The following is a 57671-nucleotide window of genomic DNA, read 5'->3' as shown; positions in this document are numbered from 1 at the left end:
CACTCCCCTTATCGTTACTCATGTCAGCATTCGCACTCGTGATACCTCCAGCCCACTTCTCAATGGACCTTCGTCGGCGTACACGACGCTCCTCTACCGCGCATCATTCGATGCACCCGTAGCTTCGGTACCTGGTTTGAGCCCCGTTACATCTTCCGCGCAGGCCGACTCGACTAGTGAGCTATTACGCTTTCTTTAAAGGATGGCTGCTTCTAAGCCAACCTCCTAGCTGTCTAAGCCTTCCCACATCGTTTCCCACTTAACCAGGATTTCGGGACCTTAGCTGACGGTCTGGGTTGTTTCCCTTTTCACAACGGACGTTAGCACCCGCTGTGTGTCTCCCACGCTGCACTCACCGGTATTCGGAGTTTGCCTCGGGTTGGTAAGTCGGGATGACCCCCTAGCCGAAACAGTGCTCTACCCCCGGCGGTGATACGTGAGGCGCTACCTAAATAGCTTTCGAGGAGAACCAGCTATCTCCGGGCTTGATTAGCCTTTCACTCCGATCCACAAGTCATCCAAATCTTTTTCAACAGATCCTGGTTCGGTCCTCCAGTTGATGTTACTCAACCTTCAACCTGCTCATGGATAGATCGCCCGGTTTCGGGTCTATATCCAGCGACTGGTCGCCCAGTTAAGACTCGGTTTCCCTACGCCTCCCCTATACGGTTAAGCTCGCCACTGAATATAAGTCGCTGACCCATTATACAAAAGGTACGCGGTCACACTACGAGAGTGCTCCCACTGCTTGTACGCATACGGTTTCAGGATCTATTTCACTCCCCTCTCCGGGGTTCTTTTCGCCTTTCCCTCACGGTACTGGTTCACTATCGGTCAGCCAGGAGTATTTAGCCTTGGAGGATGGTCCCCCCGTCTTCAGTCAAGGTTTCACGTGCCCCGACCTACTCGATTTCACGGGATCAGGCTTTCGACTACGGGGCTATCACCCTGTATCGCTGAGTTTCCCAACTCATTCGCCTAACCTGTCACCCGCTTAAGGGCTGGTCCCCGTTCGCTCGCCGCTACTGGGGGAATCTCGGTTGATTTCTGTTCCTCGGGGTACTTAGATGTTTCAGTTCCCCCGGTTCGCCTCCTGCACCTATGGATTCAGTGCAGGATACTCAGGTTACCCTGAGTGGGTTTCCCCATTCGGAAATGCCCGGGTCGCAGGTTGTTTGCCACCTCGCCGAGCCTTATCGCAGGCTTCCACGTCCTTCATCGCCTCTGGCTGCCAAGGCATCCACCGTATGCGCTTCATCGCTTGACCATATAACCCCAAGGGGTCTGATCCGCGATGACAACAACGACAATTGCCGGATACGCTTGAGACGTATCTCATGCCCTTTCCCGGGTAGGAAAGGGACTTTGTCAGCATGATTCACATTGTTAAAGAGCAACTGTTCAGAGAACAGTGAGAAACGCTAGCGATAACGCTTGCCACTGGTCACGAAACGGTCATCGACTGTCGGGAGAATGGTGGAGCCTAGCGGGATCGAACCGCTGACCTCCTGCGTGCAAGGCAGGCGCTCTCCCAGCTGAGCTAAGGCCCCTCTGAACTCCCATACGCGACATGGGGAATTTTATTCAGGACAAGGCGTTTTGTGGCGACGCATAGCCTGCTATGCGAGTCACAAAACAACGCGGTACTGGATAAAATTGGTGGGTCTGGGCAGACTTGAACTGCCGACCTCACCCTTATCAGGGGTGCGCTCTAACCAACTGAGCTACAGACCCATTGGTCACGCTGGGTCTATACCCAAACAGTCTTTGCTCTGGCCGATCAGGTAATTCATTGTGGACACTTGCCGAGGGTCGGTGACGTCGTCGATTAAGGAGGTGATCCAGCCGCAGGTTCCCCTACGGCTACCTTGTTACGACTTCACCCCAGTCATGAACCACACCGTGGTGATCGCCCTCCGAAGTTAGGCTAACCACTTCTGGTGCAGTCCACTCCCATGGTGTGACGGGCGGTGTGTACAAGGCCCGGGAACGTATTCACCGTGACATTCTGATTCACGATTACTAGCGATTCCGACTTCACGGAGTCGAGTTGCAGACTCCGATCCGGACTGAGACCGGCTTTATGAGATTAGCTCCACCTCGCGGTATTGCCACCCTCTGTACCGGCCATTGTAGCACGTGTGTAGCCCTACTCGTAAGGGCCATGATGACCTGACGTCGTCCCCACCTTCCTCCGGTTTGTCACCGGCAGTCTCCCTAGAGTTCCCGACCGAATCGCTGGCAAATAGGGACAAGGGTTGCGCTCGTTACGGGACTTAACCCAACATTTCACAACACGAGCTGACGACGGCCATGCAGCACCTGTCTGAGCGTTCCCGAAGGCACCAATCCATCTCTGGAAAGTTCGCTCGATGTCAAGAGTAGGTAAGGTTCTTCGCGTTGCATCGAATTAAACCACATGCTCCACCGCTTGTGCGGGCCCCCGTCAATTCATTTGAGTTTTAACCTTGCGGCCGTACTCCCCAGGCGGTCGACTTATCGCGTTAACTGCGCCACAAAGGTCTCGAGGACCCCAACGGCTAGTCGACATCGTTTACGGCGTGGACTACCAGGGTATCTAATCCTGTTTGCTACCCACGCTTTCGCACCTCAGCGTCAGTGTCAGTCCAGAAGGCCGCCTTCGCCACTGGTATTCCTCCCGATCTCTACGCATTTCACCGCTACACCGGGAATTCTACCTTCCTCTCCTGCACTCTAGCCTGACAGTTCCGGATGCCGTTCCCAGGTTGAGCCCGGGGCTTTCACAACCGGCTTATCAAGCCGCCTACGCGCGCTTTACGCCCAGTAATTCCGATTAACGCTCGCACCCTCCGTATTACCGCGGCTGCTGGCACGGAGTTAGCCGGTGCTTCTTCTGTGAGTGATGTCTCTCTTGCAGGGTATTAACCCACAAGCGTTCTTCCTCACTGAAAGTGCTTTACAACCCGAGGGCCTTCTTCACACACGCGGCATGGCTGGATCAGGCTTTCGCCCATTGTCCAATATTCCCCACTGCTGCCTCCCGTAGGAGTTCGGGCCGTGTCTCAGTCCCGATGTGGCTGATCATCCTCTCAGACCAGCTACGGATCGCGGCCTTGGTGAGCCATTACCTCACCAACTAGCTAATCCGACATAGGCTCATCCGATAGCGCAAGGTCCGAAGATCCCCTGCTTTCTCCCGTAGGACGTATGCGGTATTAGCCTGGGTTTCCCCAGGTTATCCCCCACTACCGGGCAGATTCCTATGCATTACTCACCCGTCCGCCGCTCGACGCCTGGAAGCAAGCTTCCATCGTTTCCGCTCGACTTGCATGTGTTAGGCCTGCCGCCAGCGTTCAATCTGAGCCATGATCAAACTCTTCAGTTTAAAAGCTTGATAGTGCATTGAGTGCACCAAACTTGGCTCAAGGTTCAAACGTCTCGTTTGACGAGTCGCTTGCCTTGATATTCAGTGACTGGTCACCGAACCTCTCGACAAGCGCCCACATGAATTACCTGATCGATTGTTAAAGAGCAGCTCCGGGCTCTCGTGAAGAGTGGAGCATCTCGCATTGCCGTGCCGCTTGGCCCGGCGCCCTGCGAGGAAGGCGTATTCTACGTGATCGGCGCCTCAAGTCAACCCTGCGTTTCGCTGTGTTCGAAGCGAACCGGGCGACCGAAACAGCGGCTCCAACCCTGCGAGCCGACCTCCGATCGAGTGGGGCGCATTCTACCGAATCCGCTGCGCTTGTCAACCAGGCCATTTCGAAACGCTTCGAAAAACCCTCGGCAAAACAAGCACTTTTGCCACTCATCACCGCCTGCAACGTTGCCCGTCGCCGGCAGCGGATGCGTACTTTACGGATTCTCCCGGCACCACGCAAGCCCCCGCATCAAAAAAATATAGATCAGCACGGCGCCCACCGCCAGGATATCGTCATGCCCATACGGCATCGCCCCTGCCGCCGTCGATACCGGTGTCCCGATACCGGGCACCAGTGTCCTGTTTCGGAGGTTCGTGGAAGAGATGGCGAGCACATTGGGTCGCCAGGCAAGGCGCCGCGACGAGGCATAGCAGCGCTATGACGGGGAGTGGCAACGCGGCATGGCGGCTCAAAGAGCCGCCAGAATGACTACAGCCAACCTCTGATACAGGACACTAGGTCAGCAGATCGAGGAATCGGTTGACGGGCATCGCCTCCAGCCGAGGCCGGTCAAGGCAGAGCTCGAGGATCCGGGCACAGCGCGCGGATGGAAAACGCGTGGCCAGGTGTCGGTGAAACTTGGCCTCCAGCAGCGGAAGCCCCTCGCCACGTCGACGACGATGCCCGAGTGGATATTCGACCTCGACCCGCTCGGTGGCACTGCCGTCGGCGAAGAACACCTGGACGGCATTGGCGATGGCACGCTTGTCCGGATCGAGATAGTCACGGGAATAGCGCGGCTCCTCGATGACCTCCATCTTGCCGCGCAGGGCGTCGAGGACCGGGTGGGCATCATGAAAGCCATCCTCGTAGTGCTCGGCGGCCAGCTCGCCGAAGGCCAGGGGTACCGCGGTCATGTACTGCAGGCAGTGATCGCGATCGGCCGGATTGGCCAATGCACCTTCCTTGGAGATGATGCGGATCGCCGACTCATGGGTGGTGATCTCGATGCGCGCGATCTCGTCCAGGCGCCCCTCGACCTGAGGGTGTAGCGCCACCGCCGCCTCGCAGGCGGTCTGGGCATGGAACTCCGCAGGGAAGGCGACCTTGAACAGCACGTTCTCCATCACATAACTGCCGAACTCACGCTGGAAGCGCAGGCGCCGCTCGGCGTCGGGCTTGAGGCTGTGATCCCTGTTGCTCTTGGTGAAGAGCACATCGTAGAAGCCCCATTGCGGAGCGCTCAGCGCACCGGGCACGCCCATCTCGCCACGCAGGGCGATATCGGCCAGTCGCACGCCCCGCGAGGTGGCATCCCCCGCCGCCCAGCTCTTGCGCGAGCCGGCATTGGGGGCATGGCGATAGGTCCGCAGACTCTGGCCATCGACGAAGGCATGGGACAGGGCGGAGAGCAGCTGCTCGCGATCGGCCCCCATCAGCCTGGCAGCCACGGCGGTGGAGGCGACCTTGACCAGCACCACGTGGTCGAGACCGACCCGGTTGAAGGCATTCTCGAGCGCCAGCACGCCCTGGATCTCGTGAGCCTGGATCATCGCCACGAGCACGTCACGCATGGTCAGCGGCGCCTCGCCGCGCGCCAGGCGGACCTGGGAGAGATGATCGGCCACCGCCAGGATGGCCCCGAGGTTGTCCGAGGGATGGCCCCACTCGGCGGCCAGCCAGGTGTCGTTGTAGTCGAGCCAACGCACCAGGGCGCCGATGTCCCAGGCCGCCTTGACCGGGTCGAGTCGAAAGGCGGTCCCCGGTACCCGGGCACCATGCGGCACCTGGGTACCCTCCACCAGCGGCCCCAGGTGCTTGGTGCATTCGGGAAAGCGCAGCGCCAGCAGGCCACACCCCAGGCTGTCCATCAGGCAGTAGCGGGCGGTCTCGAAGGCCTCGTCGCTGTCGATGCGAGCGTCAAGCACATAGTCGGCGATCCGCTGCAGCTCGTCGTCGTAGTCAGGGCGAACGTTGCTTTCGACGGTGGCGCTCATGCTTCACTCCTGTCGCGATGCCGGGTGGGCCCCTATTCACTATAGAGGAACGCCCCGCGGGAAAGGCCGGGACGCGGGGTCGGGCACTGCGAGATCAGGCGCTGTCCCTGGGGACGCGCACCCAGCCCTCCATCAATACCCGAGCGCTGCGGCTCATGGTGGCCTTGAGCGCGGTCCAGCCGCCGCCGCTGCGGCGAGCCTCGGCGCCGACCCGCAGGGCCCCCGAAGGATGGCCGAAGCACACCGAGGTGCGCTCGCCTCCACCGGCGGCGAGGTTGACCAGGGTGCCCGGCACCGCCGCCGCGCTGGCGATGGCCACCGCGGCCGTGCCCATCATGGCATGATGCAGTTTGCCCATGGACATCGCCCGCACCAGCAGGTCGATCTCGGCGGCGGCCACGGTCTTGCCGCTGGAGGCGACATAGTCCGCGGGAGGCGCCACGTAGGCCACCTTGGGCGTGTGCTGGCGGCTCGCCGCCTCCTCGGGCCGGGCGATCAGCCCCATGCGCAGCGCGCCCTGGGTGCGGATCGCCTCCAGCCGCGCCAGCGCCACGGGGTCGGCGTTGATCGCCCCCTGAAGCTCGGTGCCGGTATAGCCGATGGCCGCCGCCTCGACGAAGACGGTGGGGATACCGGCATCGATCAGCGTCGCCCGCAGCGTGCCGATGCCCGGCACCTCGAGCTCGTCGACGACGTTACCGGTGGGGAACATGGCGCTCTCCCCGTCCGCGGGGTCCATGAAGTCCACCGCCACCTCGGCGGCCGGGAAGGTCACGCCATCGAGTTCGAAGTCGCCGGTTTCCTGGACCTCACCGTCGGTGATCGGCACATGGGCGACGAGGGTCTTGCCGATATTGGCCTGCCAGATGCGCACCTCGGCGACGCCGTTATCGGGGAGGCGTTCGGCCTCGACCAGGCCGTTGCTGATGGCGAAAGGCCCCACCGCCGCCGAGAGGTTGCCGCAGTTGCCGCTCCAGTCGACGAAGGGCGTGTCGATGGAGACCTGGCCGAACAGATAGTCGACGTCGTGATCGGGTCGCTCGCTCCTCGACAGGATCACCGTCTTGCTGGTGCTCGAGGTGGCGCCACCCATGCCATCGATCTGCTTCTGATAAGGGTCGGGGCTGCCGATCACCCGCAGCAGCAGGGCATCGCGGGCCGGGCCCGGCTCACGAGCGGCCTCGGGCAGGTCGTCGAGGCGGAAGAACACGCCCTTGCTGGTGCCGCCGCGCATGTAGGTGGCGGGAATGCGAATCTGCGGAACCTGGCTCATGCGCTGGTCGCCTCCTCGGATTGCAGGAAATCCTCGGCGAAGCGCTGCAGCACGCCGCCCGCCTTGTAGATCGAGACCTCCTCGGCGGTGTCCAGCCGGCAGGTGACCGGCACGCGCTCGGTGCTCCCGTCCCGACGGTGAACCACCAGGATCAGGGCCGCCCCGGGGGCCGGCGTGCCCTCGACATCGTAGGTCTCGGTGCCGTCCAGCCCGAGGCTATGGCGGGTCGTGCCTTCCTCGAACTGCAGCGGCATCACGCCCATGCCGATCAGGTTGGTGCGGTGGATGCGCTCGAAGCCCTCGGCGACGATCGCCTCGACGCCGGCCAGCGCCACGCCCTTGGCCGCCCAGTCCCGGGACGAGCCCTGGCCGTAGTCGGCCCCGGCGATGATGATCAACGGCTGGCGACGCTCCATGTAGGTCTCGATGGCCTCCCACATGCGGGTGACCCGCCCTTCCGGCTCGAGTCGCGCCAGCGAGCCCTGGATCACTTCGCCCGCTTCGTCGCGCACCATCTCGTTGAACAGCTTGGGGTTGGCCAGCGTCGCGCGCTGGGCGGTCAGGTGGTCGCCCCGGTGGGTGGCGTAGGAGTTGAAGTCCTCCTCCGGCAGGCCCATCTTCGCCAGGTACTCGCCGGCGGCGCTGTCGGCCATGATGGCGTTGGACGGCGAGAGATGATCGGTGGTGATGTTGTCCGGCAGGATCGCCAGCGGCCGCATGCCCCTGAGCCCACGCTCGGCCGCCATGGTGCCCTCCCAGTAGGGCGGCCGGCGGATGTAGGTGCTCTGGGGGCGCCAGTCGTAGAGCGGGCTCTCGGCGGCCTCCACGGCGTCGAGATCGAACATCGGGATATAGACCTCCCGGAACTGCTCCGGCTTGACGTACTCGCCGACGATGGCATCGATCTCCTCGTCGCTGGGCCAGAGGTCCTTGAGCGTCACCGGGTTGCCGTCCGGATCGATGCCGAGGGTTTCCTGCTCGATGTCGAAGCGCACCGTGCCAGCGATGGCGTAGGCGACCACCAGGGGCGGCGAGGCCAGGAAGGCCTGCTTGGCATAGGGATGGATGCGCCCGTCGAAGTTGCGGTTGCCGGAGAGTACCGCCGTGGCGTAGAGATCGCGGTCGATGATCTCCTGCTGGATCTTAGGGTCCAGCGCACCGCTCATACCGTTGCAGGTGGTGCAGGCGTAGGCGACGATGCCGAAGCCGAGCTTCTCCAGCTCCGGCAGCAGGCCGGCCTCCTCCAGGTACAGGCGCGCCACCTTGGAGCCCGGCGCGAAGGAGGACTTCACCCAGGGCTTGCGCACCAGACCCAGTTCGTTGGCCTTGCGGGCCAAGAGCCCGGCGGCCACCACGTTGCGCGGGTTAGAGGTGTTGGTGCAGCTGGTGATGGCGGCGATGATCACCGCGCCATCGGGCATCAGCCCCTCTTCTTGCGCTTCCGGCGCCTTGCCGCTGCCCTTGGCTGAGGGCATGGCGATGCCACGATCGGCAAGGGCCGAGGTGGGCAGGCGACGATGCGGATTGGACGGCCCGGCCAGGTTCCGCTCCACAGTCGACAGATCGAACTCCAGCACCCGCTCGTACTCGGCGCCGGCCAGGTCGTCGGCCCACAGGCCGGTGGTCTTGGCGTACTGCTCGACCAGCGCCACCTGCTCCGGCTCGCGGCCGGTCAGCCGCAGGTAGTCGAGGGTCTGGTCGTCGATGTAGAACATTCCCGCCGAGGCCCCGTACTCCGGCGTCATGTTGGAGATGGTGGCGCGGTCGCCGATGGTCAGGCTCGCCGCGCCCTCGCCGAAGAACTCCAGGTAGGCGCCCACCACCCGCTCCTGGCGCAGGAACTCGGTGATCGCCAGCACGATGTCGGTGGCGGTGATGCCTGGCTTGCGCCTGCCGGTCAGCCGCACGCCGACGATATCGGGCAGGCGCATCATCGAGGGGCGGCCCAGCATCACGGTCTCGGCCTCGAGGCCGCCGACGCCGATGGCGATCACCCCCAGGCTGTCGATATGCGGGGTGTGGCTGTCGGTGCCCACGCAGGTATCCGGGAAGGCGATGCCCTCGCGGGCCTGCACCACCGGCGACATCTTCTCCAGGTTGATCTGGTGCATGATGCCGTTGCCGGCGGGAATCACGTCGACGTTCTCGAAGGCGGTGCGCGTCCAGTCGATGAAGTGGAAGCGGTCTTCGTTGCGACGATCCTCCACCGCCCGGTTCTGCTCGAAGGCGTCCTGCTCGAAGCCGGCGTGCTCCACGGCCAGGGAGTGGTCGACGATCAGCTGGGTCGGCACCACCGGATTGACCTTGGCCGGGTCGCCGCCGCGTTCGGCGATGGCGTCGCGCAGCCCGGCCAGGTCGACCAGCGCCGTCTGGCCGAGGATGTCGTGGCAGACCACCCGGGCCGGGTACCAGGGGAAGTCCAGGTCGCGCTTGCCGTCGATGATCTGCTCGAGGGCCGCATCGCGCAGGTCCGGCTCGCAGCGGCGCACCAGCTGCTCGGCCAGCACCCGGGCGGTGTAGGTCAGGGTGTCGTAGGCGCCGGGGCGAATCGCCTCGACCGCCTCGCGGGTATCGAAGTAGTCCAGCCCGGTGCCGGGCAGGGGCTTGCGGTAATCGGTATTCATGGCATCTGGCATCCGTGGGCTGGAGAAAAGCGTATCTAGCAAGCATCTCAGTGGGGGCCCGGGGAAGTCTCCCCGGGGATCGTCACTTCGGAGGCTTTGCCTGAAAACTCGGCGAGCGAAGGCCAGACAAGGCAAAAATCGGCGAGAAGACGGAGTTTACGAGCTTGTAAATGAGGCCTTTGAGCCGATTTTTAACGCCGTATGGGCGAGCGCAGCCAGTTTTCAGCAAAGTCTAAGAGCGCTCTTCCAGCGGCACCCACTCGCTGTGCTCCGGGCCGGTGTAGTCGGCGCTCGGGCGGATGATGCGGTTGTTCTCGCGCTGCTCGAAGACGTGGGCGCACCAGCCGGTGACCCGCGAGCAGACGAAGATCGGGGTGAACAGCTTGGTGGGAATGCCCATGAAGTGATAGGCGCTGGCATGGAAGAAGTCGGCGTTGCAGAACAGCTTCTTCTCGCGCCACATCACCGCCTCGACGCGCTCGGAGACCGGGTAGAGCACGCTGTCGCCCACGTCTTCGGCCAGCCGCTTGGACCACTTCTTGATGATGGCGTTGCGCGGGTCGGACTCGCGGTAGATGGCGTGTCCGAAGCCCATGATCTTGTCGCGGCGGGAGAGCATGCCGAGGATCTCGCGCTCGGCCTCCTCCGGGGACTGCCAGTTCTCGATCATCGCCATGGCGGCCTCGTTGGCGCCGCCATGCAGCGGACCGCGCAGCGAGCCGATGGCACCGGTCACGCAGGAGTGCATGTCGGAGAGGGTCGAGGCACAGACCCGGGCGGTGAAGGTCGAGGCGTTGAACTCGTGCTCGGCGTAGAGGATCAGCGAGACGTTCATCACCCCGGCATGCAGCTCGGAGGCCGGCGCGCCGCGCAGCAGGTGCAGGAAGTGGCCACCCACCGAGTCGTCATCGGTCTCGGTGTCGATGCGCACGCCGTCGTGGCTGTAGCGATACCAGTAGCAGATGATCGAGGGCAGCGCCGCCAGCAGCCGGTCGGAGGCGTCCTGCTGCTGATCGAAGCTCTCCTCGGTCTCGAGGTTGCCGAGCATCGAGGCGCCGGTGCGCATCACGTCCATGGGGTGGGCGTCGGCCGGAATCTGCTCGAGCACGGTCTTCAGCGCCGGCGGCAGGCCGCGCAGGCCCTTGAGCTTGGTGACGTAGGCGTCGAGCTCGGCCCGGTTCGGCAGCTTGCCCTTGAGCAGCAGATAGGCCACCTCCTCGAAGCGCGCCTTGTCGGCCAGTTCGGCGATGTCGAAGCCGCGATAGGTCAGGCCGGCGCCGCTCTTGCCGACGGTGCACAGGGCGGTGGAACCGGCGCTCTGGCCGCGCAGGCCGGCGCCGCCGATCGGTTTGTCTGCCATGGTGTCTCTCCTTAATGCTGCGTGAGCTAGGCGTGGTGTTGTTGTTGGAAGGCGCTGCAAGACGCGCTTATGCGTCCTCGCCCTTGTCGGCAAAGAGCGCATCGAGCTTGCGCTCGAAGTCGTGATAGTTGAGGAAGTCGTAGAGCTCCTCGCGGGTCTGCATCTGGTCCACCACATCGCGCTGGTGGCCCTGGTCGTGGATGCTCTGATAGACCTTGAGCGCCGCGGCGTTCATGGCGCGGAAGGCGGACAGCGGGTAGAGCACCATGCGACAGCCGACCTCGGCGAGCTCCTGCTGGGTGAACAGCGGCGTGGCGCCGAACTCGGTGATGTTGGCGAGTATCGGTGCGTCGAGGCGCTCGCAGAAGGCGCGATAGTCGTCCAGGGTATGCACAGCCTCGGCGAAGATGGCGTCGGCGCCGGCCTCCAGGCAGGCGTTGGCGCGCTCGATGGCGGCCTCGAGCCCCTCCTTCTGGAAGGCATCGGTGCGGGCGATCAGATAGAAGTCCGGATCGAGGCGCGCATCGGCGGCGGCCTTGATGCGATCGACCATCTCCTGCTGGGAAACGATCGCCTTGTTCGGCCGATGACCGCAGCGCTTCTGGGCCACCTGGTCCTCCAGGTGAACGGCCGCCACCCCGGCGCGCTGCATCTCCTTCACCGTGCGCGCGATGTTGAAGGCGCCGCCCCAGCCGGTGTCGATGTCCACCAGCAGCGGCAGGTCGGTGGCGCCGCAGATGCGGTGGGCGTCCTCGACCACGTCGTTCATGGTGGTCATGCCCAGATCCGGCAGGCCGAAGGAGGCGTTGGCCACGCCGCCGCCGGACAGGTAGATCGCCGGATGGCCGACTCGCTCGGCCATCATCGCGGTGTAGGCATTGATGGTGCCGACGATCGGCAGCGGCCGACTGGCCTCGAGGGCGGCGCGAAAACGGGCGCCGGGCGTCGCTTGTGTCATGGGTGTCTCCGGTCTGTGGTGGCGGGGCCCGTCATGGGGACGTCGCCGGTTCCTGGTCGAGGACGGCCGCGTAGCGCTCGACGACATTCTCCCGCGAGGCGCTGACGTGACGCCGCATCAGCAGCTCGGCGAGCTCGGCGTCGCCGGCCTCGATGGCATCGACGATGCGATGGTGCTCGACGAAGGCCCGCTGAGGACGCGAACCGCTGGCGCTGAACTGGGTCCGATACAGCCGCACCAGGTAGTAGAGGTCGTCGCACAGCATGCCCATCAGCATCTTGTTGTGGCTGCCCTGGACGATGCGATAGTGGAAGTCCAGGTCGCCCTCGCGCTGGTAGTAGGCCTCGCCGCGGCTCAGATCGCTCTGCCGCTCGTGGAGCGCCAGCACCTCGCGCAAACCGGCGATCTCCTCGGCGGTCATGTGCTCGGCGGCGATCCGCGCCGCCATGCTCTCCAGGGCCTCGCGAACGTCGAACAGCTCGAGCAGTTCCTTGATCGACAGCTTCACCACCCGCGCGCCGACGTGGGGCACCCGCTCGATCAGGCGATGTGCCTCGAGGCGTCGCATCGCCTCGCGCAGCGGCCCACGCGAGATGCCGTAGGTGCGCGACAGGCCGGGCTCGGTGATCTTGCTGCCGGGCGCCAGCTCGCCGCGGACGATGGCGTCCTGCAGCTGCTGGAAGACCCGCTCCGCCAGGGTGCGGACTTCGGGGGCGTTGGCCGATGGGGTCAGGGCGTTGGTCATGTTGATTGTCGACAATTAAGTGATGTAGGCACTGTAGCCAGTGGCGTTCAAAGGGTCAATATGCCACATGATCGCATTCCTCCCCCTTTGGTTGTAAACAACCAAGCGATCGGTAGGCCAGGCATCGACGCCTTGCCGGCTGCGTTGACGAGGCGTCGTCACCCGCCGCCGCGGCGACGGGACAAAGCCCGCCATGGGGCCTAGAATGTGCCGCCTGTTGAGGGAAACGCTATCGATGACATCACCACTCGAGATCACCCCCCTGCCCTATCGGGACTCTCCCCTGGCACCCTTCGCCGCCCTGCGCCATCGTCCGGGCGCCGTGCTGCTGGACAGCGGCAAGCCGGCCGCCCCGGGCGGCCGCTACGATATCCTCTCCTGCGATCCATTGAGCATGCTGGAGGTCGATGCCGCGGGTCGCTGTCACGGCGATGATGCCCTGCCCGACGACCTCCCTCCCTTCGCCGCGCAGCAGGCGCTGCTCGAACGCCTGCCGCGCGACGTGCCCGACAGCGACCTGCCCTTCCTCGGCGGGCTGCTCGGCTACTGGAGCTACGACCTCGGCCACTGCCTGGAGCCGATTCCCGGCCGGGCGCGGCCCGCGGCCGGCCTGCCGGCGGCCAGGGTCGGCCTCTACGACTGGGCGCTGATCCTGGATCATGAGCGCCAGGAGGCCTGGCTGGTGGCCAGCCCGGAGCGTCGCGTCCAGGTGCTGGGCTGGCTGGGCGAAGCGGTCGACGTCGAGGAAACCGCCTTCCGACTGCGGGGCGAGTTCGCGGCGGAGATGAGCCGCGACGCCTACCTGGCGCGTTTCGACGCCGTGCAGCGCTACATCCGCGCCGGCGACTGCTACCAGATCAACCTGGCCCAGCGCTTCAGCGCGCCCTATGAAGGCGACCTGTGGACGGCCTACCGCCGCCTGCGCCGCGCCACCCCCACGCCCTTCTCGGGGTTTTTGGCCTGGGGGGACCAGGCCATCCTGTCGATGTCGCCGGAGCGCTTCCTGCACTGCGCCGAGGGCCGAGTCGAGACCCGGCCGATCAAGGGCACCCGGCCCCGCGGTGCCACGCCGGAAGAGGACCGTCGGCTGGCCGAGGCACTCACGTCGAGCGTCAAGGACCGCGCCGAGAACGTGATGATCGTCGATCTGCTGCGCAACGACCTCGGCCGAGTGTGTCGCCCCGGCACGGTGCGTGTGCCACAGCTGTGCGGCCTGGAAAGCTACGCCAACGTCCATCATCTGGTCAGCGTGGTGACCGGCGAGCTGGCCGAGCAGCACTCGCCGCTGGCGCTGCTGGCCGCCGCCTTCCCCGGCGGCTCGATCACCGGCGCGCCCAAGGTGCGCGCCATGCAGATCATCGACGAGCTGGAGCCCTCGGCGCGCAGCGCCTACTGCGGCAGCCTGGGCTACGTCGACGTGCGCGGGCACATGGATACCTCCATCGCCATCCGCACCGCGGTGGCCGACCGCGGCCGGCTGCACCTGTGGGGCGGCGGCGGCCTGGTGGCGGACTCCGAGGGCGAGGCGGAGTACACCGAGACCCTGGACAAGATCCGCCATCTGATGGCGGCCCTGGGTGACCCGGCATGACGCCTGGCACCGGCGGAACGGCACCGGTGGAACAATGGGCGCGGACACACCGGCATTAAGCCGACAAGGAATAACGGAAGGACACCGTTAATCCTTAGCGGCATAAATATCCAATCAATCGGTATTGGGGCCGCCCACTCGGGCTCTGCTAGTGTAGCGCCACCGAGACACCTTTCTGGGAGGCGCTCATGGAGCCGCAACTCGACGTCATCAATCGCGACCTGGGCCAGGATCCCGAGGCCCTGGTGCGCTGGGCCCTGGAGCAGGGCGCCCGGCCGATCGTGACCACCAACTTCCGTCCCTTCGAGGCGGTGATCCTGCACATGGTCAGTCAGGTGCGCCCGGACATCCCGGTGGTGTGGATGGATCATGGCTACAACACCGAGGCCACCTACCGCTTCGCCGACGCGGTGGTGAAACAGCTCGGCCTCAACCTGATCAGCTATATCCCGCGCCGCACCCGGGCCCACCGCGAGGCCGTCGAGGGCTCCATGCCGGGCATCGACGACCCGCGCCACGCGGCCTTCACCGAAGAGGTCAAGCTCGAGCCCTTCAATCGCGCCCTTGGCGAGATGGCCCCGGACGTCTGGTTCACCGCGCTGCGCGCCGAGGACACCCCGGAACGGGCCAGGATGTCCCCGGTCAGTCGCAACGCCGACGGCCTGCTGAAGGTCGCCCCGCTGCTGCACTGGAGCGCCCGCGACATGTACCAGTATCTGCAGGCCCACGACCTGCCCAACGAGTTCGACTACTTCGACCCGACCAAGGTGGAAGAGAAGCGCGAGTGCGGCCTGCACCTGCAGCACTGAGTCGGTAGCGGTCGACCGCGATCGCCCACGCCGGCGCCCGTCCCTGCGGACGAGCGCCGGCGTTCTTGCGTGGGGCCGGGGCAGTTCGGCCCTGGGGAATCAGCGCACCGGCAGCTCGATCGCGTCGAACAGCGCCTGCTCGTGCCGGGGCCCGGCGGCCAGGGCGGCATCCACCAGGTCGCGCGCCAGGTGGTCGGCGAAGCCCTGCAGGAAGTCGTACATGAAGCTGCGCATGAAGGTGCCGCGGCGAATGGCGATCTTGGTGGTAGAGCTCTCGAACAGGTGGCCCGCATCGAGTGCCACCAGGTCGGTATCCAGTTCCGGGTCCACCGCCATGTGGGCGACGATGCCCACCCCCATGCCGAGGCGCACATAGGTCTTGATCACGTCGGCATCGGCGGCGGTCAGCACCACGTTGGGGGTGAGCCCCTTGCCGCGGAAGGCGTCATCGAGCTGCGAGCGGCCGGTGAAGCCGAACACGTAGGTCACCAGCGGATACTCGGCCAGGGCCTCCAGCGTCAACGACTCGAGCTCGGCCAGGGGGTGCCCCTGGGGCACCAGCACGCAGCGATTCCAGCGGTAACAGGGCAGCAGCACCAGGTCGTTGAACAGCTCCAGCGACTCGGTGCAGATCGCGAAGTCCGCCTGGCCCTCGCTGACCATCTGGGCGATCTGCTTGGGCGTGCCCTGCTGCATGTGCAGGGCCACATCGGGATACTTGCGGGTGAACTCGCGAATCACCGGCGGCAGCGCATAGCGCGCCTGGGTATGGGTCGTGGCGATGGACAGGTTGCCGCGGCGTTCGTCGCTGTGCTCCTGGGCGACGTGCTTGATATTCTCGGTGAGGCGCAGCACCTGGCCGGCGAGATCGATGATCGCCTGGCCGGCCGGGGTCACTCGGGTCAGGTGCTTGCCGCTGCGGGCGAAGATCTCCACCCCCAACTCATCCTCGAGCAGACGGATCTGCTTGGAGATACCCGGCTGGGAAGTGTAGAGGCTCTGGGCGGTGGCCGAGACATTGAGGTTGTGTCGCGAGACTTCCCAGATGTACCTCAACTGCTGGAGCTTCATGGACGCCCCTCCCTGCCGGCTGCCATGCTGTCAAAAGACCATAGTGAAATAAGAATATCATCCATAATTACTTTATAGCATAGCAAGTCGGGCGACACACTCCCCCGTGAGAGGCGGCATTTCCCGGTACGGGATTTGCCAGCATCCTGGCCGACCGCTACCATCGAGCGATCGAGCCTGCCTGACGGCATGCCAGACCATCCGCACATGATGCGCAACGTAGTCACTGGAGAATCACATGGCCAACAACGTCGATGTCACCAATGCCAACTTCGAGCAGGAAGTCCTCAACGCCGATACGCCGGTGCTGCTGAAGTTCTGGGCCCCCTGGTGCGGCCCCTGCAAGGTCATGGCACCGGTGGTCGACGAGGTCGCCGAGGAACGCGAAGGCAACCTCAAGATCGTCAGCATCAACGTGGATGACGCCCCGGAAATCGCCGCCGAGCAGGGCGTGCGCGGCGTTCCCACCGTGATGCTGTTCAAGTCCGGCACCAAGGTTGCCTCCCTGGTCGGCGCCCAGTCCAAGTCCCAGCTGACGCAGTTCATCGATCAGAACGCCTGATCGACGCGCACCGATCCCGCGACGCCCCGGCCTGGCCGGGGCGTCGTCGTTACGGGGTCAGTCGGCCTTCTCCTCGCGGCGCGCCGAGGGCGGCCGATCGGCGGTCTCGATGGGCGCGGTGCCCGGTCCCAGCAGATGAGCGATCCAGCGCGTCTGCGGATGGCTGTCCAGGGCGATCTTCAAGGTCATGGTCAGCACCACCGACAACAGCATGCCCACCACGCCGAATATCCAGCCCCACACCACCAGCGACAGGAAGGCAACGAAGGTGGAGAGCCCCAGCGCCCGGCCCATGACCCGCGGCTCGACGAGGTTGCCGAGCACGAAGTTCACCCCCAGGTAGGCCCCGCTGAGCACCACGGCCTTGAACAGCCCGCCCTCCGGCGACACCAGCAGCAGCATCACCGGCGGCACCGCGGCGATGGCGGAGCCGATGTTGGGGATATAGTTGAGGGCGAAGGCCAGCACCGCCCACAGCAGCGGAAACTCGACGCCGACGAGCTTGCAGGCCAGCCAGATCAGCGCCCCGGTGGCCAGGCTGATCACCGTCTTCACCGCCAGGTAGCGCTTCAGCGTCAGGCTGAACTCGCTGAAGCGGCGCAGGCTGGGCGCCGGATTGACCAGCGCTCGGGAAATCTTGTCGCGGAAGTTCAGCGTCTCGAACAGCAGGAACATCACCAGCAGCGCCACCATCACGCTCTGCATCATCAGGTTGCCGACCTGGCCGATCAATGCCGGTATCCAGCCGCCGAACTGCTCGGCGTCGAGCAGTTCGGCCAGGCGGTCGGTATCGATGGCGAGCCCCAGGCTGGCAAGGCCGTCGAGCAGGCCCAGGTAGTACTGATAGAGCTTCTCCTCGATGCCCGGCAGGGCATCGACGAAGGTGCCGAAGCTGTTGACCAGCAGCACACCCAGCAGCGACAGCAGCCCACCGATCACCACCAGGGTCAGCCACACCGACAACCGCAGGCCGACCCCCAGGCGATGCAGCCAGTGCACCGGCGCGGTACAGACCACGGCGATGAACAGCGACAGCAGCAACGGCACCAGCAGGCTGGAGCCGACCCGCATCCCGGCGATGATCACCACCAGGGCGGCCAGCGCCAGCGTCAGGTTAAGGGGGATGCTGCTCTGGGTGTCGTCTTCGGGTCGCGCCATGCCGCCCACTCCGCCGATGCAAGGACCGTCATCATGAAGCCTGGCGGCCTCGGGTACAACGCGCCAGGCACCGGCTCACCATGCAAGCTTCGTGCAATCGGCCACGACAGGGAACCTTGCACGCCGGGCCGGTTCCAAGCGGCGTATCCATCGCGAAAAGGAAAGCGCCATGCCCCTCGCTCGACTCCGCCCCCGGCTACCCGGCAGCCTGTTCGCCCTGCTGCTCGCCGGCCTGCCCCTGGCGGCCGCCGCCGAGACCTCTCCCCCGCCCCACCGCCTGGACGTCCAGGCCCACGCCGAGCTCGAGGTAGTGCCGGACCAGGCCACGCTCAGCGCACGGCTGTGGGAGCTCACTCCCGCCATCGCCCAGCGCGACGTCAGCGGCGGCGATGCCGAGGCCCTGGCCGAGGCCCGAGGCCGCCTAGAGGAGCGTGCCGCCAGCCTGATCCAGGCCATGGAGTCGGCCGGCCTGGAACGCGACGCCATCCGAGCCGGTTCCCTGCGCGTCCAGCCCGAGGTCCTTCACGAGCGGAGCAAGGACGACGAGCCGACGCCGCTGGTGCGGACCCGCCTCGAGCGCCCCTTCGAGGTCGAGCTCAATGATCTCGACCGCCTGCCGACGATCCTGGATGCCCTGACCGAGGCCGGCGTCGACGCCCTGGACGGCGTCACCTACGACCTGGCCGACCGCGACGCGGCCAGCGACGAGGCCCTGAATCGGGCCCTCGAGCGCGCGAAACACAAGGCAGAGCTGATGGCCGAGAGCCTGAACGTCGAACTGGGTGACGTGCTGTCGGTCAGCGAGAACCAGGCGCCGGTGTTCCAGCCGCGGATGATGGCCATGAGCGCCGACGCCAGGGAAAGCGGCGGCGCCACCGAGTACCGCCCCGGCACCCTCTCCATCGACGCCGCGGTCAGCGTCGGCTGGGAGATCGAGGCGCTGAAGAGTGAAGAGTGAAGAGTGAAGAGTGAAGAGTGAAGAGTGAAGAGTGAAGAGTGAAGAGTGAAGAGTGAAGAGTGAAGAGTGAGCCAGTGTTTCATCGGCTCACAAAGACACAACCCCCGCTTGAACGGGGGTTGTGTCGTTTCTTCCCTCTTCCAGGCGCGTTGCGCCGCTCTTACAGCTTACTTCTACCGTTAACGCCTCAAGCGTTAACGGTGTCGACCCCGCCCATATAGGGGCGCAGTGCCTCGGGCACGGTGATCGAGCCGTCGGCGTTCTGGTGGTTCTCCATCACCGCGATCAGGCAGCGGCCCACGGCCAGGCCGGAGCCGTTGAGGGTGTGCAGCAGCCGCGGCTTCTTCTCGTCGGGATGGCGGAAGCGCGCCTGCATGCGGCGGGCCTGGAAGTCCTCGCAGTTGGAGATCGAGGAGATCTCCCGGTAGGTCTCCTGGCTCGGCAGCCAGACCTCCAGGTCGTAGGTCTTGGCGGCACCGAAGCCCATGTCGCCGGTGCACAGGGTCACCACGCGGTACGGCAGGTCGAGCGCCTGGAGGATCGCCTCGGCGTGGCCGCGCATCTCCTCAAGGGTGTCATAGCTGGTGGCCGGATCGACCAGCTGCACCATCTCGACCTTGTCGAACTGGTGCTGGCGGATCATGCCGCGGGTGTCGCGCCCGTGGGAGCCGGCCTCGCTGCGGAAGCACGGCGTATGCGCGGTGAGCCGCATCGGCAGTTGCCTGTGCTCGAGGATCTCGCCGCGGGCGAAGTTGGTCAGCGGCACCTCGGCGGTGGGGATCAGGCGATAGCCGCGCTCGTCCTCCAGGCGGAACAGGTCCTCGCCGAACTTGGGCAATTGCCCGGTCCCGTACAGCGAGTCGTCGTTGACCATGTAGGGGACATAGCACTCCTCGTAGCCGTGCTCGAGGGTCTGCTTGTCGAGCATGAACTGGGTCAGCGCACGGTGCAGCCGGGCAATGGTGCCGCGCATCACCGCGAAGCGGGCGCCGGTCAGCTTGGCGGCCAGGTCGAAGTCGAGCTGGCCGGTACGGCCCCCCAGATCGACGTGGTCGCGGACGTCGAAGTCGAAGGTACGCGGCGCGCCCCAGCGATGCAGCTCGACGTTGTCGTCCTCGCTCTCGCCCTGGGGCACGCTCTCGTGGGGCAGGTTCGGCAGGCCGCCGATCTGCTCGTCCCACTCGGCCTGTACCTCGGCGAGCCGCGCCTTGGCGACGTCCAGGCGCTCGCCCAGGTCGCTGACCTCATCCAGCAGCGGCTGGATGTCCTCGCCGGCGGCCTTGGCCTGGCCGATCGACTTGGACCGGGTGTTGCGCTCGTTCTGCAGGCGCTCGGTCTCGGCCTGAAGCTCGCGGCGCCGGGATTCGAGCTCGGCGAGCCGTGCGGTGTCGAGGGCGAAGCCCCGGGTGGCCAGTCGTTGGGCGACCGTCTCGAGGTCGCCGCGCAGCAGTTTGGGATCGAGCATGGAATCCGGTCCGTCGCAGTCGGTGAAATCAACAAACGCAAGGCGGCCATTGTAGGCAAAAGCCCGCCCCGGCGCCACGCGCCAGGATGCGTGGCGCGGCCTGTCACGGTACAGTAGGACTTCCTTCTCCCCCTGCCCCACGCGGCAGCGACAGCGACCGAAAAACGACATGATCGCCAGACTGGACACCGAGCGCCTCGGCGCTTCCGACCGCGCCGACGCCCCCTACCTGCACTTCCTCGAGGCCCTGCAAGACTCGGGCTTCGAGGGCGAGATCGCCCCGGACTACGCCAACCGCACGGTGCTGGCCACCGACAACTCGATCTACCAGCGCCTGCCCCAGGCGGTGCTCTATCCCAGCAACGCCGACGACCTGGAGCGCATCGCCCGGCTCGCCGCCCGCGACGACTTCCGCCGCGTGGCGCTGGCCCCCCGCGGCGGCGGCACCGGCACCAACGGCCAGTCGCTGACCGACGGCCTGGTGGTCGATGTCTCCAAGCACATGACCGCCATCCTCGACATCGACGTCGAGGCCCGCCGGGTGCGCGTCCAGGCCGGCGTGGTCAAGGACCAGCTCAACGCCGCGCTCAAGCCCCACGGGCTGTTCTTCGCCCCGGAGCTCTCCACCTCCAACCGCGCCACCCTCGGCGGCATGATCGCCACCGACGCCAGCGGCCAGGGCAGCTGCGAGTACGGCAAGACTCGCGACCACGTGCTCGAACTCGACAGCGTGCTGCTCGGCGGCGAGCGGCTCACGACCCGCCCGGTCGACGACGACGAGCTCGAGGCGCTGTGCCGGCGCGACGACGCCGTGGGCCGGGTGCACCGCATGGCCCGCGAGATCATCGACACCGAGCGCGAGCGCATTCGCGACACCTTCCCGCCGCTCAACCGCTGCCTGACCGGCTACGATCTCGCCCACTTGAGAACGGCGGAAGGCAAGTTCGATCTCAACAGCGTGCTGTGCGGCGCCGAGGGCTCGCTGGCCTTCACCAGCGAGGCGGTGCTCAACGTGCTGCCGATCCCCAAGCACTCGACCCTGGTCAACGTGCGCTACGCCGGCTTCATGGACGCCCTGCGCGACGCCAAGGCGCTCATGGCCAGCAGCGCCTCTCCAACGTCTATCGAGACCGTGGACGACAAGGTGCTGGGCCTGGCCCAGCAGGACTTCGTGTGGGACAGCGTCGGCGAGTTCTTTCCTGACACCGGCGACACGCCGACCCACGGCATCAACCTGGTCGAATTCAACGACGACGACCCCGAGCGTCTGGCCGAGCGGGTCGCGGCCTTCTGCGAACATCTCGGAAAGGACGACAGCGTCACCCGGCTGGGCTACACCCAGGCCGTGGGCCGCGCGGCGATCACCCGGGTCTACGGCATGCGCAAGCGCGCCGTGGGCCTGCTCGGCAACGTCCAGGGCGAGCAGCGCCCGCTGCCCTTCGTCGAGGACACCGCGGTACCGCCGGAGCAGCTGGCCGACTACATCGCCGAATTCCGCGCCCTGCTCGACGCCCGCGGCCTGGCCTACGGCATGTTCGGCCACGTCGACGCCGGGGTGCTGCACGTGCGCCCGGCGCTGGACATGAAGGACCCGGCCCAGGAGGCGATGATCCGCGAGATCTCCGACGAGGTCGCCGCGCTGACCCGGAAGTACGGCGGTCTGCTGTGGGGCGAGCACGGCAAGGGCGTGCGCTCGGAGTACGCCCCGGCCTTCTTCGGCCCGCTCTACCCCAGTCTGCAGCGGCTCAAGGGCGCCTTCGACCCGCATAACCAGTTGAATCCGGGCAAGATCGCCACGCCTTTCTCTTCATTTCCCCCGCCCGAAGACGCGTCGCTTTCCATCCCGCCCGAAGACGCGGGTAGGGCTACTATCCCGCCCGAAGACGAGAGCGAGACATCCGACGCCGAACACGACGACGAGCAGGCCGTGAAGTGGGTCGATCCGGGGCTGCTGGCCATCGACGGGGTGCCGACCCGCGGCCAGCTCGATCGCCGGATCGACGAGCGGGTCTGGCAGGCCCACGGCGATGCCGTCTACTGCAACGGCAACGGCGCCTGCTACAACTACGATCCCGACGACGCCATGTGCCCGTCGTGGAAGGCCACCCGCCAGCGCATCCACTCGCCCAAGGGCCGCGCCAGCCTGATGCGCGAGTGGCTGCGCCTGCAGGGCGAGGCCGGCGTCGACGTGCTCGAGGCCTCGCGCGACGCCCGACGCGGTGGCGCCTGGGGCGCGCTCAAGGCCTTCCCCGGCAAGCTCAGGAACACCCTGGCCAAGCGCCGCGGCGAGGACGACTTCTCCCATGAGGTCTATGACGCCATGGCGGGATGTCTGGCCTGCAAGTCCTGCGCCGGCCAATGCCCGGTGAAGGTCAACGTGCCGACCTTCCGCTCCCAGTTCCTCGAGGTCTACCACGGCCGCTACCTGCGTCCGCCCCGCGACTACCTGATCGGCGGGCTGGAGTTCATGGTGCCGACGCTCGCCCGCGTCGCGCCGCTCTACAATGCCGCCCTGGACAATCGCTGGATCGGCCGCCTGCTGGCCGGCCCCGTGGGCATGGTCGACAGCCCCCGGCTGTCCCGGGCGCGCCTCGACAAGCAGCTCCGGGCCTGGGGCGTGGCCGAGGCCACGCCGACCTCGCTTGGCCGACTCACCGAGGCCCAACGCGCCAACAGCGTGGTGCTGGTGCAGGACGCCTTCACCAGCCACTTCGAGTCCCGGCTGGTGATGGACGTGGTCGAGCTGCTCGAGCGCCTCGACATACGCGTCTTCGTCGCGCCCTTCGCCCCCAACGGCAAGCCGCTGCACGTGCAGGGCTTCCTCGGCGCCTTCACGCGCACCGCCGAGAAGCAGGCCGAGCGCCTGCGGACGCTGGCCGAGGCCGGCGTGCCGCTGGTCGGCATCGACCCGGCGATGACCCTGACCTACCGCCAGGAGTACGTGAAGGCGCTGGGCGCCGAGGCCGTGCCCGAGGTGCAGCTGCTGCCGGAATGGCTGAGTGAGCGGCTGGCCGAACGCGCGCCCGAGCTGGCACCGGAAGGCGCCCGTCTCGACGATCCCGGCTACAAGCTGCTCGCCCACTGCACCGAGAAGACCGGCGCCCCGGGCACGCCCAAGGCCTGGCAGCGGCTGTTCGCCGCCTTCGGCCTGGAGCTCGAGGTGCTGGCCAGCGGCTGCTGCGGCATGTCCGGCACCTACGGCCACGAGGCGCGCAACCTCGCGACCTCGAAGACCATCTACGCTCAGTCCTGGCAACCCAAGGTCGAGGATCCGGCCAACGCCGGCCGGCTGCTGGCCAGCGGCTACTCCTGCCGCAGCCAGGCCAGGCGGCTCTCGGACGCCAGCCTGCCGCACCCGCTGCAGGGCCTGCTGGCGGCGCTCCAGCGGGCCGGCTGAGACACACCCCGCCCCAGGGCCAGGCCGATCGTCATCGGCCTGGCCCTGGGGCATCCGCCGGCGATACACCGACCCGCCGGGGTCATGCCGGCGCCTCTTTTCCCGCCCCTTCCGGCCGATCCTCGGCACCGGGACCTCGCCGCCACGGCGGCACCGCTGTCGCCGAGGCGACATCAATTCCTTTCATCGCGGCAATGGATTGCATGTCGCGCCGGGCGACGCTAGGCTGCGCGCCCTTTACCCCCAGATGGAGCGCGAACGACCATGGAGCACGCCGGCTTCGACCTGGCGATGATCGGCCTGATGGCGCTGATCTGCCAATGGATCGCCTGGCAGCTGAAGCTGCCGGCGATCCTCATGCTGCTGGTGGCCGGCATCGCCGCAGGCCCGGTCACCGGCCTGCTCGACCCCGACGCCCTGCTCGGCGATCTGCTGTTCCCGCTGGTCTCGCTGGCGGTGGCGGTGATCCTGTTCGAGGGCAGCCTGACCCTGAGCTTCCGCGAGCTTGGCGGTCACGGCCGCACGGTACGCCGCCTGGTGACCTGGGGAGCGCTGATCACCGGCGTCACCGCGACCCTGGCGGCGCGCCTGTTGCTGGACCTGTCCTGGGAGATGGCCAGCGTGCTGGGCGCCCTGCTGGTGGTCACCGGCCCCACGGTGATCCTGCCGATGCTGCAGACCCTGAGGGCCCGGGACCACCTGACTCAGATCCTGCGCTGGGAAGGCATCCTGATCGACCCCATGGGCGCCATCGGCGCGGTGCTGGTCTACGAGTTCGTGGCCCTGGGATCGGGCAGCGAGGCGGCCACCCAGACGCTGATGCTGTTCGCCAAGACGGCGCTGATCGGCTTCGGCCTGGGCAGCGCCGGCGGCTATTGCTGGGGGCTGGTGCTGCGCCGTCACTGGCTGCCCCGCCAACTGCACAGCTTCGGCACCCTGATGCTGATGCTGACGCTGTTCACGGCTTCCAACCTGCTGTTCCACGAGTCGGGGCTGCTCACGGTGACGGTCATGGGGGTGTGGATGGCCAACATGCGCGGCGTGCCGACCCGGCCCATCATCGAGTTCAAGGAGACCCTCTCGGTCCTGCTGATCTCGGGGCTGTTCCTGCTGCTCGCCGCACGGCTCACCGTGGAGCAGCTGGCCCTGCTGGGCTGGCCGGCCTGGGCCTTTTTGATCGTGCTGGTGGGGGTCGCGCGGCCGCTGTCGGTATGGCTGTGCACCCTGGGCAGCGGCCTGGAGTGGCGCGAGAAGGCGCTGCTGGCCTTCATCTCGCCGCGCGGCATCGTCGCCGCCGCGGTGGCCTCGCTGTTCGCCCTGCGCCTGGAGGATGCCGGCCTGCCCGGCGCCGAACTCCTGGTGCCGGTCACCTTCCTGGTGATCATCAGCACCGTGGTCAGCCAGAGCCTGCTGTCGCGGCCGCTGGCCCGCTGGCTGGGCGTGCAGCGCCCCTCCCCCGACGGCGTGCTGATCATCGGCGCCAACCCCGTGGCCCGACAGCTGGGCAGCGCACTGCGCGACGCCGGCGTCAGCGTGGTGCTGGCCGACAGCAGCTGGGATGCGATCCAGCTGGCCAAGGAGCAGGGGCTCACCACCTACTACGGCGACCCGCTCTCCGAGCACGCCGCCCAGCACCTGGAACTCAGCGGCATCGGCTACCTGCTGCCGCTCTCTCCCTACCGGGAACTCAACGACCTGGCGGCGCTGCACTTCGAGCACCTGCTCGGCCGCGACCGGGTGTTCCGCCTGGCGGTCGATGAGGGTCGCCGCGGCAATCGTCCCCACGGCCAGGCCCTGGATCACCTGCCGATGCTGTTCGGCCGCGACGTGACCTACGCCCGGCTGTCGCGGCTGGTGGCGGAAGGCGGCGAGGTGCGTCGCCGGCGCTTCGACGACAAGACCCGCCTGGAGACCCTGCGCCAGGCCCACGGCGGGCGCTGGCTGCCCTTGCTGTGCATCGGTCCGTCCGGACGGGTGCGCCTGGCCACCGCCGAGAGCGGGCTGTCTCCCAAGCGCGGCGACACCCTGGTCAGCCTGGTGTTCGCGGATTCGCCGCAGGCCGCCTAGCCCCGTTCCAGGGGCATCATCCCGTGCAGAAGGGCCGCCCCATGGCGGTCCTTCTGCTTCGCCAGTCGCTCAATTGGCCACCGACACCTCGAGACCGCTCTCGGCGTCCGCCACCAGGGCGAATTCCTCGTCGGCGGTCTTCGCCACCAGAGTGTTCTTGCTGTACAGGAAATAATAGAGCGCACCGATCACGAACAGCCCCAGGGTGTAGCTGAAGGCCCGCGGATCGAAGGCATACACGCCGGACAGCGCCACCAGCGACAATACCAGTGCCAGGCCGGAGGTCAGGATGCCGCCGGGCGTCCTGTAGGGACGCACCAGCTCCGGACGCTTGAGTCGCAGCAGGATATGGCTCAGCGACATCAGCGCATAGGAGATGGTCGCTCCTACCACGGCCATGCCCAGAATCAAGTCACCCTCGCCGCTCAGCGATGCCAGGAAACCGAACCCCCCCGGCACCACCAGCGCCCAGGTCGGCGCCTTGCGACGGCTGGTCAGCGATAGCATCTTCGGCAGATAGCCAGCCCGGGACAGGGCGAACACCAAACGGCTGTAGCCATAGATGATCGAGAAGAAGGAGGCCACCAGGCCGGCCAGCCCCAGCACGTTGACCAGCGTCGCCAGGGTCGGATGGTCGGCGACCTTCAGCGCATCGACCAGCGGCACGCCGCTTGCCCCGATGGCATCAGCCCCGGCCGCCCCCGCCAGCAACACCACCACCAGCACCGCCGTGACCAGCAGGAACAGCATGGCCCCGATGATGCCCCGCGGCACGTCGCGCGCCGGGTTCGTGGCTTCCTCCGCCGCCAGCGGCACCCCCTCGACGGCCAGGAACAGCCACATGCCGAAGGGCAGCGCGGCCCAGACCCCGGCCCAGCCGAAGGGCAGGAAAGCACTGGCGCCGGCGGCATCGGTGGGCGCGATGTCGAACAGCCGGCTCGCATCGAAGGCGCCGAACAGCGCCAGGGCGGTCGCCAGGATGGCAAACACCGCCAGGCCGCTGATCACCATCATCACCTTGAGCGCCTCGCCGGCGCCGGACAGGTGGATGCCGATGAACACCGCGTAGAACAGCGCATAGACCATGGGGCCGTTGATCCCCAGCAGCGCCTCCACCGCGGCGCCGATGAAGATCACGATGGCGGCCGGCGCCAGGGCGTATTCGATCAGCACCGCCAGGCCGGTCAGGTAGCCACCGGCCGGCCCCATGGCCTGGCGGGCGAAGCTGTAGCCGCCCCCCGCGGCGGGAATCGCCGCCGACATCTCGGCCAGCGACAGCACCAGGGCGAAGTACATCAGCCCCATCAGCCCGGCGGCGATCACGAAGCCGCCCCAACCCGCCTCGGCGATGCCGAAGTTCCAGCCGGCGAAGTCGCCGGAGATCACGTAGGACACGCCGAGGCCGGCCAGCAGCAGCCAGCCGGCACTGCCCTTCTTCAGCTGTCGCTTGGCCAGATAATCCTGGTCCAGGGTCACATCGTTCATCGGGTCACCTTTGCACTGTTGTTATGAGGTCGCGATGGAGATGGCGGGCGCGATACCCGCCGGTTGGGGAGTCGTGTCCCTGGGCCCGCCGCCGGGCCCTCAGGAGGTCAGGAAGTTCTGGACGCCGCCCGAGGACGAGATCACGTCGTCCTCGGTGCGATCCTTGAGATTCACCCCGGACAGGCCCTTGCTCCGGGCCTCTCGCAGCAGGTACATCAGCCGCCGGCTGGCCTCGTCGAAGACGAAGCCCGACGGGCGCACATTGGAGATGCAGTTGCGGGCGGCATCGTTCAGCCCGACCCGCGGCCCCCAGGTCAAGTAGAGGCCGAGGCTGTCCGGCGAGCTGAGCCCCGGGCGCTCGCCGATCAGCACCAGTACGGCCCGGGCGTTGAGGCATTCGCCGATCTCGTCGCCGATCGCCACCCGACCCTGCTCGACCACCGTCAGTGGCGCCAGCGACCAGTCCTGATCGTCCTCGGCCAGTTCCCGGGCCAACGCCTCGAGGAAGGGCGGGGCGTTCTGCTGCACCGCCAGCGAAGAGAGCCCATCGACCACCGCGATGGCCAGGTCGGAGGCCGGACAAGGTGCTTCGTCCGGCGGTGCCAGCCGTTCCCGCGAGGCCTCGTCGAGGCGGCGCCCCCAGTCGGGACGCCGCAGGTAGGTGGCACGATCGTCGGCCTGGCTGTGCAGGCGATGGATCGGGTGACCGGTCTCCAGGCCATCGAGGTCGCGACACAGCGCCTCGACGTCCAGCGGCAGGTGCACGGCATCCTGAGCCCGGGCATGGGCGAGCTGGAACTCCAGCGAAGCCCCGGTGGGCAGGCTGGTGCCGGCCCGCCCAAGCCCGATGCGCGCATCGGTGAACTCGCGCAGCCGGTGCCAGGGATTGGTCGTCACACCCGGCGTCGGCGTTGTCTCGCTCATGGGGTGCCTCCCTCGGGCAAGCGGTCCAGCGGGCGGGCGAAGGCATCCGGCAGCCGGCCGCTGGGACGATGGCGAGCCACGTCCTCGAAGATCGACATCTCGTCGAGCCAGCGCTCGAACTCGGGGGCTGGCGCCAGATCGAGCACGCGGCGCGCATAGAGGGCGTCGTGGAAGGAGGTGGTCTGGTAGTTGAGCATGATGTCGTCGGAGCCGGGGATGCCCATGATGAAGGTGCAGCCCGCCGTCCCCAAGAGGGTCAGCAGGTTGTCCATGTCGTTCTGGTCGGCATCGGCGTGATTGGTGTAGCAGATGTCGCAGCCCATGGGCACGCCGAGCAGCTTGGCGCAGAAGTGATCCTCGAGACCGGCGCGGATGATCTGCTTGCCGTCGAACAGGTACTCGGGGCCGATGAAGCCGACCACGGTATTGACCAGCAGCGGCTCGAAGTGCCGGGCCACGGCATAGGCGCGCGCCTCGCAGGTCTGCTGGTCGAGGCCATGATGCGCGTTGGCGGACAGCGCGCTGCCCTGCCCCGTCTCGAAGTACATGACGTTGTCACCCACGGTGCCACGCTTGAGGCCCTGGGCCGCCTCCCGGGCCTCCCCGAGGACGGCCAGGTCGAAGCCGAAGCTCTCGTTGGTGGCCTGGGTGCCGCCGATGGACTGGAACACCAGGTCCACCGGGGCCCCCTGCTCGATCGCCTCCAGGGTGTTGGTGACGTGGGTCAGCACACAGGACTGGGTAGGAATCTCGTACTTCTGAATCACCTCATCCATCAGCGTCATCAGCTTGACGCTCTGGGCGACATTGTCGGTGGCCGGGTTGATGCCGATCACCGCGTCGCCGTTGCCATACAGCAGCCCGTCGAGAAGGCTGGCGGCGATCCCGGTGGCATCGTCGGTGGGATGGTTGGGCTGCAGCCGGGTGGAGAGGCGTCCCGGCAGGCCGATGGTATTGCGAAAGGCGGTGGTCACCCGGCACTTGCGCGCCACCAGGATAAGGTCCTGATTGCGCATGATCTTGCTGACCGCCGCGGCCATCTCCGGGGTGATGCCGGCACGCACGCGGGCGATCATGTCCGGGGTGGCGAGGTCGCTGAGCAGCCAGTTGCGAAAGTCACCGACGGTCAGGTGGCTCAGGGGCGCGAAGGCCGCGGCGTCATGGGTATCGATGATCAGGCGGGTGATTTCATCCTCGCCGTACGGCACCAGATGGTCTTCGAGGAAGGTCGAGAGCGGCAGCTCTGCCAGCGCCATCTGGGCCACCACCCGCTCCTCGGCGGAACCGGCGATGACGCCGGCCAGCTGGTCCCCGGAACGAGCCGGCGTGGCCTTGGCCATCAGCTCGGCGAGGCTCGCGAAGTGATAGCGCCGGTGTCCCAGCGTATGGTGATAGGCTTTGGCCATCGTCGTCTCCTGGTCGAGCGTTCGGACGGCTGTGAGGCCCCGGAACGGAACGAATGTTGCTACAGGAGAGAGTAACGAGCGCGTCACGAGCGCCGTTATCGTTTTCCGGCAAAACCCAATAAATCATTACCAACAACAACTTGCCCCATAGAGCACCACGGTGGAGCGGGGCAGAAGGAGTGACGCCACATGTCACAGACGATGCGAACCCCCGAGCGTGCACCACGGAAGTGCAAGCAGGAAGCCTGGGACGCCAACGAGCATGCCCACAATCTGACCGACTGGGCCCAGGAGTACGATCAGTTCGGACAGGGCCGTTTCTATGGCCGCATCGACGAGATTCACCTGCCCGAGATGCAGGTCTTCAAGGAACACACCAGCCATGCGCTGGGCCAGCAGTGCAACGTCTGGCCCGACTCGCTGTGGATCGGCATTCCCGCCGAGGCGGGGGACTGCCGCATCAACGGCCACCGGGTCGGCGAACGCGACGTCATGTGCCAGCCCGGCGGCCATGACTTCGAGCTGGTCACCCCGGACACCTTCGATATCTACGGGCTGGTGGTCGGACGCGACTGGCTGGAGCGCACGGCCGGCGAGGCCTCGCGCGCCCTGCTGGAGACCGACCCGGAGCGTCTGATGTGCCTGATGCTGCCGCCCCAGACGCGCCAGGCGACGACCTTCCTGATCGAGCGCCTGCTGGGCCTGCAGGGCGACGGGGTCGTGCCCCGGGTGCATCAGGACATTCTCGGCCTGGCCCTTCAGGCGATCCTGCGCGAGGAGGCGCCCAACACCGAGCGCCCGCCCAGTTATCATCACCGCCGCCAGGTCGTCGATCGCATCCGTGCTCACCTGGAGAGTGGCGAGACGCCGCCGGTGAGCCTCGATGAACTATGCGGCATCGCCCACGTCAGCCAGCGCACCCTGCGCTACAGCTTCGCCAGCATCCTCGGCGTGAGCCCCATTCAATTCCTGCGCCTGACACGGCTCAACCGGGTGCGCCGCCGCCTGTGCGAGCCGGACGCCGCCACCACGGTGAGCCAGGCGGCCGGCGACTGGGGCTTCTACCACCTGGGGCAATTCGCCCGCGACTATGGGCGGCTGTTCGGCGAAGCGCCCTCCGCCACCCTCGCCCGGCATCGCCGCTGAGCCGGCCTCGGCCGCCCCGATGCGCAGTACCACGACGCCCCCGGCGATGACTCGCCGGGGGCGTCGTGGTACTGCGGGGCGCCGGGCTAGTAGAACAGCCGACGCAGCGCCTCGCCGGGCGCCTCATCCCGCATGAAGGCCTCGCCCACCAGGAAGCCGTGAACATCGTGCTCGCGCATGCGCAGCACGTCATCGCGGCAATGGATGCCGGACTCGGTGACCACGGTGACACCGGCGGGGATACGCGGCAGCAGGTCCAGCGTGGTCTCGAGGCGGGTCGCGAAGGTGTGCAGGTCGCGATTGTTGATGCCCACCAGCGAGAGGTCCAGCGCCAGGGCACGCTCCAGCTCGGCGGCATCGTGGACCTCGACCAGCACGTCCATGCCGAGCTCGGTGGCCTGACGATGCAGGTCGGCCAGGCGGGCGTCATCCAGTGCGGCGACGATCAGCAGGATGCAGTCGGCGCCGATGGCCCGGGCCTCGCTGACCTGGTAACCGTGGGTAATGAAGTCCTTGCGGATCACCGGCAGCGAACAGGCCTCGCGGGCCTCGACCAGGAAGTCCTCGTGGCCCTGGAAGAAGTCGGCATCGGTGAGCACCGACAGGCAGGCCGCCCCGCCCGCGGCATAGCTCGTGGCGATCTCCCCCGGGCGGAAGTCCTCGCGGATCACGCCCTTGGAGGGAGAGGCCTTCTTGACCTCGGCGATCACCGCCGGGTCGCCGTCGCGCATGCGCTCGTCCAGGGCGGCCACGAAGCCGCGCGGGGCCGTCTGTCCGGCGGCGCGCGCCAGCAGGTCGGCCTCGGACAGACGCCGCCGACGCTCGGCGACCTCCTCGTCCTTGCGCGCCAGGATGCGGGTCAGGATGGTCGGAGTATCGTTCATGTCATGGATCCTGAGCTGGGCTACTGGGCGAAGACGCGAGTGAAATTGGCCAGCTCCTTGAGCTTCTCGTGGGCCAGCTTGCAGTCCTGGGCATCCTGCGCCAGGGCCACGCCTTCCTTGAGGGTGTCGGCAACGCCGGCGGCATACAGCGCCGCCCCTGCGTTGAGCGCCACGATGTCGGCCGCCGGGCCCTCGCCGGTCAGCGCCTGCTCCACCAGCCGCAGGCTGTCCTCGGCGGTCTTCACCTTGAGGGCATCCAGGTCATGGCGGGCGATGCCGAAGTCCTCGGGGACGATGGTGTACTCGCGGATGTCGCCGTCCTTGAGCTCCGCCACCCGAGTGGGGGCGGCCAGCGAGATCTCGTCGAGGCCGTCCTCGGCATACACCACCAGCGCATGGCGGCTGCCCAGGCGCTGGAGTACCTCGGCCATCAGCGGCACCAGTTCGGGCGCGTAGACGCCGAGCAGCTGATTCGGGGCCCCGGCCGGGTTGGTCAGCGGCCCGAGGATGTTGAACAGGGTACGCACGCCCATCTCGCGGCGCGCGGTGATCGCGTGGCGCATGGCGGGATGGTGGTTGGGGGCGAACATGAAGCCGACGCCCACCTCCTCGATGCAGCGCGCCACCTGGTCGGGGGCCAGGTCGAGGCCGATGCCGGCCACGGCGAACAGATCGGCGCTGCCCGACGACGACGACACCCCGCGGTTGCCGTGCTTGGCCACGTGGGCGCCGGCGGCGGCGGCCACGAAGCTCGAGGCGGTGGAGACGTTGAACAGGTTGGCGCCGTCGCCGCCGGTGCCGACGATGTCCACCACGTTCTCGGCGTGCAGGGTCACCGGCTTCATCAGCTCGCGCATCACCTGGGCGGCGGCGCTGATCTCCTGTGGGGACTCGCCCTTCATCGCCATCCCCATCAGGAAGGCGGCGATCTGGGCGTCGCTGGCCTCCCCGGTCATGATGGTGGTCATCAGCGCATGGGTCTGATCGAAGCTCAGGTTCTCGCGGCGCATCAAGGCGCCGAGGGCTTCCCGCATCTGCATGGCCGTCTTCTCCTTTGGCAGTGGCAGCATTCAGCGACGCTCGAGAAAGTTGGCCAGGAGCTCATGGCCCTGGCGCGTGAGGATGGATTCGGGATGGAACTGGACGCCCTCGACATCGAGTTCGCGATGGCGCATGCCCATGATCAGCCCGGGAGTGACGTCGTCCTCGTCGGTCCAGGCGGTGACCTCGAGGCAGGCCGGCAGGCTGTCGCGGTCCACCACCAGCGAATGATAGCGGGTGACCTCCAGCGGGTCCTCCAGGCCGGCGAACACGCCCTGCCCTCGATGGCGAATCCGCGAGGTCTTGCCGTGCATGACCTCGGGGGCGCGCCGCACCTCGCCGCCGAACACCTGGCCGATGGCCTGATGGCCCAGGCAGATGCCGAGGATCGGCAGGCGGCCGGCGAAGTGGCGGATCGCTTCCATGGAGATGCCGGCCTCGTTGGGCGTGCAGGGCCCCGGCGAGACCACCAGGTGGCTGGGCGCCAGGGCCTCGATCTGCTCCAGGGTGAGGGCATCGTTGCGATGGGTCACCACCTCGGCCCCGAGCTCGCCCAGGTATTGCACGACATTGAAGGTGAAGCTGTCGTAGTTATCGATCATCAGCACGGACATGGCGATAAGATCCTGATTTCCTAGACTTGGATTCGTGATCCGGTGATTGTTACCCAGCATCTTGCCCGGGTCGGCGAGTCGGGCCTGCCAGCCGTGCAGGGATCAATAGACACAAAAATGCCGCCCTGACGGCGGCATTTTCTTCGGTCGCAAGCGTGCCGCCCCTTCGCTCAGGAGCGCCACCACGCCATCGGGCCGAATGTCTGATCTGGTACGTTCATGCTCGTCATAGTGCTCGTCGGCGGCCGATCCTGTCAAGACGCCCGGCCCCCGCCATGACAGGGCCCGGCGCTGCCTCGAGACGCCCTCATTCGAGGTTGTCCAGCCCGCGCTCGGCCATGGCCACGGCGCGGAACAGGGCGCGACGCTTGTTGATGGTCTCCTGCCACTCGGCCTCGGGGTCGGAGTCGGCGACGATGCCGCCGCCGGCCTGGACGTGCAGCTCGCCGTCCTTGATCACGGCGGTGCGGATGGCGATGGCGGTATCCATGTTGCCATGCCAGGAGAGATAGCCCACGGCCCCGGAATAGACCCCGCGCTTGACCGGCTCGAGCTCGTCGATGATCTCCATCGCCCGCACCTTGGAGGCCCCGGACAGGGTGCCCGCCGGGAAGGTGGCGCGCAGCACGTCCATGGCGGTCATGCCGGGGCGCAGCCGGCCGGTGACCTGGGAGACGATATGCATCACGTGGGAGTAGCGCTCGACGGTCATGTTGTCGGTGACCGTCACCGAGCCGGGCTCGCTGATGCGCCCCACGTCGTTGCGCCCCAGGTCGATCAGCATGACGTGCTCGGCGATCTCCTTGGGATCGCCCAGCAGGTCGGCCTCCAGGGCACGATCTTCTTCTTCGGTGGCTCCGCGGTGGCGTGTGCCGGCGATGGGCCGCACCGTCACCTCGCCCTCCTCGAGGCGGGTGAGGATCTCCGGCGAGGAACCCACCACCTGGTGGTCATCGAGGTTGAGGAAGAACATGTAGGGCGAAGGATTCAGGCTGCGCAGCGCCCGGTAGAGATCCAGCGGCGGCGCCTGATAGGGAATCGACATGCGCTGCGACGGCACGCACTGCATCACGTCACCGGCCTTGACGTACTCCTTGATGCGCTCGACCGCGTCCTTGTAGCCCTGCTCGCTGAAGCTGGCGTGGAAGTCGTCCTCCGACACGTCGTGACGCCCGGTGCCGGGGCTGCGGGTCTCCACCAGCCGCGAGCGCAGCTGCGACTCCAGCGCCTCCAGCCGCGCGGTGGCGCGGGCATGGGCCTCCGGCTCGGCGGGATCGACGTGGGTCCACAGCGTCAGGCGCCCCGAGAGGTTGTCGAACACCACCAGGTCGTCGCTGACCATCAGCAGGATGTCGGGCACCCCGAGCGGATCGGGCTTCTCGACGCCGGCGAGCCGCGGCTCGATGTAGCGGATGGTGTCGTAGCCGAAGTAGCCGACCAGGCCGCCGTCGAAACGCGGCTGGTCGTCCAGGCGCGGCACCTTGAAGCGCGCCTGGAAGGACTCGATCCAGGCCAGCGGATCCTCGACCTCGGCAACGCCCTGGGTCTCGCCGTCGACGATGTGGGAGACCCGGTAGCCGCGCACCTCGATGCGTTCCCGACACGGCAGGCCGATGATCGAGTAGCGGCCCCACTTCTCGCCGCCCTGCACCGACTCCAGCAGGAAGGTCCAGGGCGCGTCGGCGAGCTTGAGATAGGTCGACAGCGGCGTGTCGAGGTCGGCCAGCACCTCGCGGGTGACCGGGATGCGGTTGTAGCCGGCCTCGGCCAGCGACTGGAAGCGTTCGAGGGTCATCATGGGCCCGTTTCCTCGGAGTGATGAAGGTGGGTAGCGCGGTGGGAGACGGTCGGCACCGACTCAGGACACGAGCGTCACCATCGCCAGCCGCCGAGCATGCCGGTGGCACGAGGAAGGCGGACGGCGGTCGAGGAAGCGGAAAAAGCCGGCATGATGCAGGGTTCCATCGGGCGATGTCGGGATCGTATATAACGAAAAATTATCAATTGCCGCACTATTATAGCGCAACTCGATTTACCCTAAACGAGTTCCGCCAGCGATTCAACTATCGCATCCGGCCGGCTCGCCGCCACCGGCTCGCCATGGTTGTAGCCATAGGGCACCGCCAGGGTGCGGAAGCCCGCCGCCTTGCCGGCGGCGATGTCATGGCGCGAATCCCCGACCATCAGGCAGCGGGCCGGCGGCACGTCGAAATGCTCGGCGACGTGGAGCAGCGGCAGGGGGTCGGGCTTGCGGCGTGCCAGGCTGTCGCCGCCCAGGCACAGCGAAAAATGCTCGGCGATGCCCGTGGCCTCGAGGATCGGCGCGATGAAGGCCGCGGGCTTGTTGGTCACCAGCGCCAGGGGCCGGCCGCTGACAGAGAGCGCCTGCAGGGCCTCGCTCACGCCGGGGTAGAGCCGGGTCCGGGCGCAGGGCGTTTCGCCATAGCGGGCCAGGAAGCGCTCGTGGGCCGCGTCCAGGAAGGCCGAGGCCGGCGCCTCGCCCAAGGCATCCTGCAGCGCGCGCTCCATCAGCACCCGCGAGCCGTTGCCCACCCAGTCCCGCACCCTCGCCTCGCCGGCAGGCGCCAGCCCCGCCTCCTGAAGGGCGGCGTCTACCGCCGCCGCCAGGTCGGGCACCGAATCGACCAGGGTGCCGTCGAGATCGAAGGCCAGCAAATGGATATCGGACAACAGGGCATGCATGACGGGCTCCCGGCAGCAGGTCGAGGATGAATCGGCGGACAGCATGGCACGGCGACGGCGGCCAAGGAATGTCATATTACCGAGTCGGTGGCCCACTACCCGTTTTGGGGCATAGGCAGCAACCGGCGAGAGGCATATGCTAGGGGCAGACGTCGCCGCTACCGGGGCGCGAGCCCTCGCGACGCCACGACCGCCTCACTGCGGCCCGTGACGCCGACGAGACGCCCGCCACGACCCAGGCGACCCTTTACGCAAGTGTCCTTTTCCACTTTCTTCAGGAGTCTCGCATGACGCTACCACGCATCGTGGTGGTCGGCGGAGGCGCGGGCGGACTCGAGCTGGTGACCCGGCTCGGCCGCAAGCTCGGCAAGCGCAAGCGTGCCGAGATCGTGCTCGTCGATCGCAACCCCACCCACATCTGGAAACCCCTGCTCCACGAGGTCGCCACCGGGGCGCTGGACTCGGGACTTGATGAAATTTCCTACCAGGGCCACGCCCGCGCCCACGGCTACCAGTTCCAGCTCGGCACCCTCACCGGCCTCGACCGTGAGGCCCGGACCCTGACCCTGGCGCCGGTGCTCGACGACGACGGCGCCGAGGTGCTGCCCGCCAGGTCGGTCCCCTACGACGAGCTGGTGCTGTCCCTGGGCAGCGTCAGCAACGACTTCGGTACCCCCGGCGTCGCCGAACACTGCCATTTCCTCGACAGCCCGCATCAGGCGGAGCAGTTCCGCCAGGCCATGCTCAACGCCTTCCTGCGCTACAACGCGCCACAAGAGCCCTCGGCGAAGATGGTAGTGGGCATCGTCGGCGCCGGCGCCACCGGCGTGGAACTGGCCGCCGAGCTCTACGGCGCCTCGCAGATGCTCAACAGCTACGGCTTCACCACCCTGGACAGCGCCCACCTCGAGGTCCACCTGATCGAGGCGGCCCCCAAGGTACTGCCCGCCCTGCCCGAACGCATCAGCGGCGCGGTGCACGCCGAGCTGGAGCGCCTGGGCGTGCGCGTGCACGTCGACACCCGGGTCACCGAGGTCACCGAGCAGGCCATCGTCACCGCCGACGGCGAGCGCATCGACATCGACCTCGGCGTCTGGGCGGCCGGCATCAAGGCCCCCGCCCTGCTCTCGGAACTGGGCCTGACCACCGAGCGCAACCATCGGCTCAAGGTCGAGGCCACCCTGCAGAGCCTCGACGACGCCGACATCTTCGCCTTCGGCGACTGCGCCAGCTGCCCCCAGGAGGATGGCTCCACGGTGCCACCCCGGGCCCAGGCCGCCCACCAGCAGGCCGACCGGCTCTACAAGAACCTGCTGGCCCGCCTGGACGGCAAGCCCCTCAAGCCGTTCGTGTTCCGCGACCGCGGCTCGCTGATCTCGCTGGCCCACTTCGACGCCATCGGCAGCCTGATGCGCGGCGCCTCGGCGCGCAGCCTGTTCATCGAGGGCCACCTGGCCAAGCTCTTCTATGCCTCGCTCTATCGCATGCATCAGCGGGCGATCCATGGCTCGCTGAAGACCGGCCTGATGGTGGTCGTCGACGGCCTGAACAGGTTCCTGAAGCCGCGCCTGAAGCTGCACTGAGCGCGGCTGGGCTCGCCTGAAACGACGCGGGCCCCGGCGATTGCCGGGGCCCGCGTCGTTTGCGGAAGGCAGGCTCAGCGCTCGAGGCTCGCCTCACCTTCCTTCTCGGGGTGGTGATAGACGTGCACGTCGCGCTGCGGGAAGGGAATGCTGATGCCCTCGGCGTCGAAGCGGCGCTTGATCTCCTCGGTCATCTCCCAGAACACGTCCCAGTAGTCCGCCGCCTGGACCCAGGGGCGCACGATCCAGTTGACGCTGGAGTCGCCCATGGCGGACATGCGGATGTTGGGCGCGGGGTCGGCCAGCACCCGCGGGTCGTCGGCCACCACGCTCTCCAGCACCCGGCGCACGGTATCGATGTCGTCGTCGTAGCCGACGCCGACCACCAGGTCCACCCGGCGGGTGTCATGGCTGGAATAGTTGGTGATGGCACCGCTCATCATCTGGCCGTTGGGCACGATGATCTTGCGGTTGTCCGGCGTCCTGAGCTCGGTGGTAAAGATCTGCACGTCGTCGATGGTGCCGGAGACGCCACCGCCCTCCACGTAGTCGCCGATCTTGTAGGGGCGGAAGATGATCACCAGCACCCCCGCGGCGAAGTTGGCCAGCGAGCCCTGCAGCGCCAGACCCACCGCCAGGCCGGCGGCACCGAGCACGGCGATCAGCGAGGTGGTCTGGATACCCACCTGGCTGATCGCCGCCAGCACCACGAAGACCATCATCAGGGCAAAGAGAATATTGCCCAGGAACTTGACCAGCAGCGGGTCGAGCCTGCCGCGCTGCATGGCCTTGACGGCGAAGCCGTGCAGCAGCTTCACCACCCAGCGGCCGATCACGAAGATGGCCAGTGCCGCCACCAGGTTGATGACGAAGCTCGCGCCCTGCACCTGCACGAAGTCGGTGATCCATTGCGTGTCCATTTGCTCTCCCTGTCACGTTAGGCAGGCACTGGATCAGTGCCTGCATGGGCAAATCGCCATGTTGCAAGATGCGCGACGCCGTCGCTTATCCTCCCAGGCGCCGCCTGCGCTCCATATGCCTTGCGCCGCCCGTCGATCTACTCGGCGCCTTCCGAGGGGGACGCCCCCGTTTCCGCGTTGCTCCGACGTTCTGCCAGCCAGCGTCGCTTGGCCGCGGCGCTGTGCCGCTTGAACGCCGCCTCGCGCTTGAGCGCCTCGCCGTGCGCCCCCACACGTTCGTGATATACCAGATGCAGCGGCCCCTTGCCACGCAGCGCCTTGGCCCCGCGCCCGGCCCGATGCTCGGCGAGGCGCCGGGTCACGTCGGTGGTGATGCCGGTATAGAGCGCCCCGGCGGCCGTCTCGATCACGTAGAGATGCCACTCGGGCCCCGCGGCCGCCTGCGTCACGCTCAGGCCTCGGCCAGGGCGCGGCGGAACTCGCCGATGATGCCGTCGTAGCGGTGCGGGTCGGCCGCGTTGCGGGCCTTGAACACCGCCGAGCCGGCGACGAAGGTATCCGCCCCGGCGCGGGCGATCTCGGCGATATTCTCGACCTTGACCCCGCCGTCGATCTCCAGGCGAATCGGGCGCCCCGAGGCGTCGATGCGCCGGCGCGCCTCGCGCAGCTTGTCGAGGGTCGCCGGAATGAAGGACTGGCCACCGAAGCCGGGATTGACGCTCATCAGCAGCACCATGTCGACCTTGTCCATCACGTGGTCGAGGAACGACAGCGGGGTGGCCGGATTGAACACCAGGCCGGGCTTGCAGCCGCCGTCACGAATCAGCTGCAGCGAGCGGTCGATATGGTCGGAGGCCTCGGGATGGAAGGTGATGTAGGTGGCGCCGGCGTCGATGAAGTCGCCGATCAGCCGATCCACCGGCTTGACCATCAGGTGGGCATCGATGGGCGCGGTGACGCCGTGCTTGCGCAACGCCTCGCAGACCATCGGGCCGATGGTCAGGTTCGGCACGTAATGGTTGTCCATGACGTCGAAATGGACGATGTCGGCGCCGGCGGCGAGGACATCGTCCACCTCCTCGCCGAGGCGGGCGAAGTCGGCGGAAAGGATCGAGGGCGCAAGCTGGTAATCGGGCGTCGAATCGCTCATGTAACGGGGGTCCTGTCGAGTCGCGGTCATGATGGCCGGCATTCTAACAGGAACGCGCGCGACCGCCTTGCGCCATCGGCGTTCGGCGACAATAGTGAAGGTTCCGCCGTTCATGACCAAGGAGGCGTCAATGCCTTTCTCCCAGCTGCGCCGTGCCCTCGGCACCGGCATGTTGAGTGCCGCACTCGCCGCCCCGACCGCCGCCCTGGCCCAGTCGGCCATCCTCGAGGGCGAGCGCTTCCACCCCGAGGTAGGCGAACGGGGCATGGTGGCCACCAGCCACTTCCTGGCCTCGCAGGTCGCCCATGACGTGCTCGCCGACGGCGGCAACGCCGTGGATGCGGCGGTCACCGCCGGCTTCGCCCTGGCGGTGACCCAGCCGCGCTCGGGCAACATCGGCGGCGGCGGCTTCATGCTGATCTCCGACGAGGACAGCGGCGAGGTGATCGCCATCGACTACCGGGAGACCGCGCCGGCCGCCGCCACCGAGACCATGTTCCAGGACGAGGACGGCAACGCCGTATCCGAGTGGTCGCGCTTCACCCACCGCGCCGCCGGGGTCCCCGGCACCGTGGCCGGCCTGGCGCTGGCCCTCGAGGAATACGGCACCCTGAGCCTGGCCGAAGCGCTGGCGCCGGCGATCCGCCTGGCCGAGGACGGCTTCGTGGTACCCCAGCGGTTCGTCGACGGCGTGGCCGAGGCCGGCGAACGCCTGACGAAATGGGACGCCACCGAAGCGATGTTCTACAAGGAGGACGGCAGCCCCTACGCCGTGGGCGAGACCTTCCGCCAGCCGGACCTCGCCGCGACGCTCAAGCGCATCGCCGAGCAGGGTGCACGGGAGTTCTACGAGGGCGAGACCGCCGAGCTGATCGTCGCCGAGATGGAGCGCCACGACGGCCTGATCACCCGCGAGGACCTGGCCGGCTACCAGGCGGAGATCCGCGAACCCAGCCACGGCACCTACCGCGGCCATGACGTCTACGCCATGAGCCCGCCCTCCTCCGGCGGCGCCCACATCGTGCAGATGCTCAATATCCTCGAGGCCTACGACATCGGCGAACTGGGCTTCGGCGCCGCCGACACCATGCACCTGATGGCCGAGGCCATGAAACGCGCCTATGCCGACCGCGCCGAGCACCTGGGCGACACCGACTTCGTCGAGGTGCCCCTCGACGGCATCACCTCGGAGGGCTACGCCGACGAGCTGCGCGCCGAGATCGCCATCGACCGGGCCACGCCCAGCGCCGAGATTTCCGCCGGCGACCCGGCGCCCTATGAGTCCAACGAGACCACCCACTTCTCGATCGCCGACGACGACGGCCTGGCGGTCTCCAACACCTACACCATCAACTTCAGCTACGGCTCCGGCATCGCCGTGGAGGGCGCCGGCTTCCTGCTCAACAACGAGATGGACGACTTCTCCGCCAAGCCCGGGGTGCCCAACGCCTACGGCCTGATCGGCGGCGAGGCCAACAAGATCGAGCCCGGCAAGCGCATGCTATCGTCGATGACCCCGACCATCGTCAAGCGCGACGGCGAGAACTTCCTGATCACCGGCAGCCCCGGCGGCTCGCGGATCATCACCACCACCCTGCAGGTGCTGATGAACGTCATCGATCACGGCATGAACATCCAGTCGGCGGTCAGCGCCCCGCGCCTGCACCACCAGTGGCTGCCCGACGAGCTGCGCGTCGAGGCCGGCTTCAGCCCCGACACCCTGTCGCTGCTGGAGGCCCGCGGCCACACCATCAGCCAGCAGTCGGCCATGGGCGCCGCCCAGTCGATCGTGATCGACGACGGCCGCTTCCATGGCGGCGCCGACCCGCGCCGCTCCACCTCATCCGCCATCGGACTCTGATGGCCCATGCCCCCGGCCAGGCCGGGGGCACTCCCTTTCTCTACTTTCTCTACTTTCTTTACTTTCTCTTTCCCTCTTCCCTCTTTTCTATTGCCTTGCACCTCGCACCTCGCACCTCGCGCCTCGCGCCTCGCGCCTCGCACCGCCAGGCCTGGTGTCCCTTGTCGATAGCCTTAGATAAAAAAGGAATTAATAACACGCTTGTAATTACACTTGGCGATTATTACCTTGGCCTTCAACGTCAACCCTTCGTGGATCCAAGGAGTCATCATGTCGCCGCTGCCCCTCGTCCGTCGCACCCTCTCCACTGCCGTCGTCGCCACCGGCCTGGGCATCGGTCTCGCCGCCCCGGCCATGGCCGCCGAGCGCGAGCTGCTCAACTCGTCCTACGACATCGCCCGGGAGCTGTTCGCCGAGATCAACCCGGCCTTCAAGGCACACTGGGAGGCGGACCATGACGACACCCTGACCATCAAGCAGTCCCATGGCGGCTCGTCGGCGCAGGCCCGCGCCATCCTGCAGGGGCTCGGGGCCGACGTGGTGACCTACAACCAGGTCACCGACGTCCAGGTGCTGGCCGATGCCGGCCTGGTGGCCGAGGACTGGCAGGCGCAGCTGCCCAACAATGCCTCGCCCTACTACTCCACCACCGCCTTCCTGGTGCGCGAGGGCAACCCCCTGGGCATCGAGAGCTGGGCCGACCTGGCCGAGGAAGGCGTCGAGCTGGTGTTCCCCAACCCCAAGACATCGGGCAATGGCCGCTACACCTATCTGGCCGCCTGGGGCGCCGCCGATCGCGCCTTCGACGGGGACGAGGCGCAGATCGAAGACTTCATGCGCACCTTCCTCGGCAACGTCAAGGTCTTCGATACCGGCGGTCGCGGCGCCACCACCAGCTTCATCGAGCGCGGCATCGGCGACGTGCTGATCAGCTTCGAGTCCGAGGTCAACAACATTCGCCAGGAGTACGGCAGCGACGCGTACGAGGTGATCGTGCCGCCGGTCAGCATCCTGGCCGAGTTCCCGGTCGCCGTGGTCGGCGAGAACGCCGAGGAGAACGGCAACGCCGAGCTGGCCCAGGCGTACCTGGATTACCTCTATACCGAAGAGGCCCAGCGGATGCTCGCCGGTTTCAACTACCGCGTGCATGACGAGGCGGTGGTCGAGGCCTTCAGCGATCGCTTCCCCGAGACCGAGCTGTTCGAGGTCCAGGACGTCTTCGGCGGCTGGGACCAGGCCATGGAGACCCACTTCAAGAGTGGCGGCACCCTCGATCGCCTGCAGCGCCGTTGAGTGACGCCATGAACGAGGCATCATCATGAAGGCAGCGGCGTTCTCCCCGTCACTTCCCCGGGCCCGGCAGCGCGTGCTGCCGGGCTTCGGCCTGTCCCTCGGCATCAGCCTGACCTTCGTGTCGCTGGTCCTGCTGCTACCGCTCACCGGCCTGGTCGGCCAGCTCTCGGGGCTGTCGCCGGGCGAATACTGGGCGATCATCAGCGAAGGCCGGGTCGTGGCCAGCTACCTGACCACCATCGGCGCCGCCGCGGTCGCCGCGCTGATCAACGCGCTGTTCGGGCTGTTGCTGGCCTGGGTACTGGTGCGCTACGACTTCCCGGGCAAGCGCCTGCTCGATGCCCTGATGGACCTGCCCTTCGCCCTGCCGACGGCGGTGGCCGGCATCACCCTGGCCACGCTCTATTCCAGCAGCGGCTGGATGGGCAAGGCGCTGGCCCCGCTGGGCATCGAGGTCGCCTATACCTGGGTGGGCATCGCACTCGCCATGGCCTTCACCAGCATTCCCTTCGTGGTGCGTACCGTGCAGCCGATCCTCGAGGACCTGCCGGGGGAAATCGATGAGGCCGCCATGGCGCTGGGCGCCCGCGATGGCGTGGCCTTTCGCCGCGTGATCCTGCCCCACCTGTGGCCGGCGCTGGTCACCGGCACCGGGCTGGCCTTCGTCCGCTCGCTCGGCGAGTTCGGCGCGGTGATCTTCATCGCCGGCAACATGCCCTACGAGACCGAGATCACCTCGCTGATGATCTTCGTCAAGCTGCAGGAATACGACTATGTCGGCGCTTCGGCCATCGCCTCGGTGGTGCTCGCCACCTCGCTGATCCTGCTGCTGGCCATCAATCTCTGGCAGGGACGCTTTATCCGCCGCCTGCACGGAGGGAGCCACTGATGCCCGCCTCGATGATGTTCTGGCTCGACGGCGACATGGCATGGGCGCGTCCCGGGCCGCCTGTTCTCAAGACCGCCGCCTGCACGGAGGGAGTCACTGATGACACGCACCGATGTCGGTATGGATCGACGGCGACATGGCAGGGGCGCGTCCCGGGCCGCCTGCTCTCACGGCCGTCGCCTGCACGGAGGGAGCCACTGATGACACGCACCGATGACGTTATGGCTCGACGGCGACATGGCAGGGGCGCGTCCCGGGCCGCCTGTTCTCAAGACCGCCGCCTGCACGGAGGGAATGCCTGATGCAACGAATCGGGGACGCTCCCGTCCTGCGCCGCCTGCTGATCGGCGCCGCCGTGGCGCTGGCCGCACTCTTCCTGCTGCTGCCGCTGGTGGCGATCTTCGCCCAGGCCCTCGCCGAGGGCCTGGGCGGCTTCTGGCGCAACGTCAGCGACGCCTATACGCTGTCCGCCATCGGCCTGACGATCTTCATCACCGTGCTGACCATTCCAGTGAACCTGGTGTTCGGCGTGATGCTGGCCTGGCTGGTGACGCGCTTTCGCTTCCCGGGGCGCCGACTGCTGCAGACGCTGATCGACATTCCCTTCGCCATCTCGCCGGTGGTGGCCGGTCTGGTCTACCTGCTGCTGTACGGCCGCAACGGCTGGCTCGGTGGCTGGCTGGACGCCCATGACATCCAGCTGATGTTTGCCTGGCCGGGCATCCTGATGGTCACCATCTTCGTCACCTGCCCCTTCGTGGCGCGGGAGCTGATTCCGCTGATGCAGGCCCAGGGCTCGCGGGAAGAAGAGGCGGCGGTCACCCTGGGGGCCTCGGGCTTCAAGCTGTTTCGCCGGGTCACCCTGCCGAACATTCGCTGGGCGCTGTTGTATGGCGTCATCCTGACCAATGCCCGGGCGGTCGGTGAATTCGGCGCCGTGTCGGTGGTGTCCGGGGCGATCCGCGGCGAGACCAACACCCTGCCGCTGCACGTCGAGTTGCTGTACCAGGACTACAACACCGTGGGCGCCTTCGCCAGCGCCGCCCTGCTGGCCCTCATCGCCCTGTTCACGCTGGCCGCCAAGGCCGGCCTGGAGTGGCGCGCCACGCGCCGGGAGGCTTCCGCATGAGCATTCGTCTCGAGAACATCGCCAAGCATTATGGCCGCGGGGGCCGCCACCAGGCCCTGGCGCCCCTCGACCTCGACATCCGCCAGGGCGAGCTGATCGGCCTGCTCGGCCCCTCCGGTTCCGGCAAGACCACGCTGCTGCGCATCATCGCCGGGCTCGAGACCCCCGATCGCCAGCCCGCCGGCCGCATCCTGTTCGGCGAGCGCGACGTCACCCGGCTGCATGTCCGCGACCGACGCATCGGCTTCGTCTTCCAGCACTATGCGCTGTTCCGTCACATGACGGTCTACGACAACGTGGCCTTCGGCCTGACCGTGATGCCGCGGCGACAGCGTCCGTCCAGCGGCGAGATCCGCGCCCGCGTGCATCGCCTGCTGGAAATGGTCCAGCTGGAGCAGCTGGCGGGGCGCTATCCGGCGCAACTGTCCGGAGGCCAGCAGCAGCGCGTCTCGCTGGCCCGCTCCCTGGCCCTGCGCCCCGACGTCCTGCTGCTCGACGAGCCCTTCGGCGCCCTGGATGCCAAGGTCCGCCAGGAGCTGCGCCGCTGGCTGCGCCACCTGCACGACGAGCTGAACTTCACCAGCGTCTTCGTCACCCACGACCAGGAAGAGGCCCTGGAACTCTCCGATCGCGTGGTGGTGATGAGCAATGGCCGCATCGAGCAGATCGACACCCCGGAGGCGCTGTATCGCGCCCCGGGCAATCGCTTCGTGTTCGAGTTCCTGGGCGATGTGAACCGCCTCGAGGGGCGGGTGCAAGATGGTGTCCTCACCTGCGGCGACGCCCGGCTCGATGTCGACCTGCCGGATGGCGCGGAGGAACTGCTGCTTCGCCCCCACGAGGTGGCGCTGGACGAGGCGCCCCGCGAGTCGGCCCACCTGCCGGTGACCGTCACCGCCATCTCGCCGGTCGGCGCGGAAGTGCGCGTGGAGCTGGCCGCCGACTGGCTGCCCGGCCCCTGGCTCGCCACCGTGCGCCATGCGGATTTCGAGCGCCTCGCCCTGACCCGGGGCCAGCGGCTGTTCGCGCTGCCGCGACGCTGGCATCGCTTCGCGGACGACTCGTCGGCGGCACGCCCCAGCCCCGCCCCGCTCGCCGGCTGACGCGAATGCATAGGCTGCGGTGACGAGGCTATACTCGATGCCTTCGCCAATTCACCAAGGAAGTGCCATGCGACGTCGACGTTTTCTGACCCTCACGGCCCTGCTGCTGACCCTGGCGGGACTCGCCGGGTGCGCCGGCCCCCATTACCTGCAACCGGACCCCAAGCGCAGCGTCCAGGTGCCGGCCGCAGGCCAGGGGCAGGCGGTCGGCGTGACCGCTAGCGACAGCCGCCAGGAAGCGGTGATCGGCACCCGCTCCGGCAGCGCCGGATCCACCGCGGTGGTCATCGTCGACCCGGGCGAGCTGACGCCGCGGCTGCAGGCCGAGGCCGAACGCGCGGTGCGCGACATGGGGTTTCGGCCGACCCGCGACAGTGCCCCGGGGCAACCGCGCCTGGCGCTGACCCTGAAACGGCTCGACTATGGCCGCGGCGACGCCCCGCCGATGGTCGGCAGCGTGCGCCTGACGGCGGTGCTGGAGGCCGAGGCTCACAACGACGGCACCACCTATACCGGGACCTACACCGCCCGGCGCACCCAGCAATACGCGGTAAAACCGGATCGTGATGCCAACCAGGCGATGATCGAGGAGCTGCTGTCCGACGCCCTGGACCGCGCCTTCCGCGACCCGGAACTGGCGAGCCTGCTGGCCCGCTGACGCGCCGCCCGGCGCCTCGGCGTACTCGCGCCTAGACCTTGGGGCCGCGCCGGGTCAGCGCCCAGACGCTCTCCCGGAACCCGCTGCCCGGCTCGGGCGCGCCATCCTCGAGGTGCACCACCTCGAAGTTGGGCGCGAACAGCGCGCGGATCTCCTCGGCGCTCACGCTGTAGGGTGGCCCGCCCTCGTCACCGGGGGCTCGGGTCAGGCCGATCAACAGCCCGCGAGCTCCCGGCGGCATCAACTGGGCCAGGTGAAAGGCGTAGCGCTGGCGGGTCGCCTCGGGTAGCGCGATCAGCGCCGCCCGGTCGTAGAAGGCGCCCACCTCGGCGGCGGCCTCGATATGGAAGTGGAAGAAGTCGCCGCGCCACAGTTCCACGTTACCCTGACGGCTGATCTCGAAGCCGTCGCCGTGATACCGCGAAACCTCGCCGTCCCCCTCGCCCAGGAACTGCGAGATAGCCTCATCGGCCAGCTCGATGCCCAGCACGGGATGCCCCTCGCGGGCCAGCCAGCGCATGTCCAGGCTCTTGCCACACAGCGGCACCAGGACCTTGGTGCCGGCCGCGACGCCCAGCGTCGGCCAGTGTCCGGCCAGGGCAGGATGCACGTCGTGGCGGTGGAAGCCGATGCGTCCCTCACGCCAGCGGTCGAGCCACTCGTTGCTCATGGCGCGCCCTCAGAACCAGCGGTCGCGCTTGCGACGCCGACGCGGCAGATGCGGCACGATCAGCCCCACCAGCAGGCCGGCCCCGGCCACTCCGCCGCCGTACATGAAGTAGCGCATCAGCAGGTCCTCCTCCTGGGTGTCGAGGCGCGCCCGCAGCTCGCGGACGGTCGAGCGAGAGGCCTCGCTCTCCGACTCGAGGGCCTGGTTGCGCTGTTCCAGATCGGCGATGCGCTGTTCGCGCACGTCGAGGGTCTCGGTGAGCGAGGCCATGCGGCTCTCCCAGGTCTCGTTGATGCCGGAAAGCTCCTCGGAGAGCTCCTGGACCCGGGTCTCGAGCTCGGGCAGCTGCACCCGCGCGCTGGGCACGTCCTGGATATTGCTGGACGGTACCCAGACCACGTCGCCGCTCTGGCTGCGCACTCGGCTGTAGTCGCCCTGGGTCTCGAGCAGTTCCACCGGGTCGCCGGCGGTCAGGGTGCCGACGATGCGATAGCCGTCGGTGGGCCCGCTGCGCACGTAGGTGGTGAGGTCGTCGGACACCCACCGGGAAGCATCCTGTGAAGCGCTCTGGGCGTCGTCCTGCTGGGCCTGCGCCGGCAGGGCCAGGGCCCCGAGCACCATGCCCAGGGTCATCAATGTCTTGTAGCGTTGCATCGTCATGCCATCGTCCTGGCTGTCCAAGGCTCTATGTGCGTCGCTCGCAGCGATGGCGGCCGTGACCGGACCATCCCCGCCGGCCGACCGCGATGAGAACGGCTCTCCGGATCATCCACAGCATCTGTGGACAACTGCCGGGAAAACCGCTGGAAACCCTCGGCCAGGCGGCATGGCTGTCGACACGACAACGCTTCGATCATTTCCTGACCAGCCACCGGCCCGACCGGAACCGGCAAGGGTACCACAGTCCCGGCCGGCGCCCTGGCCCCATCTTGCGAGGGCGCGTATAATGAATGCCCTCATCGGACGGCCACGCCGGCCGCCTTCCTGCGAACGATCATCCACCGGTGCAACCCGTCGGGCCCAGGCGCCACGACCTATTCTTATGGCGAAGAAACTCTTCATCAAGACGCATGGCTGCCAGATGAACGAGTACGATTCCGCACGCATGGCGGATCTGCTCGGCGAATCCCACCAGCTGGAGCTCACCGACGACGAGCGCGACGCCGACGTCATCCTGCTCAACACCTGCTCGATCCGCGAGAAGGCTCAGGAGAAGGTCTTCCACCAGCTTGGCCGCTGGAAGAAGCTCAAGGAGGCCAACCCGGACCTGGTGATCGGGGTAGGCGGCTGCGTGGCCAGCCAGGAGGGCGAGGCGCTGCGCAAGCGCGCGCCCCAGGTCGACATGGTGTTCGGCCCCCAGACCCTGCACCGGGTGCCGTCGATGCTCGATGCCCGCCGGGACGATCAGATCTCGGTGGTCGACGTGACCTTCCCCGAGGTGGAGAAGTTCGACCACCTGCCCCGGCCGAGCTCCGACGGCGCCACCGCCTTCGTCTCGGTAATGGAGGGCTGCTCCAAGTACTGCACCTTCTGCGTGGTGCCCTACACCCGCGGCGAAGAGGTCTCGCGGCCCTTCGAGGCGGTGATGGACGAGGTGATCCACCTGGCCGACCAGGGCGTGCGCGAGATCAACTTGCTGGGCCAGAACGTCAACGCCTACCGCGGCGAGAACCAGCTCGGCGAGGAGATCGACCTGGCCGAGCTGATCGCCTGCGTGGCGGCGGTGGAAGGCATCGACCGCATCCGCTTCACCACCTCGCATCCGGTGGAGTTCTCCGACAGCCTGATCGAGGCCTACGGCGAGATCCCCGAGCTGGTCAGCCACCTGCACCTGCCGGTGCAGGCCGGCTCCGACCGCATCCTCGCGGCCATGAAGCGCGGCCATACCGTCGAGGAATATGTGGACAAGCTGGAGCGCATCCGTGCGCTGCGTCCGGACATCAGCTTCTCCTCGGACTTCATCATCGGCTTCCCCGGCGAGACCGAGGAGGACTTCGCGAACACCATGGACCTGATCGGTCGCATCGGCTTCGACGTCTCCTTCAGCTTCGTCTACTCGGCCCGGCCCGGCACCCCGGCCGCGGGCCTCGCCGACGACACCCCGGAAGACGTGAAGAAGCAGCGCCTGGCGATCCTTCAGGAGCGTATCAACCAGCAGGCCATGCAGATCAGCCGGCGCATGGTGGGCAGCACCCAGCGCATCCTGGTCACCGGCTTCTCGCCCAAGGACCCGGGCCAGCTGTCCGGCCGCACCGAGAACAACCGGGTGGTCAACTTCCGCGCGCCGAACCCCACCGAGCTGATCGGCTACTTCGTCGACGTGGAGATCACCGAGGCCCTGCCCAACTCGCTGCGCGGCGACCTGGCCTCGCCGGAGCGTTTCTGAACCCTCCTCAGGCCGAGTAGAGATGCACAGAAACAAGGGGCGCCGGGGACAGGCCGAAGAGGAGGTCCTACGCCATGGGTGAGAAGCACTGCTTCGAACGGGCTGGCCATGGATGGCCAGCACAGGTCCTGCAAGCAGAGCAGGACGCGAGAGCGAAGCAGGGCGTCGGTAGCGCCCAGGGATGGGTTCACAGCGCCTCATCGAAGGCCTGTCGCCGGATCAGCCCCGCCCTGTTTCCGAGCCCCCTTCATTGCCCTTGTAGCTTCCGGGGCAGTAAGCTGACCCCGACATCCATCAACTCACGGACTCGCCCGTCTTGAGCCAGCCAGCCCCCGCGGCCAACCGCGTCATCACCCTGAACCTCGAGCCCAACGATCCCCAGCGACTGGCCAACCTCTGCGGCCAGCACGACGAGCACCTCAAGCTGATCGAGGAACGGCTCGGCGTGACCCTGCGCAACCGGGGCAACGTCTTCCAGCTGGCCGGCCCCGGCCCCCGGGTCAAGGCCGCGTCCAACGTCGTCGAGCACCTCTACCGCGAGGCCGAGGCCAGCGAGCTGACCCCGGACACCGTGCACCTCTTCCTGCAGGAATCCGGCCTCCAGGCGCTGGAGGAAGAGGAAGGCAGCCACGGCGACGACGAAGTGCTGCTGCGCACCCCCAAGATGCTGATCAAGCCGCGGGGGCTCAACCAGCAGCGCTACGTCTCGAGCATTCGCGCCCACGACATCAACTTCGGCATCGGCCCGGCCGGCACCGGCAAGACCTACCTGGCCGTGGCCGCCGCGGTGGAGGCGCTGAACCAGCAGGAGGTGCGTCGCATCCTGCTGGTGCGCCCGGCGGTGGAGGCCGGCGAGAAGCTCGGCTTCCTGCCCGGCGACCTGGCCCAGAAGATCGACCCCTACCTGCGCCCGCTCTACGACGCCCTCTACGAGATGATCGGCTTCGAGCAGGTGGCCAAGCTGATCGAGCGCCAGATCATCGAGATCGCGCCGCTGGCCTACATGCGCGGGCGCACCCTGAACAACGCCTTCATCATCCTCGACGAGAGCCAGAACACCACCCGCGAGCAGATGAAGATGTTCCTGACCCGCATCGGCTTCGGCTCCACCGCGGTGATCACCGGCGACATCACCCAGGTCGACCTGCCCCGCGGCCAGACCTCGGGGCTGATCCAGGTGCTCGACGTGCTCAAGGACACCCCGGGCATCGGCGTCACCCACTTCGCCGCCAAGGACGTGGTCCGCCACCCGCTGGTGCAACGGATCATCGAGGCCTACGACCTGTTCGAGGCCGAGGAGGAGGCCCAGAGCCGCGCCAAGCGCGAGGCCCGGGAGCAGGAGCGTGAGGCGCTGCGTCAGGAAAGACAATTGAATCAGGAACGCCGCGACCGCCAGAACGGCCGCGAGGACGACGCATGACGCGCGTCGAGATCGACCGCCAGGTGGCGCTCGAGGCCGACGACCTGCCGAGCCGGGCCGACCTCGCGGCCTGGATGGAGGCGGTGCTGGCACGCTATCCCGACGAGGCCCGCACGGAAATGACCGTGCGCTTCGTCGATGGCCCCGAGAGCCGGGCGCTCAATCGCGACTACCGGGAGCGGGACAAACCCACCAACGTGCTGTCCTTCCCCTTCGAGTGCCCGCCGGGCATGGCGCTGCCGCTGCTCGGCGACCTGGTGATCTGCCACCCGGTGGTGCTCGCCGAGGCCCGCGATCAGGACAAGTCGGCGCGGGATCACTACGCTCACATGGTGATCCACGGCACCCTGCACCTGCTGGGCCATGATCATATCGAGGACGATGAAGCCGAGGCGATGGAAACACTCGAGCGGGAGATCCTCGCCGAGCTGGGCATCGCCGACCCCTACCTCACGCCTAGTCCGCCACATCGCGATTCCGACACCGAGGACGAGAGAACCGACGCATGAGCGAAGACCGATCGACCGGCCAGGGCAGCAAGTCCTGGTTCGACAAGTTGTTCAGCGCCCTGTCCAGCGACAGCGACGAGCCGAGTTCCCGGGACGAGCTGCTGGAGTTCCTGCGTCAGGCGTCGTCTCGGCTCAAGCTCGAGCAGGACGCCATGATGATCATCGAGGGGGCGCTGAACATCAGCGACCAGCAGGTCCGCGAGGTGCTGATCCCGCGCTCCCAGGTCACCGCCATCGGCCTCGACCAGCCCCTCGAGGAGTACCTCTCGGTGATCCTCGAGACCGGCCACTCCCGCTACCCGGTGGTCGGCGAGAACCTCGATGAGGTCAAGGGCATCCTGCTGGCCAAGGACCTGTTGCCGCTGCTGCGCCAGGGCCAGGAGAACGGCCACCCCTTCCAACTCGAGGAAGTGCTGCGCCCGGCGATGTTCGTGCCGGAGTCCAAGCGGCTCAACAGCCTGCTCAAGGAGTTCCGCGACACCCACAACCACATGGCCGTGGTGGTGGACGAATACGGCGGCACCGCCGGCATCGTCACCATCGAGGACATCCTCGAGGAGATCGTCGGCGACATCGAGGACGAGCACGACACCGACGAGGAAGAGGACATCCGCCGGCTCGGCGAGTCGCGCTATGCGATCCGCGCCCTGACGCCCATCGAGGACTTCAACGAGCGCTTCGGCACGCGCTTCTCCGACGAGGAATTCGACACCCTCGGGGGGCTGGTCATGCAGCGCTTCGGCCACCTCCCCGGCCGCGGCGAGCATACCGAGATCGGCGGCTGGCGCTTCACCGTGCTAAATGCCGACAATCGCCGCATCCGCCTGCTGGAGGCCGAGCCGGCCGCCGAGGACGCCGAGGACTGAGCGCCTGCTCCCAGGCCCCTATCACCAAGGACGGTGCCATGACGCCCCCCCGCCTTCATCGGTTCTTCGGCCCCCTGGCGGCGCTCGTCGCCGGGGGCTTCACCACCCTCTCCGCCGCGCCCTTCCACCTCTGGTGGCTGGCACCGGTGGCCGCCGGGCTGCTGTATGCCGGGCTGCCGTCGCTCAACGCCCGCCAGGCCGCCTGGCGCGGCTGGTGCTATGGCCTCGGACTGTTCGGCACCGGTGCCTCCTGGGTCTATGTGTCGATCCACGACTACGGCTACACCGGCGTGCCCCTGGCGCTGGCACTGACCGTGCTGTTCGTCGCCGCCCTGGCGCTGTTCTTCGCCGTCACCCTGGGCCTCTACCGACGCCTGTGCGGGCCGCGGCTGTCCGTGCTGACCTTCGCCGGCGCCTGGGTGCTCGGCGAGGCGCTGCGCACCTGGCTGTTCACCGGCTTCCCCTGGCTGCTGCTGGGCAGCGGCCAGGTGGATGGCCCTCTGGCAGGCTGGGCACCGATCGGCGGCGTCTATCTGCTGTCGCTGCTGGTGGCCCTCACCGGCGCCCTGGGCGTGGCCATACTGCGCCGCCACTGGTGGGCCGCCCTGCCGCTGGCCGCCCTGTGGCTCGCGCCGCTGGGCCTGCCCGACCAGTGGACCCGCCCCGCCGGCGAACCGCTGCGCGTCGCCCTGCTGCAGGGCAATCTGCCCCAGCTGATCAAGTGGACGCCGGAGGGCCAGCGTCAGGCCGCCAACACCTACCTGTCGCAGACCGCCGCGCTGGAGGAGACCCAGGACCTGGTGATCTGGCCCGAGGCGGCGCTGCCGATGTTCGCCGACCAGGCCCGGCCGGTCCTCGAGCGGGCCCAGACCCTGCTGCCTCCGGAGACCGCCCTGCTCACCGGCATCCTGACCCGCGACGAGGCCGGCCGCTTCTACAACGGGGTGATCGAGGTCGGCGACGAGGACACCTATCTCAAGCGCCACCTGGTGCCGTTCGGCGAGTACCTGCCGCTGGACAGCCTGTTGCGCGGCGCCATCGCCTTCTTCGACCTGCCGATGCCGGCCATGACCCCGGGCCCGGACGACCAGGCACCATTGGAGGTGGCGGGCACCCGCATCGGCAATGCCATCTGCTACGAGATCATCTACGCCGACCTGGTGGCCGCCCAGGCCCGGCACGCCAACGTGATCCTGACGGTGTCCAACGACACCTGGTTCGGCGCCTCCATCGGGCCGCTGCAGCACCTGCAGATGGCCCGCCTGCGCGCCCTGGAGAACGGCCGCCCGGTGGTTCGCGCCACCAGCAACGGCGTCACCGCGCTGATCGATGCCAAGGGCCGGGTCACCGCCCGGGCCCCGCAGTTCGAGACAGCGACCCTCACCGGCGAGATCACGCCGATGGAAGGCCTCACGCCCTTCTCGCGCACCGGCAGCTGGCCGGTCTGGCTGCTCGGCGCGCTACTGGTGCTGCCGGGGCTGCGGCTTCGCCGTAAGCCGTAAGCCGTAAGCCGTAAGCCGTAAGCCGTAAGCCGTAAGCCGTAAGCCGTAAGCCGTAAGCCGTAAGCCGTAAGCCGGGGAGTGTAGCTAGAGAAAATCCCCGGGGAGTATATCCGGCAAGGCCCGATCGGGACCGTGGTGGCTGGACTGCCGCTGATCCCCAGGGGCAACGGCTTCACACTTGTTTGCTGCCAACGAAAACGCCCCCGTCTGGGGGCGTTTTTCTTACGGCTTACAGCGTAAAGCTTCAGGCTCCCGACGACGTCGGATCCTTGCCCAGCACCTCGGGAATGGTCATCTTCACATAGCGGCCGGGGGCCGGCTCCAGGATGTCCAGCTCGCCGTCGCCGGGATGGCGGGACGGCACCTTCTTCTCGGCGTCGGCGTAGCCGTTGTCGGTCATCCAGGCCTGCCAGTGGGGCCACCAGGAGCCCTCGTGGCCCTGGGCACCCTCCAGCCACTCCTCCGGGGTCGGCGGCAGCTCGTCGTTGGTCCAGAAGCCGTACTTGTTCTTGTGGGGCGGGTTGACGATGCCGGCGATATGGCCGGAGCCGCCCAGCACGAAGGTGACCGGCCCCTTGGGCAGCAGCGCGCCGTAGTAGGTGCTGTTCCACTTGGCGATGTGGTCGTCGCGGGTGGAGACGAAGTAGCTCGGCACCGAGATCTTGCGCAGGTCGATCTTCACCTCGTCCAGCTCGATGCCGCCGGGCTCGACCAGCCGGTTCTCGGCGTACAGGTGGCGCAGATACCAGCCGTGTGTCGCCGCCGGCAGGTTGGTGCCGTCGGTGTTCCAGTAAAGCAGGTCGAAGGGCGCAGGCACGTCGCCCTTGAGATAGTTGTTGATGTAGAAGGACCAGAAGAGGTCGTTCTCGCGCAGCAGGTTGAAGGAATAGGCCATGACCCGGCCGTCCAGGTAGCCGTCCTGCTCGAGCTTGGCCTCGATGCCCTTGAGCACCGGCTCGCCGAGGAAGACGCCGATCTCGCCGGGATCGCGGAAGTCCCACAGGCTGGTCATGTAGGTCGCCGACTTGACCTTGCGCCCGCGCCGGGTGCTGGTCAGGTAGGCCACCGTGGAACCGGCCAGGGTGCCACCGACGCAGTAGCTGAGCAGATTGACCGACTTCTCGCCGGTGGCCTGCTCGATGGCCTCCATGGCGCTGATCGGCCCGAGCTGCATGTAGTCGGCCCAGGTCAGGTCACGCTGCTCGGGCCCGGGGTTGCGCCAGGAGATCAGGAAGACGGTGTGCCCCTGGTCCACCAGCCACTTGACCAGCGAGTTGTCCTGGCGAAGATCGAGGATGTAGTACTTGTTGATCCAGGGTGGCACGATCAACAGCGGCGTCTTGAACGCCTGCTCGGTGCTCGGCGCATACTGGATCAGCTGGATCAGCTCGTTCTCGTAGACCACCGCGCCCGGCGTGACGGCGATATTCTCGCCCACCGCGAAGGCGCTGCGGTCGGTCATGGTGACGTTGAGCCCCTCGGCGGAATTGGCCAGGTCATGACGCAGCCGGGCCAGCCCCTCGACCAGGTTCTCGCCGCGGGTCTCGAGGGTGCGGCGCATGACCTCGGGATTGGTGCTGATGAAGTTTGTCGGCGCCATGGCGTTGACCAGCTGGCGCGCGTAGAAGGCCAGGTTGCGCTTCTGGTCGTCGGGCAGCCCCTGCAGCCGCGCGATGAGCTCCTCGACCAGCCGCGAGAACAGCAGGTACTGCTGCATGATCGCCAGATAGTAGGGGTCCTGGGTCCAGGCCTCGTCCTGGAAGCGACGGTCGCCCTTGGCCGGCGTGACCAGCGGCTCCACAGTCTCTCCGGCCATGGCCCGCATGCCGTTCTGCCACAGCTGGAACTGATCCTGCAGCAGCCGCGACTGGGTCTCCCACAGCAGGGATGGATCCTGCATCAGCGATTCGGCGCCGGCCTGGAAGGCCTCGCGCATGTGGGCCTGAACGGACCCCGCGGCATCGTCCGGTATCATCCGCGGCAACAGGTCCCCCATCAGGGCCCGGTACTCCTCGCCGATCGCTCGGATCTGTTCGTTCCAGGCCTCGAGATCGGCCTGTGATGGTGCTTCAACCCCTGGCTGCATTGACCCCTCCTGTCGCACTGCCATACACGCACGGCCACCGCCCCTCCTTCGGCGGAGGACGGCGGCCGTCACGTCATCCTGTCACTCAGCTGCTGCGCTTGCGCGCCGCCTGGCTGGTCGACTTGGCCGGGGCCGGCTTGCTCTCGCTCGCCGACTGGCCGCCGGACTTGGCCGCCGGCTGGCCGGCCTGCTCGGCCAGTGCCTGGCCCGACTCGGCGTAGAGCTTCTCCAGTTCGGTCTTGAACTGCAGGCTCATCTCGCCGAGCGCCCGGGCGTCTTCCAGCATCTGTTGGGAGAGCTCGTTCATCATCTCGGCCTGACGGGTGCCGAAATCGCGCAGGCTCTCGGCATCGTTGACCTCGGTGGCGTCGCGCAGGCGCTCCGTGCCCATCTGGCTGTAGCGCTTGAGGGATTCCATCTGGTACTCGCTGACGCGCTCCATGTTCTGGAGCATCAGGGAGTTGAGCTTGCGCATGGGCTCGAAGAGCTGGCGAGTCTGCTCGTTGAAGGCGTCGAACGTCTTGTCCTGCATGGTGATTCCTCCCGTGGGGAACGCTGACGAAAGCCGTGCTGCACTGCACAAAGACTAGTCTCGCACGCCAGGCGTTGCAAGCGAATGACAGGCGTCACGTCCGGGGGAGGCGATGGGCGTCAGCCGTCTCGCCGGCTTCGCGAGCGGGCACTGGCGGCGCCGGCCCTGGTACCCTCCTTGCCGGCGCCGCCCGCGGCCTCGCCGCCGTGCTCGCCCCCCTCGCCGCCTCGCGTGCCAGAGGCGGCGCGGCTGAGCATGTCGAGCATCATCTGCTGGTAGTTGCCGAAGCTGGCCAGGCCCTGGGAGAGGCCCTGCTGGAAGGCGGGCTGCTGGAGGAAGGGCTGCATCAGGCTCATGGGGTCGTAGCCTTCGACGCCGGATTCCATCTGTTTCTGGATGCGCCCCAGCAGTTCCTGCTGGAAGGCCTCCACGTCGGGCAGCCCCAGGGCGCGACGAAACTCGTCCGGGGTCAGGTCGAACTCGACGTTGATCTTCATATGACCGCCTTGTCGAAGATGAATGAGCTGGTGCCGATCAGTGTAGCAGTCACGGCCTCAGGATAGCCGCGGGGTGGTCACCGCCACGTCATGGTTCTGACCGCGATGGCGCAACAGATGATCCATCAGGGTCAACGCCATCATCGCCTCGGCGATGGGCGTGGCGCGGATGCCCACGCAGGGATCGTGGCGCCCCTTGGTCACCACCTCGACCGGGTTGCCGTCCAGGTCGATCGAGCGGCCCGGCGTGGTGATGCTGGAGGTCGGCTTGAGGGCCAGGTGGGCGACGATCGCCTGGCCGCTGGAGATGCCGCCCAGCACCCCGCCGGCATGGTTGGAGAGAAAGCCTTCCGGGGTCATCTCGTCGCGGTGCTCGCTGCCCCGACTCGCCACCGAGGCGAAGCCATCGCCGATCTCCACGCCCTTGACCGCGTTGATGCTCATCAGACCGTGGGCCAGCTCGGCGTCGAGGCGGTCGAACACCGGCTCGCCGAGGCCCGGCGGCACGCCCTCGGCCACCACCGACACCTTGGCGCCCACCGAGTCCTGGTCGCGGCGCAGCTGGTCCATGTAGGCCTCGAGCTCGGGCACCTTGTCCGGGTCGGGGCAGAAGAAGGGGTTCTCTTCCACCGATTCCCACTGCTGGAAGTCGATGGCGATGGGGCCGAGCTGACTCATGTAGCCGCGCACGGTGATCCCCTGGCTGGCCAGATACTTCTTGGCGATGGCGCCTGCCGCCACGCGCATGGCGGTCTC

45 protein-coding genes, 2 tRNA genes and 2 rRNA genes (1 of these 49 running past the window's edge) are annotated in these 57671 nt (G+C 67.3%); 19 read left to right on the top strand and 30 right to left on the bottom strand.

Features of this window, described 5'->3' with window-relative positions; genetic code table 11:
- From ACXAFN_RS12575 to ACXAFN_RS12530, 10 genes are all read right to left on the bottom strand, one after another.
- Nucleotides 1-1267 (bottom strand): 23S ribosomal RNA (locus tag ACXAFN_RS12575); it reaches 1620 nt to the left of the window's first position.
- A 207-nt stretch (nt 1268-1474) separates the two neighbouring features.
- Nucleotides 1475-1550: transfer RNA gene (locus ACXAFN_RS12570), tRNA-Ala, on the bottom strand.
- A 107-nt stretch (nt 1551-1657) separates the two neighbouring features.
- Nucleotides 1658-1734, bottom strand: a tRNA-Ile gene (locus ACXAFN_RS12565).
- Nucleotides 1735-1829: 95 nt separating this feature from the next.
- A 16S ribosomal RNA gene (locus ACXAFN_RS12560) occupies nt 1830-3367 on the bottom strand.
- Together the 16S and 23S rRNA genes with 2 tRNA genes alongside form the textbook arrangement of a ribosomal RNA operon.
- 771 nt (nt 3368-4138) lie before the next feature.
- Entirely contained in the window at nt 4139-5620 is a 1482-nt protein-coding gene (gene prpD / locus ACXAFN_RS12555) for a 2-methylcitrate dehydratase (protein ID WP_474989149.1), read from the bottom strand.
- A gap of 94 nt (nt 5621-5714) precedes the next feature.
- The gene (gene prpF, locus ACXAFN_RS12550) at nt 5715-6893 is read right to left on the bottom strand and encodes a 2-methylaconitate cis-trans isomerase PrpF (protein ID WP_474989148.1); all 1179 of its coding nucleotides are present in this window, start codon (nt 6891-6893) and stop codon (nt 5715-5717) included.
- Nucleotides 6890-9517 carry a Fe/S-dependent 2-methylisocitrate dehydratase AcnD gene (gene acnD, locus ACXAFN_RS12545; protein WP_474989147.1) on the bottom strand — a complete coding sequence of 876 codons (2628 nt, stop codon included), beginning with the start codon at nt 9515-9517 and terminating at the stop codon, nt 6890-6892. The genes prpF and acnD overlap by 4 nt, the downstream gene beginning before the upstream one ends.
- 232 nt (nt 9518-9749) lie before the next feature.
- On the bottom strand, nt 9750-10877 hold the full coding sequence (gene prpC / locus ACXAFN_RS12540; protein ID WP_474989146.1) for a bifunctional 2-methylcitrate synthase/citrate synthase: 1128 nt from the start codon (nt 10875-10877) through the stop codon (nt 9750-9752).
- Between the two features lie 67 nt (nt 10878-10944).
- Nucleotides 10945-11835, bottom strand: coding sequence for a methylisocitrate lyase (prpB, locus tag ACXAFN_RS12535; protein WP_474989145.1), 891 nt, complete (start codon nt 11833-11835; stop codon nt 10945-10947).
- A gap of 31 nt (nt 11836-11866) precedes the next feature.
- Complete coding sequence (locus ACXAFN_RS12530) at nt 11867-12580, bottom strand: GntR family transcriptional regulator (protein WP_474989144.1); 714 nt, start codon at nt 12578-12580, stop codon at nt 11867-11869.
- 235 nt (nt 12581-12815) lie between these two features.
- On the opposite strand from ACXAFN_RS12530, the gene pabB reads away from it, so the two are divergent.
- The gene (gene pabB / locus ACXAFN_RS12525) at nt 12816-14171 is read left to right on the top strand and encodes an aminodeoxychorismate synthase component I (RefSeq protein ID WP_474989143.1); all 1356 of its coding nucleotides are present in this window, start codon (nt 12816-12818) and stop codon (nt 14169-14171) included.
- A gap of 188 nt (nt 14172-14359) precedes the next feature.
- Complete coding sequence (locus ACXAFN_RS12520) at nt 14360-14980, top strand: phosphoadenosine phosphosulfate reductase domain-containing protein (protein WP_474989142.1); 621 nt, start codon at nt 14360-14362, stop codon at nt 14978-14980.
- Nucleotides 14981-15079: 99 nt separating this feature from the next.
- Here the strand turns inward: ACXAFN_RS12520 and cysB are convergent, their stop codons facing one another.
- Nucleotides 15080-16051, bottom strand: a complete 972-nt coding sequence (gene cysB / locus ACXAFN_RS12515) for an HTH-type transcriptional regulator CysB (RefSeq protein ID WP_474989141.1) — start codon at nt 16049-16051, stop codon at nt 15080-15082.
- Between the two features lie 238 nt (nt 16052-16289).
- Between cysB and trxA the strand changes: the two genes are divergently transcribed.
- Nucleotides 16290-16613: a thioredoxin gene (gene trxA, locus ACXAFN_RS12510; protein WP_474989140.1), complete on the top strand. Its 324-nt coding sequence runs from the start codon at nt 16290-16292 to the stop codon at nt 16611-16613.
- A 57-nt stretch (nt 16614-16670) separates the two neighbouring features.
- Here the strand turns inward: trxA and ACXAFN_RS12505 are convergent, their stop codons facing one another.
- Entirely contained in the window at nt 16671-17771 is a 1101-nt protein-coding gene (locus tag ACXAFN_RS12505; RefSeq protein WP_474989139.1) for an AI-2E family transporter, read from the bottom strand.
- 169 nt (nt 17772-17940) lie between these two features.
- Between ACXAFN_RS12505 and ACXAFN_RS12500 the strand changes: the two genes are divergently transcribed.
- Nucleotides 17941-18729: an SIMPL domain-containing protein gene (locus tag ACXAFN_RS12500; protein WP_474989138.1), complete on the top strand. Its 789-nt coding sequence runs from the start codon at nt 17941-17943 to the stop codon at nt 18727-18729.
- A gap of 187 nt (nt 18730-18916) precedes the next feature.
- Here ACXAFN_RS12500 and serS read toward each other — a convergent pair whose 3' ends face one another.
- Nucleotides 18917-20194, bottom strand: a complete 1278-nt coding sequence (serS, locus tag ACXAFN_RS12495; protein ID WP_474989137.1) for a serine--tRNA ligase — start codon at nt 20192-20194, stop codon at nt 18917-18919.
- A 169-nt stretch (nt 20195-20363) separates the two neighbouring features.
- Here serS and ACXAFN_RS12490 point away from each other — a divergent pair, with 169 nt between their 5' ends.
- Both ACXAFN_RS12490 and ACXAFN_RS12485 read left to right on the top strand, forming a co-directional pair.
- Entirely contained in the window at nt 20364-23591 is a 3228-nt protein-coding gene (locus ACXAFN_RS12490) for an FAD-binding and (Fe-S)-binding domain-containing protein (protein ID WP_474989136.1), read from the top strand.
- A 264-nt stretch (nt 23592-23855) separates the two neighbouring features.
- Nucleotides 23856-25658, top strand: coding sequence for a cation:proton antiporter (locus ACXAFN_RS12485; RefSeq protein ID WP_474989135.1), 1803 nt, complete (start codon nt 23856-23858; stop codon nt 25656-25658).
- Between the two features lie 69 nt (nt 25659-25727).
- On the opposite strand, the gene eat is transcribed toward ACXAFN_RS12485, so the two are convergent.
- The 3 genes from eat to ACXAFN_RS12470 form a co-directional block, all read right to left on the bottom strand.
- The gene (gene eat / locus ACXAFN_RS12480) at nt 25728-27143 is read right to left on the bottom strand and encodes an ethanolamine permease (RefSeq protein ID WP_474989134.1); all 1416 of its coding nucleotides are present in this window, start codon (nt 27141-27143) and stop codon (nt 25728-25730) included.
- Nucleotides 27144-27242: 99 nt separating this feature from the next.
- Entirely contained in the window at nt 27243-28067 is an 825-nt protein-coding gene (eutC, locus tag ACXAFN_RS12475) for an ethanolamine ammonia-lyase subunit EutC (RefSeq protein WP_474989133.1), read from the bottom strand.
- Entirely contained in the window at nt 28064-29473 is a 1410-nt protein-coding gene (locus ACXAFN_RS12470) for an ethanolamine ammonia-lyase subunit EutB (protein WP_474989132.1), read from the bottom strand. Before ACXAFN_RS12470 ends, eutC begins: the two co-directional genes overlap by 4 nt.
- A gap of 189 nt (nt 29474-29662) precedes the next feature.
- Between ACXAFN_RS12470 and ACXAFN_RS12465 the strand changes: the two genes are divergently transcribed.
- Nucleotides 29663-30619, top strand: a complete 957-nt coding sequence (locus ACXAFN_RS12465; RefSeq protein ID WP_474989131.1) for a helix-turn-helix domain-containing protein — start codon at nt 29663-29665, stop codon at nt 30617-30619.
- A gap of 86 nt (nt 30620-30705) precedes the next feature.
- Here the strand turns inward: ACXAFN_RS12465 and trpC are convergent, their stop codons facing one another.
- The 5 genes from trpC to ACXAFN_RS12440 all read right to left on the bottom strand — a co-directional run bounded on the left by trpC (nt 30706) and on the right by ACXAFN_RS12440 (nt 35861).
- Complete coding sequence (gene trpC / locus ACXAFN_RS12460; protein WP_474989130.1) at nt 30706-31503, bottom strand: indole-3-glycerol phosphate synthase TrpC; 798 nt, start codon at nt 31501-31503, stop codon at nt 30706-30708.
- A 20-nt stretch (nt 31504-31523) separates the two neighbouring features.
- Nucleotides 31524-32543, bottom strand: coding sequence for an anthranilate phosphoribosyltransferase (gene trpD, locus ACXAFN_RS12455; RefSeq protein WP_474989129.1), 1020 nt, complete (start codon nt 32541-32543; stop codon nt 31524-31526).
- A gap of 30 nt (nt 32544-32573) precedes the next feature.
- Nucleotides 32574-33158, bottom strand: a complete 585-nt coding sequence (locus tag ACXAFN_RS12450; protein WP_474989128.1) for an anthranilate synthase component II — start codon at nt 33156-33158, stop codon at nt 32574-32576.
- 307 nt (nt 33159-33465) lie between these two features.
- Entirely contained in the window at nt 33466-34953 is a 1488-nt protein-coding gene (trpE, locus tag ACXAFN_RS12445) for an anthranilate synthase component I (RefSeq protein ID WP_474990138.1), read from the bottom strand.
- Nucleotides 34954-35195: 242 nt separating this feature from the next.
- Complete coding sequence (locus tag ACXAFN_RS12440; protein ID WP_474989127.1) at nt 35196-35861, bottom strand: phosphoglycolate phosphatase; 666 nt, start codon at nt 35859-35861, stop codon at nt 35196-35198.
- A 287-nt stretch (nt 35862-36148) separates the two neighbouring features.
- Here ACXAFN_RS12440 and ACXAFN_RS12435 point away from each other — a divergent pair, with 287 nt between their 5' ends.
- Nucleotides 36149-37444 (top strand): NAD(P)/FAD-dependent oxidoreductase, encoded by a 1296-nt coding sequence (locus ACXAFN_RS12435; RefSeq protein ID WP_474989126.1) that lies wholly within the window; start codon nt 36149-36151, stop codon nt 37442-37444.
- A gap of 74 nt (nt 37445-37518) precedes the next feature.
- Here ACXAFN_RS12435 and ACXAFN_RS12430 read toward each other — a convergent pair whose 3' ends face one another.
- The 3 genes from ACXAFN_RS12430 to rpe form a co-directional block, all read right to left on the bottom strand.
- Entirely contained in the window at nt 37519-38364 is an 846-nt protein-coding gene (locus ACXAFN_RS12430) for a mechanosensitive ion channel family protein (protein WP_474989125.1), read from the bottom strand.
- 137 nt (nt 38365-38501) lie between these two features.
- Nucleotides 38502-38813, bottom strand: a complete 312-nt coding sequence (locus ACXAFN_RS12425) for a GIY-YIG nuclease family protein (protein ID WP_474989124.1) — start codon at nt 38811-38813, stop codon at nt 38502-38504.
- A 2-nt stretch (nt 38814-38815) separates the two neighbouring features.
- Nucleotides 38816-39514 carry a ribulose-phosphate 3-epimerase gene (rpe, locus tag ACXAFN_RS12420; RefSeq protein WP_474989123.1) on the bottom strand — a complete coding sequence of 233 codons (699 nt, stop codon included), beginning with the start codon at nt 39512-39514 and terminating at the stop codon, nt 38816-38818.
- Nucleotides 39515-39644: 130 nt separating this feature from the next.
- Between rpe and ggt the strand changes: the two genes are divergently transcribed.
- The 6 genes from ggt to ACXAFN_RS12390 all read left to right on the top strand — a co-directional run bounded on the left by ggt (nt 39645) and on the right by ACXAFN_RS12390 (nt 46447).
- Nucleotides 39645-41375, top strand: a complete 1731-nt coding sequence (gene ggt / locus ACXAFN_RS12415) for a gamma-glutamyltransferase (RefSeq protein WP_474989122.1) — start codon at nt 39645-39647, stop codon at nt 41373-41375.
- A gap of 270 nt (nt 41376-41645) precedes the next feature.
- Entirely contained in the window at nt 41646-42668 is a 1023-nt protein-coding gene (gene cysP / locus ACXAFN_RS12410; protein WP_474989121.1) for a thiosulfate ABC transporter substrate-binding protein CysP, read from the top strand.
- A 25-nt stretch (nt 42669-42693) separates the two neighbouring features.
- Nucleotides 42694-43557: a sulfate ABC transporter permease subunit CysT gene (cysT, locus tag ACXAFN_RS12405; protein ID WP_474989120.1), complete on the top strand. Its 864-nt coding sequence runs from the start codon at nt 42694-42696 to the stop codon at nt 43555-43557.
- Nucleotides 43558-43858: 301 nt separating this feature from the next.
- Entirely contained in the window at nt 43859-44686 is an 828-nt protein-coding gene (gene cysW, locus ACXAFN_RS12400; RefSeq protein ID WP_474989119.1) for a sulfate ABC transporter permease subunit CysW, read from the top strand.
- On the top strand, nt 44683-45789 hold the full coding sequence (locus ACXAFN_RS12395) for a sulfate/molybdate ABC transporter ATP-binding protein (protein WP_474989118.1): 1107 nt from the start codon (nt 44683-44685) through the stop codon (nt 45787-45789). The genes cysW and ACXAFN_RS12395 overlap by 4 nt, the downstream gene beginning before the upstream one ends.
- Nucleotides 45790-45856: 67 nt before the next feature.
- Nucleotides 45857-46447: a YajG family lipoprotein gene (locus tag ACXAFN_RS12390; protein ID WP_474989117.1), complete on the top strand. Its 591-nt coding sequence runs from the start codon at nt 45857-45859 to the stop codon at nt 46445-46447.
- Between the two features lie 31 nt (nt 46448-46478).
- Here ACXAFN_RS12390 and ACXAFN_RS12385 read toward each other — a convergent pair whose 3' ends face one another.
- The gene (locus ACXAFN_RS12385) at nt 46479-47117 is read right to left on the bottom strand and encodes a class I SAM-dependent methyltransferase (RefSeq protein WP_474989116.1); all 639 of its coding nucleotides are present in this window, start codon (nt 47115-47117) and stop codon (nt 46479-46481) included.
- Between the two features lie 9 nt (nt 47118-47126).
- Nucleotides 47127-47777 (bottom strand): TIGR04211 family SH3 domain-containing protein, encoded by a 651-nt coding sequence (locus ACXAFN_RS12380; RefSeq protein WP_474989115.1) that lies wholly within the window; start codon nt 47775-47777, stop codon nt 47127-47129.
- A 382-nt stretch (nt 47778-48159) separates the two neighbouring features.
- On the opposite strand from ACXAFN_RS12380, the gene miaB reads away from it, so the two are divergent.
- The 5 genes from miaB (at nt 48160) to lnt (ending at nt 53800) form a co-directional block, all read left to right on the top strand.
- Entirely contained in the window at nt 48160-49503 is a 1344-nt protein-coding gene (miaB, locus tag ACXAFN_RS12375; RefSeq protein ID WP_474989114.1) for a tRNA (N6-isopentenyl adenosine(37)-C2)-methylthiotransferase MiaB, read from the top strand.
- A 316-nt stretch (nt 49504-49819) separates the two neighbouring features.
- Entirely contained in the window at nt 49820-50923 is a 1104-nt protein-coding gene (locus ACXAFN_RS12370) for a PhoH family protein (protein WP_474989113.1), read from the top strand.
- A complete protein-coding gene (gene ybeY / locus ACXAFN_RS12365; protein WP_474989112.1) occupies nt 50920-51432 on the top strand; it encodes an rRNA maturation RNase YbeY in 513 nt (170 codons plus the stop codon). The genes ACXAFN_RS12370 and ybeY overlap by 4 nt, the downstream gene beginning before the upstream one ends.
- Nucleotides 51429-52298: an HlyC/CorC family transporter gene (locus tag ACXAFN_RS12360; protein ID WP_474989111.1), complete on the top strand. Its 870-nt coding sequence runs from the start codon at nt 51429-51431 to the stop codon at nt 52296-52298. Before ybeY ends, ACXAFN_RS12360 begins: the two co-directional genes overlap by 4 nt.
- Before the next feature lie 38 nt (nt 52299-52336).
- On the top strand, nt 52337-53800 hold the full coding sequence (lnt, locus tag ACXAFN_RS12355) for an apolipoprotein N-acyltransferase (protein WP_474989110.1): 1464 nt from the start codon (nt 52337-52339) through the stop codon (nt 53798-53800).
- Between the two features lie 244 nt (nt 53801-54044).
- On the opposite strand, the gene phaC is transcribed toward lnt, so the two are convergent.
- From phaC to aroC, 4 genes are all read right to left on the bottom strand, one after another.
- Nucleotides 54045-55886, bottom strand: a complete 1842-nt coding sequence (gene phaC / locus ACXAFN_RS12350) for a class I poly(R)-hydroxyalkanoic acid synthase (RefSeq protein ID WP_474989108.1) — start codon at nt 55884-55886, stop codon at nt 54045-54047.
- Nucleotides 55887-55971: 85 nt separating this feature from the next.
- Nucleotides 55972-56418, bottom strand: coding sequence for a phasin family protein (locus tag ACXAFN_RS12345; protein WP_474989106.1), 447 nt, complete (start codon nt 56416-56418; stop codon nt 55972-55974).
- 119 nt (nt 56419-56537) lie between these two features.
- Nucleotides 56538-56915, bottom strand: a complete 378-nt coding sequence (locus ACXAFN_RS12340; RefSeq protein ID WP_474989105.1) for a DUF6489 family protein — start codon at nt 56913-56915, stop codon at nt 56538-56540.
- Between the two features lie 57 nt (nt 56916-56972).
- Nucleotides 56973-57671 (bottom strand): chorismate synthase (gene aroC / locus ACXAFN_RS12335; protein WP_474989104.1); only part of this gene is annotated, 699 nt, incomplete at its 5' end.

Source organism: Halomonas sp. ABH4_019 (assembly GCF_056159885.1).
This window is presented reverse-complemented; position numbering and strand designations above follow the sequence as displayed.

Excerpts from the sequence above, each read along its gene's own strand:
- prpD (WP_474989149.1), bottom strand. The coding sequence starts at position 5,620 with ATGAGCGCCACCGTCGAAAGCAACGTTCGCCCTGACTACGACGACGAG.
- prpF (WP_474989148.1), bottom strand. The coding sequence starts at position 6,893 with ATGAGCCAGGTTCCGCAGATTCGCATTCCCGCCACCTACATGCGCGGC.
- acnD (WP_474989147.1), bottom strand. The coding sequence starts at position 9,517 with ATGAATACCGATTACCGCAAGCCCCTGCCCGGCACCGGGCTGGACTAC.
- prpC (WP_474989146.1), bottom strand. The coding sequence starts at position 10,877 with ATGGCAGACAAACCGATCGGCGGCGCCGGCCTGCGCGGCCAGAGCGCC.
- prpB (WP_474989145.1), bottom strand. The coding sequence starts at position 11,835 with ATGACACAAGCGACGCCCGGCGCCCGTTTTCGCGCCGCCCTCGAGGCC.
- ACXAFN_RS12530 (WP_474989144.1), bottom strand. The coding sequence starts at position 12,580 with ATGACCAACGCCCTGACCCCATCGGCCAACGCCCCCGAAGTCCGCACC.
- pabB (WP_474989143.1), top strand. The coding sequence starts at position 12,816 with ATGACATCACCACTCGAGATCACCCCCCTGCCCTATCGGGACTCTCCC.
- ACXAFN_RS12520 (WP_474989142.1), top strand. The coding sequence starts at position 14,360 with ATGGAGCCGCAACTCGACGTCATCAATCGCGACCTGGGCCAGGATCCC.
- cysB (WP_474989141.1), bottom strand. The coding sequence starts at position 16,051 with ATGAAGCTCCAGCAGTTGAGGTACATCTGGGAAGTCTCGCGACACAAC.
- trxA (WP_474989140.1), top strand. The coding sequence starts at position 16,290 with ATGGCCAACAACGTCGATGTCACCAATGCCAACTTCGAGCAGGAAGTC.
- ACXAFN_RS12505 (WP_474989139.1), bottom strand. The coding sequence starts at position 17,771 with ATGGCGCGACCCGAAGACGACACCCAGAGCAGCATCCCCCTTAACCTG.
- ACXAFN_RS12500 (WP_474989138.1), top strand. The coding sequence starts at position 17,941 with ATGCCCCTCGCTCGACTCCGCCCCCGGCTACCCGGCAGCCTGTTCGCC.
- serS (WP_474989137.1), bottom strand. The coding sequence starts at position 20,194 with ATGCTCGATCCCAAACTGCTGCGCGGCGACCTCGAGACGGTCGCCCAA.
- ACXAFN_RS12490 (WP_474989136.1), top strand. The coding sequence starts at position 20,364 with ATGATCGCCAGACTGGACACCGAGCGCCTCGGCGCTTCCGACCGCGCC.
- ACXAFN_RS12485 (WP_474989135.1), top strand. The coding sequence starts at position 23,856 with ATGGAGCACGCCGGCTTCGACCTGGCGATGATCGGCCTGATGGCGCTG.
- eat (WP_474989134.1), bottom strand. The coding sequence starts at position 27,143 with ATGAACGATGTGACCCTGGACCAGGATTATCTGGCCAAGCGACAGCTG.
- eutC (WP_474989133.1), bottom strand. The coding sequence starts at position 28,067 with ATGAGCGAGACAACGCCGACGCCGGGTGTGACGACCAATCCCTGGCAC.
- ACXAFN_RS12470 (WP_474989132.1), bottom strand. The coding sequence starts at position 29,473 with ATGGCCAAAGCCTATCACCATACGCTGGGACACCGGCGCTATCACTTC.
- ACXAFN_RS12465 (WP_474989131.1), top strand. The coding sequence starts at position 29,663 with ATGTCACAGACGATGCGAACCCCCGAGCGTGCACCACGGAAGTGCAAG.
- trpC (WP_474989130.1), bottom strand. The coding sequence starts at position 31,503 with ATGAACGATACTCCGACCATCCTGACCCGCATCCTGGCGCGCAAGGAC.
- trpD (WP_474989129.1), bottom strand. The coding sequence starts at position 32,543 with ATGCAGATGCGGGAAGCCCTCGGCGCCTTGATGCGCCGCGAGAACCTG.
- ACXAFN_RS12450 (WP_474989128.1), bottom strand. The coding sequence starts at position 33,158 with ATGTCCGTGCTGATGATCGATAACTACGACAGCTTCACCTTCAATGTC.
- trpE (WP_474990138.1), bottom strand. The coding sequence starts at position 34,953 with ATGACCCTCGAACGCTTCCAGTCGCTGGCCGAGGCCGGCTACAACCGC.
- ACXAFN_RS12440 (WP_474989127.1), bottom strand. The coding sequence starts at position 35,861 with ATGCATGCCCTGTTGTCCGATATCCATTTGCTGGCCTTCGATCTCGAC.
- ACXAFN_RS12435 (WP_474989126.1), top strand. The coding sequence starts at position 36,149 with ATGACGCTACCACGCATCGTGGTGGTCGGCGGAGGCGCGGGCGGACTC.
- ACXAFN_RS12430 (WP_474989125.1), bottom strand. The coding sequence starts at position 38,364 with ATGGACACGCAATGGATCACCGACTTCGTGCAGGTGCAGGGCGCGAGC.
- rpe (WP_474989123.1), bottom strand. The coding sequence starts at position 39,514 with ATGAGCGATTCGACGCCCGATTACCAGCTTGCGCCCTCGATCCTTTCC.
- ggt (WP_474989122.1), top strand. The coding sequence starts at position 39,645 with ATGCCTTTCTCCCAGCTGCGCCGTGCCCTCGGCACCGGCATGTTGAGT.
- cysP (WP_474989121.1), top strand. The coding sequence starts at position 41,646 with ATGTCGCCGCTGCCCCTCGTCCGTCGCACCCTCTCCACTGCCGTCGTC.
- cysT (WP_474989120.1), top strand. The coding sequence starts at position 42,694 with ATGAAGGCAGCGGCGTTCTCCCCGTCACTTCCCCGGGCCCGGCAGCGC.
- cysW (WP_474989119.1), top strand. The coding sequence starts at position 43,859 with ATGCAACGAATCGGGGACGCTCCCGTCCTGCGCCGCCTGCTGATCGGC.
- ACXAFN_RS12395 (WP_474989118.1), top strand. The coding sequence starts at position 44,683 with ATGAGCATTCGTCTCGAGAACATCGCCAAGCATTATGGCCGCGGGGGC.
- ACXAFN_RS12390 (WP_474989117.1), top strand. The coding sequence starts at position 45,857 with ATGCGACGTCGACGTTTTCTGACCCTCACGGCCCTGCTGCTGACCCTG.
- ACXAFN_RS12385 (WP_474989116.1), bottom strand. The coding sequence starts at position 47,117 with ATGAGCAACGAGTGGCTCGACCGCTGGCGTGAGGGACGCATCGGCTTC.
- ACXAFN_RS12380 (WP_474989115.1), bottom strand. The coding sequence starts at position 47,777 with ATGACGATGCAACGCTACAAGACATTGATGACCCTGGGCATGGTGCTC.
- miaB (WP_474989114.1), top strand. The coding sequence starts at position 48,160 with ATGGCGAAGAAACTCTTCATCAAGACGCATGGCTGCCAGATGAACGAG.
- ybeY (WP_474989112.1), top strand. The coding sequence starts at position 50,920 with ATGACGCGCGTCGAGATCGACCGCCAGGTGGCGCTCGAGGCCGACGAC.
- ACXAFN_RS12360 (WP_474989111.1), top strand. The coding sequence starts at position 51,429 with ATGAGCGAAGACCGATCGACCGGCCAGGGCAGCAAGTCCTGGTTCGAC.
- lnt (WP_474989110.1), top strand. The coding sequence starts at position 52,337 with ATGACGCCCCCCCGCCTTCATCGGTTCTTCGGCCCCCTGGCGGCGCTC.
- phaC (WP_474989108.1), bottom strand. The coding sequence starts at position 55,886 with ATGCAGCCAGGGGTTGAAGCACCATCACAGGCCGATCTCGAGGCCTGG.
- ACXAFN_RS12345 (WP_474989106.1), bottom strand. The coding sequence starts at position 56,418 with ATGCAGGACAAGACGTTCGACGCCTTCAACGAGCAGACTCGCCAGCTC.
- ACXAFN_RS12340 (WP_474989105.1), bottom strand. The coding sequence starts at position 56,915 with ATGAAGATCAACGTCGAGTTCGACCTGACCCCGGACGAGTTTCGTCGC.